The following is a 56,517-nucleotide window of genomic DNA, read 5'->3' as shown; positions in this document are numbered from 1 at the left end:
GATCATTGATGACCGTGCCTGCGGCATTCGCCGTGATGGCCCCTTGGGCGCTCGCCGTCGCGTTCGTGAAGTTGACGTCGCCGGCCGTGGCCGTGAGCGACAGATCGCCGTTCGCGGCCGTCGTGCTGTCAGTGAGGTTTACGCCGGAGCCTTTCGCGCTCACGTTGCCGCCCGCAACGTTCTTGCCGGTCGCATTGAGCTGGCCCGTCGTCGCGAGTTGCAGGTCGCCGGTTTGCGTCACGGAACCGTCGCTGTTCACGCCTGCGCCGAGCAACCCGGTCGAATTCAGCGAGCCCGCGGTCACGCCGACGTGATGTTGCGCAGCCAGCGTACCGGTATTGACGACGTCCGCACCGGTATTCACCGACACCGACTGCTGGCCGTAGGTGGTGCCGCTGTTCTCGACTCCGCCTGCAGCAGAAATGGCGGCGTTCCCGGTCGACGAAACCTTGCCCGACTGAATCAGCCGCCCGTCGGTAGTCAACGTCAGCCCCATCGCGTCCGCCGCGATCGTCCCGGCGTTTCGGACTCCGACGCCGCCCTCGGTGCCGACCAACAGGATGCGATTGCTGTACATGCCGCCCAATTGCGCAACGTCGATCGCAACCGCAGGCGCCGCACCATCGCCCTGAATGCGGGTCGCCTCGAGGGTGTCGTGATTGACCCGATTCGCACCGGCGATCACGTTCAGGTTCGTCGCATAGATGGCGGCGTTCGCCTGTACGGCTCTGGAAATGAGGTCGACCTGATCCACGTTGGTGGCATTCAGGCCCGCGCCCTGTACCGCGATGAGGCCGCGCGTCACACTGAAACCCGCCAGTGATCCGTCCGGATTCAGGTTCGGCGTGCCGGTGGTCAGGATTGCACGCGAGGTATTGATGAAGCCGCCACCATCCACGACCAGTCCCGACGGATTGGAAATGATCATCTCCGCACGCTGGCCGGCGATCTCGACGAAACCCCTCAGTTGCGACGGGTTCGGGCTGTTGACCTGGTTGATGATGATCCTGGCCGAACCGTTCGGGCCGAGATTCGGGTTGCCGTTGATGTACCCGGCCTGCTGCGTATTCGTCAGCGTAGGCGAGTTGTTGACGATCACGCCGGGTTTGGGCACATCGAACTGCGAATAGGTATTCAACGACACGCCCGCACCGGACGGCTTCGTGATGTTGACCTGTTGGAGACCGTTTTGCGTCTGGATGACCGACGGCGCGTTCGCGCCCACGCCCACGACCTGCGCATTTGCCCACATCGGCGTGATCCCGGCCGCGACCAGCACCGCGAATGCGGTATGGCGCAAGGCAAAGCTCGCCGACGCGCTCGCCGTGCGATCGCCAACGGCGCGCGACGCTTCACCCTTGGTGACTTTCCCCGTCGCGTGAGCCGTTTCCTCGACTGCAACGAGCATACCCCGCACGCGGCTGAATACCAGACGATATTGGTTCTTGTTCATGGATACGGCAAACGCTTCTAGACGTGGAGCAAATCGATCGGGAAGCCCCCACGAGTACAGAGACGCTCTCCGATTTCGAAAGCAACGCTGTCTAAGTTTGTCTGCACGTCGCAACGTGTGATCGCGATCGAATGGCGGCCCTTCACGCCGAAATCTATCGAAAGGTGCGCATTCACAGTGTCAGAGATTGCAAGTCACCGACTAATAAATTGCACGCCGCCGCGCGCGTGATCGTCGACAGCGTGGAAGATGGCGTGCGGGACGCACCATATCGACCGCCTTCCGCTCGAAACGCGGATGCGGAATTGACATTCCGAAATATTTTTATAATCGACCAGCGATTGATATAAATCCGTATCGAGTGGCCGGCACTCACCACTGACTCAATCTGAATCGTCACCCGATCCGACTCAACGGAATATTTTCAATGGTCGCTCACTCGTACAACGTTACTCGCGAGTAGTCGCGTGACCATTGAATCGCCACCATCTCAAAATAAGCCAATTGACATTTAAAACAACTAGCAAGTCCGATCGCGAATTGCGATGGCCGCTTCAGCTTGCTCTACGACTCGCGTCTCCAATTCGCAACAGCGCATCGATATGAAGAAACCAGGCACTGCATGGTGATCGCGTGTCGAATTGGGACGCGTGGCTGATATGCGTGTGCGCGCGGGCAAAGGATTTCCGGTTTCCCGGCTGAAGGTATACGGTGTCGAGGCATCGCCAGCCGCTGAACGCGACGCGCTCGCGGCCATCGAGCGGCGGCGCAAGCAGCGCGACAAGGTCGGCACCCGGACAGTTGCTTACGGTCGGACGTCGCTGCGTTGAAGCGGATGCGAGCCGCCCCGCGCAACATCGTTGGGAAGCGCACCGCATCCCGGCACGCTTGGAGTGCGCGATGACGCAGGCCGCGCTGTTTTCTCCCGAGCGGTCGAACGTCGGCCAGCAGCCGGAGGCCCGAGGTTCGCCGCATGTCAGACACGAACTCGCGGGCAACGGCAGGACGTCTCACCGATGAAACGTCCGGTGCGCGCCGCGCGCGATCGCGTGCTTCGACCGACGCCCGTATCGAGCACCCCACGCAACCGCTCCCGTCGCGCACACCCCCGCCCGGCGCACCTCCCGCGCACACGCCTCGACACCACCGCGTCCGCGCCCGAAAATGCGACTGGCGTCACCATGGCGTTACGTTACATCGGTGAAGCATTTCATCGGTCCGGACGAGTTTTCCGTGCCGCACGCCACCATACACGACCGTCCACCGCACGCCGCGACATCCCGTGCGAGCCAGTCCGGACGCGCCACAGCAGCCATCGCGGCGCGCCGCGCGCGACCGGCCGGGCAAGTGGATCGCGTTGCTGGTACGGAACCTGCATTCGTTGCAGCAACAGCCGCGCCGCCGAGCGGCGCATATACGAACCCGGTTCAGGCCAAGCCCGAACGATCCACGCCAGTTGCGAGGCACTTCATGGATACGCTGCCCAACTCGTCCGATACGTCGTTCCAGATCTTTCTCGCGAAGCTGCTCGAACAGCCGCAGCCTGAATGGACCGAAAAGCAGCAGATGGAACTCGAGATGGCCCGCTCGCTGTCGACCGAGATGGTGCGCTACGCCGAGGACATGCGCGGCCGCGCCGACCTCGCGCGCTGCCTCGTGCTGCTGCGCTACGCGAAAGTCCTCGACTTCATGCTGACGTCGCTCGCCGCGCACCGCGACATTCACCCGCAAACGCTGCGCACGCTGTTCCGCCTCGCCAACCTCAAAGTCGACGATGCGTATCCGGTGTGAGCGGTGTGAGCGCACCCGAGCGACGCACCGTCGGCGCCATTAGTGCGCCGCCCGCCATCCCCTTCCGGTAACGCCGCGCTCAACATCGCGCGGCGATCTGCTACACCGCCAGCGGCTGCACCACCCGCGCGGCCCGCGACCATCGTCGCCAGCGGCCCATTCCACACCCGATCCGGCGCCGCCACCGGTGCGCCAGCGCGCGTGAACGCATCGCATACAGCCGCGCAGATTTGCTTACGTCGCAGGTAATCGACGCGCGTCGCGCGCGTGCCGATCATGGCGTCATCGATCAACGCATCGCATCGACGCCAAGGAGCCCGACATGACCGCCTACGCCATCGCCCACCTGCACGACGTTCAAATCTGCGACGACATCGTCGAATACCTCGAACGCATCGACGGCACGCTTGCGCCGTTCGACGGCCACTTCGCGATCCATGGCGCACGGCCCGACGTGCGCGAAGGCGAGTGGCACGGCGATCTGATCGCGATCGCGTTTCCCGATCTCGCCGCCGCGCGCGCGTGGTACGACTCCGACGCTTACCGGCAGATCCAGCCGCTGCGCACGCGGCACGCGAGCGGCCCGCTGATCCTGATCGACGGCGTGGATGCGTCGCACAAGGCGACGGACATCCTGCGCGGAACCCGCCGCCGCCGCGGCGTCTAGTTCGCGCCGCGCTCCAGCGGCTCGCCGACGACGAAGCCGCCGCCCTGGTAACGCTGCGCCGGATCGTCGTATTCGGCGCTCGGCGCGGTCACCGGAAACAGCCCGGCGAACTGCGCGGAGCTGTCCTGCGGACGGAACCCGAGGAAGCCGGCCTTCGTGTTGTCCCACCACTTCACCGGGTTGTCCGACACGCCGTACACGATCGCATGCCCGACGCGGTTCGTCAGCAGCGCGCATCGCACCAGCTCGATGAAGTCGCGATAGCTGAGGAAGGTCACCAGCATGCGCGGGTTCTTCGGAACCTCGAACGACGAGCCGATCCGCAGGCACACGGTCTCGATCCCGAAGCGGTCGAAGTAGTACCGCGACAGCGCTTCGCCGAAGCACTTCGTCACGCCATAGAGGCTGTCCGGACGCAGCGGCGCGTCGACGTCGAGCACTTCCGTGACCGGATGAAAACCGATCGCATGGTTCGAGCTCGCGAACACGACGCGCTTCACGCCGTGCTTGCGCGCGGCTTCGTACAGGTTGTACGTGCCGGTGATGTTCGCATCGACGAGATCGTCGAACGGCGCATCGACCGAAATTCCGCCGAGGTGGACGATCGCGTCGACGCCGTCGACGAGGTCCATCACCGCCGGCCGATCGGACAGGTCGACGACCCGGGTTTCCTCGTGCTGCGCCGCGTCGCCGAGCGCGGCGACGTCGCTCACGCGCACGATGTCGGCCCAGTTCGCGAGCGCGCCGCGCAGCTGGCGACCGAGATTGCCGGCCGCGCCGGTCAGCAGCAGGCGCGCAAACGGCTTGCGGGCGCCGGTGGAAGTGGCGTTCATCGAGTCTCCTTGGATCTGTGCTGAAGGTATGCGGATGCGCCCGACCTCCAATCGCTTGCAACGATTTGGCCGGAAAACGTTTTCCAACTATACGCGGCGGCGAAGGCGAACGTCAACGGTCGGCCACCCTCTCGGCCATCCGCACTTTCCCGATGTCGGCCGATGGCCGGCCGCCTCGGTTTTCTGCCACAATCGCGGACAACGGAACGTAAACGTTACCCTTGCGATGAAAAAAGTTTCCCCGACGATCCGCGACGTGGCGGCCCAGGCCGGCGTGTCGGTTGCGACGGTCTCCAAGTTCGTGAACGGCACGCAGCGCTTCTCACCGACGGTCGAAGCGCGGCTCAAGGAGGCGATCGAGCGCCTCGGCTATCGTTCGAATCCGCTCGCGCGCTCGATGATCACCGGGCGCACACGCACGATCGGCCTCGTGATCCTCGACATCAGCAACCCGTATTTCACGAGCGTCGTCAAAGGCGCGAACCGCGTCGCGCTCCAGCACGACTACACGCTGCTGCTCGTCGATACCGAAGAAAGCCAGGCGCGCGAACGCTCGCTGGTCGAGGCGCTCGCGCAGCGCGTGGACGGCTTGATCGTCAGCACGCGGATGCCCGACGACGAAGCGGGCTGGATGCTCGATCTGCACAAGCCGCTCGTACTGCTGCGACGCAGCCCCGGCCTGCCGATCCCGAGCGTCGGCATCGACAACCGGCTCGCCACCTACATGCTCGCGCGCCATCTGCTCAACCTGGGCCACACGCGCATCGCGTATCTCGGCTTCGGCACCGCGCGCGTGAACGACGAACGGATCCAGGGCGCGCGCGACTGTCTCGCGGAAGCGGGACTCACGCTCGACGTGCACGACGCGCATGCGCCCACCGCCGAAGCCGGCGAGCGCGCCTGCTCGCGCGTGATGCTCGGGCCGCAGCGCCCGCAGGCGGTGATCTGCTACAACGACCTGATCGCGCTCGGCTTCATAAAGGAGGCCGCGTCGCTCGGTTTCCGGTTGCCGCAGGACGTTTCCGTCGCCGGCATCGACAATGTGCCGTACGGTCAATACGCAGCGCCCGCGCTGACCACCATCGACATCCAGAGCGAAAACATGGGCGAGCTCGCGATGCAGAAGCTGATCGACGCGCTCGCCGGACGCACCGACGCGAGCTATTCGACGTTCGAGCCGCGGTTGATCATGCGGGCATCGACGGCGGCGGTGGGGTGAGTGGCGGGCGGGGTGGGCGGTGGTTGCGGTAGCCTGCGGTTGCAGTTGCTGTCGTAGTCGACATCGCAGTCGCAATCGCAGTCGCAGCCGCCATCCCAAACTCAACCGCCGCAGCCCCGCATCGCTTCGCATGCGCCCCGCCCACCCCAAACGAAAACGCGCCGCGTCCAGCGCGGCGCGTTCGCGTGTCGCGGCGCTTACGCGCCGAGTCGGGCCGGCTTCATCTTCGGCGTGAGCGCGTGCATGATCGCGAGCGCGAGCAGGTACGCCAGCGCGCCGATCGCGAACAGCACCCAGTAGTGGCCCGTGCGCTGCAGCACCTGCCCGATCACTTCCGAGAACAGCACGCCGCCGATCGAACCGGCCATCCCGCCGATGCCCACCACCGACGCGACCGCGCGGCGCGGAAACAGATCGGATGCCGTCGTGAACAGGTTCGCCGACCAGCCCTGGTGCGCGGCCGCGGCGAGCCCGACGATCGTCACCGCGATCCACAGGCTCTGCACCTGCGACACGAACGCGATCGGCAGCACGCAGCACGCGCAGACGAGCATCGCCGTCTTGCGCGCGCCGTTCACGCTCCAGCCCGCGCGCAGCAGCGCCGACGACAGCCAGCCGCCGCCCACGCTACCCACCGTGGTCAGCGCATAGATGCACACGAGCGGCAGGCCGATGTGCTGCATGTCCATCCCGCGCGACTCGTTGAGCCACTTCGGCAGCCAGAACAGATAGAACCACCACACCGGGTCGGTCAGGAACTTGCCGATCAGGAATGCCCAGGTTTCGCGCTTGCGGATCAGCTCGCCCCAGCGCGGCGCGCCGGCATCCGCGTTGGCCGCGTCGAGCGCTTCCGCTTCGTCGCGCGGCTCGTCGTATTCGGCGGCGAGCGCGCGCGTGTCGGCCGTGCGGTACAGCACCAGCCACACCGCGAGCCACACGATGCCGATCGCGCCGATGATCACGAATGCCGCGCGCCATCCGTAGGCCAGCGCGATCGCCGGGATGATCGCCGGCGCGAACACCGCGCCGATGTTCGCGCCCGAGTTGAAGATGCCGGTCGCGAGCGCGCGTTCGCGGCGCGGAAACCATTCGGCCGTCGTCTTGATCGCGGCCGGGAAGTTGCCGCCCTCGCCGATCCCCAGCAACGCGCGCACCGCGGCGAAGCCCATCACGGAGCCGACCGCCGCATGCAGCATCGCCGCAATGCTCCACATCAGCATCGCGGCCGCGTACGAGATGCGCGTGCCGAGCCAGTCGACGATGCGCCCGAAGCCCAGCAGGCCGATCGCATAGAACGCGGTGAACGCCATCACGATGCGGCCGTACTGCACCTGGGTCCAGCCGATGTCGTGCTGCAGCATCGGCGCGAGCAGGCCGAGGATCTGCCGGTCCATGTAGTTGATGACCGTCGCGAAGAACAGCAGCGCACAGACGGTCCAGCGGTAGCGGCTGGCGACGGCGCGCACCGCGCCGACAACGGCAGATTGCATGAGTGTCTCCGATGCGCGGCCGCGCCCGTCGCGCCGACTGTCGATACGTAGTCCGTAACCGGCGACGGGCGCCGCGGCGAACCGCAACTGCGCAGGCATCGCGCAGCCGCTATTTCACCGATGGGTGGAAAACGTTTTTCCAAGCATAGGCCGCCGGTCGGGGCGATGTCAGTCCGGGATTTCGATGAGTCATCTCAAATTCGATCGCTCAAAAAGAGATGACCGTTTCGCAAAGTGCACATCAATCGTTTTCCGCGATGCGTGTGCGGTGAAACGGGGTCGTGACGGAGCCCGTGCGCGCGGATGCGCAAGTCAGCGTTCGGCCGGAAACTGCGCTGCGGATCGTTTAAAGTCATCGGATGTATGCCGATCCCGCTCCGCTGTCTGCTACGACACGATGCCTTCGCGCAATCGCTGCCTCAACGGCGGGTTCGGATGTGCGTATCGTCGCCCTAGGTGGAGCGCCGCATGGCCCGCTGCGTAAACGCGCCGAATGCGTTCGCTGCCGGCGCCGCGGCGCGCAATAGCGTGCATATGCCGCGCTACGCGAGCCAACGCCCTCAAGGAGAAACTTCGCGATGACTCCCGCGCTTCTGATCCCGAGCCCGCTCGGCGACATCGCCGTCCGTATCGAGCATGATGCGCTGACCGGCCTGTTCTTCGTCGGCCAGAAATACTATCCGTCGCTCGCGATCGCCGCGGATGAGCACGCGCACGTCGCCGCTTCATCGCTCGCGCGGCACATCGCCGACGAGGTCACCGAATATTTCGGCGGCACGCGCCACACCTTCTCCGTACCGATTCAGCTGAACGGCACCGCGTTCCAGCGTGGCGTCTGGCAGCAACTGCTCGCGATCCCGTTCGGCGAACTCGTGTCGTACGGCGACGTCACCGAGCGCCTGGGGTTGCCGATGAGTGCGGCGCGCGCCGTCGGCGGCGCGATCGGCCGCAATCCGGTCGCGATCATGGTGCCGTGCCATCGCGTGATCGGCGCGTCCGGCAGCCTCACCGGCTATGCAGGCGGGATCGAACGCAAGCGCGCGTTGTTGTCGCTCGAAGGCGCGCGCTTCGTGCGCGGTGACCGACACGCGGCGCAGCAGGCGTTCGCGTTCTGAAGGCGTCGGATCGCGTGCGACGCGCCGCCGTGGGTCAATCGTCGCGACGCTTGCGCATTGCGTGCGCGACGCGCGCGTTCGCGTCGAATTTCGCGCGATGCGTCGAGAAGAACGTCCGCACGTTGCGCACGTTCGATGCGCCGGTGAAGAGGCGCCGCGCGAACGCGTCGTATTCGGCGACGTCGGCCAGATCGGCCACCACGATGAAATCCGGCCCCGGCGACACGCGGTAGCACTGCGTGACCGACGGCTCCGCGCACACGTAGGCCTCGAATGCGTCGTAGTCTTCGGCCGTCTGCCGGTCGAGGCTGATCTCGATCAGCGCGGTGACGGCCGTGCCGATCGCGACCGGATCGAACACCGCGATCTGCCGGCGGATCACGCCGGCCTCCGTCAGCCGCCGCACACGGCGCATGCAGGTCGGCGGCGACGACAGCGCGCGCTCGGCCAGTTGCAGGTTCGACACCGACGCGTCGTCCTGCAGGATCGCGAGAATGCGCAGGTCGAGATCGTCGAGCGTGATGCCGGCCATCGGCAGCTCCTTGCGAGATGGATGTGGAATTTAATTTCATCATCCTACCGCATTGCCGCATCGTTTCAGGATTACGCCAATTTTGAAATTTAATTCCATTTTGCTGCCTCTACTATCGCGGTCACGGACTCAGACAACGTATTCAGGGAGCGCGATATGTGTGGAATTGTCGGGGCGGTGGCTCAGCGGGACATCGTGCCCAATCTCGTCGACGGGCTGAAGCGGCTCGAATACCGCGGCTACGATTCGTGCGGGGTCGTCGTCTATCGCGACCGTGCGCTCGCCCGCGCGCGTAGCGTCGATCGCGTCGCGAACCTGCAGCGCGAGATCGCGGCGCAGGGGCTGTCGGGCTACACCGGCATCGCGCACACGCGCTGGGCCACGCACGGCGCGCCCGTCACGCTCAACGCGCATCCGCATTTTTCGCCGCGCGACGACAACGCGCGCATCGCGCTGTCGCACAACGGGATCATCGAGAACTGCGATCAATTGCGTGCGGAGCTGCAGGCGCACGGCTACGTGTTTGCCAGCCAGACGGATAGCGAGGCGATCGCGCATCTGATCGATCATCTGTACGACGGCGACTTGTTCGACGCGGTGCGCGGCGCCGTCGCGCGCTTGCGCGGCAGCTACGCGATCGCGGTGATGTGCCGCGACGAGCCGCATCGCATCGTCGGTGCGCGCGACGGGATGCCGCTCGTCGTGGGCGTCGGCGACGGCGAGAACTTTCTCGCGTCGGATGCGATCGCGCTGTCGGGCGTGACCGACCGCATCGCGTACCTCGAGAACGGCGACGTCGCGGACATTCAACTGCATCGCTACTGGATCGTCGATGCGGCCGGCCAGCGTGTCGAGCGCGCGGTACAGCGGGTCGCCGCGCACAGCGGCGCGGCCGATCTCGGCGCGTACCGCTACTACATGCAGAAAGAGATCTTCGAGCAGCCGCAGGCGGTGGCCGATACGCTGCTCGATGTCGCGTCGATCATGCCGGAGCTGTTCGGCGATGGCGCGTGGCGCGTGTTCAACGACGTCGACTCGGTGTTGCTGCTCGCGTGTGGCGGCAGCTATCACGCGGCGCTGACGGCGAAGTACTGGATCGAGAGCATCGCGAAGCTGCCGACGAACGTCGAGATCGCCAGCGAGTTCCGCTATCGCGACGGCGTGGCGAACCCGCGCACGCTGGTCGTCGCGGTGTCGCAGAGCGGCGAGACGGCCGACGTGCTCGGCGCCGTGCAGGTCGCGAAGCAGCGCGGGATGATGCATACGCTGGCGATCTGCAACGTCGCGTCGAGCGCGCTGATGCGCGAGTGTGCGCTGCAGTTCGTCACGCGCGCGGGGATCGAGATTGGCGTCGCGTCGACGAAGGCGTTCACGACGCAGCTCGTCGCGTTGTTCCTGCTGACGCTGTCGCTCGCGCAGGTTCGCGGCCGGCTGAGCGACGACGACGAGAAGGCGCATCTGCGCGCGCTGCGGCATCTGCCCGATGCGATGGCGAAAGTGCTCGCGCTGGAGCCGCAGATCATGGGCTGGTCGGAGCTGCTCGCGCGACGCGACAACATGCTGTTCCTCGGCCGCGGGATGCATTACCCGATCGCATTGGAAGGCGCACTGAAGATGAAGGAGATTTCGTATATCCATGCCGAGGCGTATCCGGCGGGCGAACTGAAGCATGGGCCGCTGGCGCTGGTCAGCAACGAGATGCCGGTGATCGCGGTCGCGCCGAACGACATGCTGTTGGAGAAGCTCAAGTCGAACATGCACGAGGTGAGCGCGCGCAACGGCAGGCTGTTCGTGTTCGCGGACGTGGATTGCGGGTTGACGTCGGGCGAAGGGATCGACGTGATTCGGCTCAACGAGTACTACGGGCCGCTTTCGCCGATCCTGCATACCGTGCCGATGCAGCTGCTGGCTTATCACGCGGCGCTGGCGCGGGGGACGGATATTGATAAGCCGAGGAATCTGGCGAAGTCGGTGACGGTGGAGTGAGGTTGGGGGCGGGGTTTGGGCGGTCACAATCGGTGAACGTGCGCTCCCGTGTCGCGTTCCTCCTGCCTGTCGCGGCGGACATCCATCCGAAGTCGACACGCAAGGCCGGGCTGCCCCCCCATTGACGCAAATCAAGCCCGTCATACGCGAGCCGCTTAGCATCGTTTCAGCAGACACAACCGGCCGTAAGGGGGCAGGACATGCAACGCTTTTCGACTTTTCGTGCCGCGTGTCTTGCGGTGTTGATGACGGCCTGCATCGTGATGCTGTCCGGATGCGGCTACAACGCCATACAGGCCCAAGACGAGCAGGTGAAGGCCAACTGGTCCGAAGTGCTCAATCAGTACCAGCGACGTGCCGATCTGGTGCCGAATCTCGTGAACACCGTGAAGGGATATGCGAACCAGGAAAAAGACGTTCTAACGCGGGTGACCGAAGCCAGGGCGCAAGTGGGCGCCATGCGCGCCACGCCGGAACTGCTGGCGGACCCCGCCGCGTTCGCAAAGTTCGAGGCGGCCCAGGGACAACTGACGTCGTCTCTTTCCCGGCTGCTCGTGGTTTCCGAAAACTACCCGCAGCTGAAGTCCGACGCGAATTTTCGTGACCTCCAGGCCCAGCTCGAGGGTACCGAAAACAGAATCGCCGTAGCCCGGAACCGCTACATCCGCTCGGTTCAGGACTACAACATCACGGTTCGCTCGTTCCCGAACAATCTGACCGCGATGGCGTTCGGCTACAAGGAAAAGCCGAACTTTGCCGTCACGAACGAAGCGGAAATCGCCAAGCCGCCGCGGGTGGACTTTGGTGCCGCGCCGGGGCCGGCGAGCGGAGCCGCAAATTGAAGATGGTTCGCGCGGCGCTGGTCGCCTTGGCCGTGCTGTTTTGGTGGAGCAACGCCGTCGGTCAGACGGCGCAGCCTGTACCGGCGCTCTCCGCGCGCGTGACCGACGCGACGGGCACGCTGTCCGATGAACAGCGCAGCACGCTGGAGCAATCGCTGAAGGATTACGAAGCACGCAAGGGAAGCCAGATTGCGGTGCTCATCGTACCGACGACGCAACCCGAGACCATCGAGCAGTACTCGATCCGCGTCGTCGAACAATGGAAGCTCGGGCGGACGCGCGTGGACGACGGCGTTCTGCTCATCATCGCCAAAAACGACCGGACGCTGCGTATCGAAGTCGGCTATGGCCTGGAGGGTGTGCTCACGGACGCCACGAGCAACCGCATCATCGAGGACATCATCGTCCCACGATTCCGGCAGGGCGATTTCTACGGCGGCGTATCGGCCGGCGTGGACGGCATCATGCGCGTGGTGGATGGGGAACCACTTCCGGCTCCCCGCCAATCTCCGGGGCCAGGCGCCGGCAGTCTATTGCCGGTGTTGTTCGTGCTGACGATTGTGGCGGGCGGTGTGCTGAGAACCCTCTTCGGCAGACTGGCCGGAGCCGTCATCACCGGAGGCGCAGTTGGATTCGTCGCGTGGCTATTGTCGGGCGCGGTTCTCGTCGCCATCGTCGCCGGCGCCATTTCCCTTGTATTCACGTTGATTGGCGCCGGGATGGGGATGCGCGTCGGCGGCCCCTACATCGGCGGACATTCAGGGGGGCAAGGTTCTGGAAGAGACATCTTTCGCGGCGGCGGCGGTGGCTTTGGCGGCGGTGGCGCGTCGGGGAGATGGTAATCATGGATTTCCGACGCGTTATCCGGCACCTGCTCATGACGAAATGGCGGGTCAACGCCGCCTTCCCGAAACCGACGCTGGCGAAGATCGAGGCAGCGGTAAAGGCGAGCCACGTCGCGCACGCGGGGCAGCTGCGCTTCGCGGTAGAGGGTGCATTGCATAGCGCCGCGTTGCTTCGAGGACAGACCGCGCGCGAGCGCGCGATTGACGTGTTCTCGGAGCTTCGGGTCTGGGACACCGAGCACAACAACGGCGTGCTCATCTACTTGCTGCTGGCCGACCGGGACGTCGAGATTGTCGCGGACCGAGGCATCCATTCGCGCGTCACAAGTGAAGAATGGGAAGTGGTCTGCCGCACCATGGAAACCGCATTCAAGGCTGGCAGCTTCGAGTCTGGCTCGATACACGGGATTGAGCTCGTCACCGAACTGCTCAAGAAACATTACCCGTCTCGCCGTCCTCCTCAGGACGAGTTATCCAGTAAGCCCGTCGTGATGTGACCTGCCGCCAATTCGATAACGCGGCGCGACCTGTGACCGGCTAAGGAAGCGCATGCCGCTCCCGCCGGCGACGACATGTCGGTTCGCGGATGCCGCTACGCGTCGTCACGATGACGACATCGCAACGCGCGTCACGTCATGCTAGACTTTTGCCCCATGTCGTACTGGCGCAAACTCTTCCTCGTTCTGTTCCTCGCACTGAGCCTTCCGGTTCAGTCGTTCGCTGCGATTGCAATGCAGTGCGCGGCGGCACATGCGGACGAAGACGTCGAGTTCGCCACTGGCGCCGGGCAACCGCTTGCCGAGCAGCACCATGAAGCGGCCGACGTACACGCGGCAGCTGACCACGGCACGCACCAGCACAGTCTGGCAGATACCCACCACGCGCACTCGTGCTCGACCTGCGTGTCGTGTTGCGTCGGCGCTGGATTGCCAACCGCGCCGTCGGTCGCGCGGTCGTTCGATTCCGCACTCACCGCTGTCTTCCCTTCCTCTTCTACCGCAGCCGCGTCATTTCTGACCGCTGGCATCGAGCGGCCTCCCCGAATCCTTCTCGTCTGAGCTTCGCGTCGCAGCGTGTGTGCTGCGGCGTTCATCTCGCTTTGGCGGCGCGTTCCGGCCGCCCGGCTGACATTCGACGAGAAAAACCATGCGAATCCTATCTGCAGCGCTGGTCGGCGCGGCGGCAGCATTGCCGACGCTCGTCCTCGCTACGACGTCCGTTCCCGACCCGTCAGACGCGGCAGCGTCGGTCCCGGCCGTTGCCGCCCCGTCCGCATTTGACGATTACCAGCCGTACAGAGACGGTGAGGCGCCCACCTGGCAACAGGTAAATCGGGCCGTCACGCCGGCACGCCCCAGCTCGAAGCGCGAGGCAACCTCCAGCAGCCCCTCGAACACGAGTCATCACTCGACACACGAGAGGGACGGCCAATGATCGAGCGACGCATTTCCATTCGGTTGATTGCCGGTGCCGTCGCGCTGGTCGTGCTCGCCGGCTGTACGACGTTTTCCAGGGATGGCGGTTTCAATACCGTCTCGACCACCGCATCGGAGCGGCTCGGGAAAGAGGCGCTGTTCGTCCGTACCGAGCAGGACCGTGACGCGGTCGCGCAACGCACGCGCGAACTGCTCGGAAAACCGCTGGCCATGGATGACGCCGTCCAGGTCGCCTTGCTCAATAACGCGGGACTGCAGGCGTCCTACGCCGAGTTGGGAATCTCGGAAGCGGACCTTGTCCAGGCCGGTCGCCTCCCCAATCCGGGCTTCAGTTTCAGCCGCACGCACTGGAGCGACAACTTCGGCATCACGCGCACGTTTTCCGCGAACGTGCTGGCCATCCTGACGCTGCCGCTGGCCACGCGCATCGAAAGCCGCCGCTTCGAGCAGACCAAACTCGAGACGGCCGATGCGATGCTCAAAGTGGCCGCTGACGCCCGCCGCGCATACGTGAGCGCCGTGGCAGCGGAGCAGTCCGCGAAGTATGCGGAACAGGTCAAGGACTCCGCCAGTGCCGGAGCAGAACTGGCGCACCGGATGCAGCAGGCCGGCAACGCCAGCCGGCTCGACTACGCGCGCGAGCAGGCGTTTTACGCCGACGCGGCGACTCAGGTTGCGAAGGCGCGGCAACAGGCCTTTGCAGCGCGAGAAAAGCTGACTCGCGTGATGGGCGTTTGGGGCGCGGCGACGCAATACAGCTTGCCGGAGCGGCTGCCGGACTTGCCCAAGGAGCGGCCGGAACTGAAGGACCTCGAGGTCTTCGCGATGCAGAACCGGCTCGACATCCAGGCCGCCAGGTTGCGCACGCAAGGTGTCGCGACGTCCCTCGGCCTGAGCAAGGCGACGCGTTTCGTCAATGCGCTGGAGGTCGGTTACCTCAACAACTTCGAGACGGACAAAGGGCACGAGCGCGGCTACGAAATCAGCGTCGAGATTCCGATTTTCGACTGGGGCAGTGCCAAGGTTGCGCGGGCGGAAGCGCTGTACATGCAATCGGCGAGCAAGCTGGCACAGACGGCCGTCGACGCACGCTCCGAGGTCCGCGAATCGTACGTCGCCTACGTAACGAACTACGACATCGCCAGGCATTACCGCGACGAGGTGGTGCCGCTGCGCAAGACCATCTCCGACGAGATGCTGCTGCGCTACAACGGCATGCTCGCCAGCGCGTTCGACCTGCTTGCCGATTCGCGAGAACAGGTCAATGCGGTCAATGGCTATATCGACGCGCTGAAGGACTACTGGCTCGCGGAGACCGACCTGCAACTTGCACTGGGTGGACGCCTCCCTCCGCCCGACCGTCCAGTAGACGCTTTTGCCCGTTCAACCCAGCAATCAGCGACGGCCGCAGCCACGCTCGCGGCGCCGCACACGCAGTCCGAAGGTAATTGAGATGGTGTCACGACGAACATTCCTGAGCGGCTCGGGTGCCGCATTGCTGGGTGCCGCGATGGTCAGCAAGGCTGGCGCGGCGTCGCTGCCCGAAGCGCCGACGATGGCGCATCCCGCAACGCAGCCGCCGCTTCAGCCGCCCAACGGGCGGCCCTACACGCCAGTGACGACGCTGAACGGCTGGTCATTGCCGTGGCGCATGAAAAACGGCTGGAAAGAATTCCACCTCACTGCGGAGCCGGTCGTTCGCGAAATGGCGCCCGGCATGAAGGCCAATCTCTGGGGCTACAACGGCCAGTCGCCCGGCCCGACGATCGAGGCGGTCGAGGGCGACAAGGTGCGCATCTTCGTGACCAACAAGCTGCCGGAGCACACCACGGTCCACTGGCACGGGATGCTGCTGCCCTGCGGAATGGACGGCGTCGGAGGGCTCACGCAGCCTCAGATTCCGCCCGGCAAGACCTATGTGTACGAATTCCAGCTCGAGCGGCACGGCACGTTCATGTACCACCCGCATGCCGACGAGATGGTGCAGATGGCGATGGGGATGATGGGCACGTTCATCGTGCATCCGAAGGACCGGGCGGTGATGCCGGTGGACCGCGACTTCGTGTTCCTGATGTCCGCATATGACATCGACCCCGGCAGCTACACGCCGCGCGTCAACACGATGACCGAATTCAACATGTGGACGTGGAATTCGCGCGTATTCCCGGGGATCGACTCGCTGCCGGTGCGCGCGGGCGATCGCGTCCGCATCCGGTTCGGCAATCTGACGATGACGAATCACCCGATTCACCTGCATGGCTACAGCTTCGAAGTCGTCGGCACCGATGGGGGATGGATACCGCCGTCGGCGCGCTGGCCTGAAGTGACGGCCGACGTCGCCGTGGGACAGATGCGCGCCATCGAATTCACGGCAAACCGGCCGGGCGACTGGGCGTTCCATTGCCACAAGTCGCACCACACGATGAATGCGATGGGACACCAGGTACCCAATCTCATCGGCGTTCCGCAGAAAGACCTTGCAAAGCGCATCAACAAGCTGGTGCCGGATTACATGGCGATGGGAAGCACGGGCGGTGCGATGGGCGCAATGGAGATGCCGCTGCCCGACAACACGCTGCCGATGATGACCGGCACCGGACCGTTCGGCCCGCTGGAAATGGGCGGCATGTTCACGGTCGTCAAAGTGCGACAGGGCCTCGGCCGAAACGACTACCGCGACCCGGGCTGGTTCAAGCACCCGAAGGGAACCGTGGCCTACGAATACACCGGCGAGTTGCCGGACAGCTGAACAACACAACAAGGCCGGGCATGACCCAGCCGTCGATTTCCTCACCTCAACTCTGGAGAACACACGATGAAAACTGCATTCGTTTCGATTGCGATGGGCTGTGCGCTGACCTTCGCTGCTGCAACGTACGCGGCCAGCGACATGGGCAACATGAGCATGGGCAGTGGAACCATGCAATCCGCCGACATGAAGGACAGCATGTCGCACGGCGAAATCAGGAAGGTCGACCTGGCCGCCGGCAAGCTCACCATCAAGCACGGTCCGCTCGAGAACCTCGGCATGGAAGCGATGACGATGGTCTTCAAGGTCAAGGACCCGGCCATGCTGTCTCAAGTGAAGGTCGGCGACAAGATCGACTTCGTCGCCGAAGAAGTGAATGGCGCACTGACCGTGGTGAAGCTGCAGAAGCAATAAGGACATCCAGCGGGGCGCCTGTATCGCGCCCCGCCCTCACCATTCGAGACGAGCAACAACATGAAAACTCTCACATTCAGGCAGTTTGCCGGCCTTGCTGCGGCTGGCGCTATCGCAGTCGTGCCTGTCGCAGCATTGGCGCACGGAAAGCTGGAAAGTGCCGTTCCGGCGTCGGGCGCTGTCGTCGACGCCGCACCGGAAGCGTTGCGGCTTACTTTCAACGAGGACCTGGAGCCGACCTTCAGCACGATAAAGGTCACTGACGCGAGCGGCACCTCCATCGGAAAGGAAAGAGCGAAGGTCGATGCTGCCAATCCACGCGTCATGACCGTTGCCGTGCCGAAGCTCGCGTCGGGTGTCTACGCCGTGCAATGGGCGGTGATGACCTCCGACTCGCACAGGACCAAGGGCACATACGCGTTCAAGGTGAAGTGATGAACGACGGGTTCCTCGGCATCCTGCGGCTGGTATCGGTGGCCATCCAGAACGTCGGCTTCGCCGTCATCGTCGGCGCCCTGCTCAGCAGCCAATGGCTTGCGCGCGGTGAGTCGACCTGGCAACAGCGCGTCGGCCGGCGTCTGGTCGTCACGCTTCGAGCGGCGTCCATCGTCTCGCTGCTGGCAAGCGCGCTGTCGTTCTGGGCGCATTGCGCGCTGATGAGCGAGTCGTCGTTAGTCGAGGCGGGCCCGGCCGTGTGGTCGATGCTTGCGGCAACCGGGTTCGGACATGCATGGCTGGTTGGCGCGTTTTTCACGCTTTGCATAGCCGTACTGGCATTCCTGCGGTCGGGAAACGAAACCCGCTTGCCGTTCGCCATATGGGGTGCGTTAGCGGGCGTCGCGCTGGCGCGCAGTAACGCCGGACATCCCGTCGACGCAGGGCTGTTCAGTCTGCCCGTATGGGTGGACTGGCTGCATCTGCTTGCCATCAGCGCGTGGGTCGGACTGGTGCTGGTTACGACTTACGTGGTTATGCCGCGCCTGCTCGATGCCCCGGGAAACGAACGGCAGACCAGCGCATCGTTCGTGCAGTCGCTCTCCGACGCATCGACTTACGCGCTGATCGTCCTGTTCAGCACTGGCGCCTACAACGGCTGGCGAGGCGTCAACGTTCCCGCCAATCTGTTGCACTCGATTTACGGGCAAGTTCTCATGCTCAAGCTGGCGCTCGTACTGCTTGGCGCCGCACTCGGCGGACACAATCGCTTCTTCGAGATGCCCACGCTTCTGTCGACATTGAAAAAGCCGTCGGAAGCGATTCCTGGGAGGCCGCTCCGTCGATTCCGCAGGGTGCTCCATGTGGAATCTCTCGTACTGGTCGGCGTGCTGATGGTAGCGGCCGTGCTTGGTTCGAGCCCGTTGCCAGGAACGACTTGAACGACACCGCATCATCGTCCGTTCACGCCGATGGTTCGCCCGTGTAGATACGTCGTGCTCGAGTGACGACCTTGACCGCCGGAAATCCGTTTCTCTATCTGGTCAGGTTCCTTGACCTTCCCATAGTGGGAAGGTCAAGAATGTGCATCATTGGGGCTCGAAATGGGCCACCAAAGGAGGCGATCATGAATATCGGTGAGGTGGCGAAGTCTTCCGGCGTTTCAGCCAAGATGATTCGTCACTATGAAGAGGCCGGGCTCATCCGGCCCGCGACGAGAACGGCATCGAACTATCGGGTCTACACGGCCAAGGATGTCGAGGTCCTCCGCTTCGTGCGACGGGCGCGACATCTCGGCTTCTCGACTACGCAGATTTCGGCGTTGCTGGCGCTCTGGGAAGACCGCGAACGTCCCAGCAGCGAGGTCAAGCAGCTCGTGACGCAGCACATCGACGACCTGAACGAGCGTATCCGAGAACTCGTCGAAATGCGCGACACACTCCAGTATCTGGCCCAGCACTGCAAGGGCGACTCGCGCCCGGATTGCCCGATATTGGCGGAGTTGGCCAGGCAAACGCATTGCGACTGACTCAGGACAGAGGCCGGGCCTCGCACCCGGGTTCGAATAACACCGAATCAGTGCCGATAGCGAAGGAGCGTCAAGATGAACAGTCAACGTGAAGACGATGGGGCACCTCAGCAGCCGGTTTCAGCGCACTCGTCAGACGGACATCATGCCCATGGCACGCGTGGGCACCAGCATGCCGTCGAACACGAAGATGACGCGCATGCGCATCTCCACGGGGGAGACCGCGACCACGGTGGTACGGGGGCGCAACTCCACGACCCCGTATGCGGGATGCCGGTCAGGCAGACATCACGCTTTCGCAGTGAATACGACGGGAAGCCATACTTCTTTTGCAGCGAGGCCTGCCTGACGAAATTCCAAGCGGCTCCGTCGAAATACGTCGCGCCATCGAGTGCTGCGGCATCGCCTGCTATGCCGGAGGGCACCATCTACACGTGCCCGATGCATCCGGAAGTCCGTCAGGACCATCCGGGGCAGTGCCCGAAGTGCGGCATGACGCTCGAGCCAATCCTGCCGAATCTGGACGAAGGTGAAAATCCCGAACTGGTCGATTTCCGGCATCGATTCTGGTGGACGCTGCCACTGACGGCCATCGTTTTCATGCTGGCGATGTTCGGCCACCAGGTCGAACTGATGCCGTCGTCGACCGAGAACTGGGTCGAATTCGTTCTTTCCTCGCCAGTCGTCCTGTGGGCCGGCTTCCCGTTTTTTGTTCGGTGTGTGCGTTCGTTCATCAATCGGAGCCCGAACATGTGGACGCTTATCGGGCTCGGGACTGGAGCCGCTTACGTGTACAGCGTCATTGCGACGGTCCTTCCCGACCTGTTTCCAGCGACGTACAGCGCGCACGGCCGTGTCAGTGTGTATTTCGAAGCCGCTGCGGTGATCATCTCTCTGACGCTTCTGGGGCAATTGCTGGAGCTGAAAGCGCGTTCGCAGACGTCTGCAGCCATCAAGGCGCTGCTGGGCCTCGCCCCGAAGACGGCTCGCCGCATCAATCCGGATGGCGCCGAAGAAGACATCCCGCTGGGCCACGTGCAGGTGGGCGATCTGCTCCGTGTTCGCCCCGGCGAGAAAGTCCCCGTGGATGGCGTCGTAACCGACGGCACGAGCTCGTTGGACGAGTCGATGATTACCGGCGAGCCCATTCCCGTCACGAAGCGCGTCGGAGACCACGTCATTGGTGCAACGATGAATGCGGCCGGCAGTCTGGTCATCCGGTCGGAGAAGGTCGGCTCCCAGACGGTGTTGTCGCAAATCGTGCAGATGGTCGCGCAGGCGCAGCGTTCGCGCGCGCCCATGCAGCGAATGGCGGACAAGGTTGCAGGCGTGTTCGTCATCGGCGTCGTGAGCGCCGCCGTTTTGACGTTCTTCGTGTGGGGCCTCGTCGGACCCGAGCCCAGCTGGGTATTCGGCCTCATCAATGCGGTCGCGGTGCTCATCATTGCGTGCCCTTGCGCGCTCGGACTTGCAACGCCGATGTCCATCATGGTCGCAAGCGGCAAGGGGGCATCGAGCGGGGTGCTCTTCCGCGACGCGGCCGCCATCGAGAACCTGCGCCAGGTCGACGTTCTCATCGTGGACAAGACGGGAACTCTGACCGAGGGCCGTCCCGCGTTCGAGCGCGCCGCAGCGGCAAATGGATTCACCGACGAGGAGGTGCTGCGGCTGGCCGCCAGTCTGGACCAGGGAAGCGAGCATCCGCTGGCTGCCGCCATCGTGAAAGCTGCACGCGAGCAAGGTCTTGCGCTGGACCGGGCGGAGGCCTTCGAATCTGCGACAGGCATCGGTGTGCGCGGGCTGGTTGCGGGGCGGCGACTGGCGCTCGGCAATACCGCGTTGATGCAGGCCGGCCAGGTGTCCGTCGAGCCGCTGGCGCAGGAAGCAGACCGTATGCGCGCACAAGGCGCCAGCGTCATGTACTTGTCGGTCGATGGGCGCCTGGCCGGACTGTTGGCGGTCGCCGATCCAATCAAGACAACCACACCGGAAGCGCTCGCGACATTGAGGGAAAATCGCATCCGCGTCGTGATGGCGACAGGCGATGGCGTGGTGACGGCCAGGGCTGTTGCTGAAAAACTCGGTGTCGATGAGTTTCATGGTGAGGTCAAGCCGGCCGACAAACTCGAACTGGTGACGAGGCTTCAACGTGCCGGACATGTTGTGGCAATGGCCGGAGACGGCATCAACGATGCACCGGCGCTCGCGAAGGCGGATGTCGGCGTGGCCATGGGAACCGGCACCGATGTCGCCATGAGCAGTGCGCAAGTCACGCTCGTCAAGGGAGACTTGCGTGGTATCGCGCGCGCTAGGGAACTGTCCGAGGCAACCGTCCGGAACATGAAGCAGAACCTCGGCTTCGCATTTGTCTACAACGCACTCGGCGTCCCGCTGGCAGCAGGCGCGCTGTATCCATTCACCGGCTTGCTGCTCTCGCCGATGATTGCAGCGCTGGCGATGAGCCTGAGTTCGGCATCCGTTATTTCAAACGCGCTACGGTTGCGCAATGCGAAGATTTAGTGTGCTCACGCGTTCGCCGGGATTGTGAAGCGTGTCAACCGTGACCGGAGCCGAATTCACCCGTTCTTGGCACCCGGAATCGATAGCACGTCTACTCGCGGCAAGTGGCGCGCTGCACCTTGCGCGCTCAAATCTTCAACGTCGTCGACAGGTATTTGAACACCGTCGAAACGCGCCGCAGATGCCGCGACTCCCGGTGAGTCAGCACCCATAGCTCGGTCTGGCAGTCGTGCAGGACATCGGTCAATTGCACGAGGTCGGAGCGGCCGCGGGTCAGGAACGTCGGCAGGATGCCGACGCCCATGCCGAGGGCGACCAACTCCATCACGGTCAGGATGCTGTTGACCTTGTAGTGCGGCACCACTTTCCTGAAATGACGCTTGCGCCAGATGACCGACGGATGGCCCGGCAGCGCGTCGTCCGGCGCGATCCAGCGTACCTTGCCCGCCGTGACGTCGTCATAACTGCGCGCGGCCTCGTAGTGCTTCGACGCAAAAAGCGCTACGTCAATGGGACCGACATGCTTGCCGACGAGATATTCCGGTGGCTCCTTCGTCGCACGCACGGCGATATCGGCATCGCGGCGCCCGAGGTCGGCGATCTCGTTGCCCGTGTGCAATTCGTACGCAAGCCGCGGATGTATGGCCTCCAACTGCTTCAGTGCCGGCCCGACCAACCCGTGCAGGATCGTGTCGGTGGTCGTGATGCGCACCGTGCCGCCCACCTGCTCGGGCGCTTGTTGGGCGATCGAGCGGGCCGATTCGACCTGCACTTCCACTTGCTCGGCGTGTTCCGCGAGCGCCAGCCCGATTTCCTTCGCGCGATAGCCGGAACGGGTCCGTTCGAACAACTGCTGCTGCAGGCCGCGCTCGATTCGCCGCAGATTGCGAAACACCGTCGATGCATCCACTTGCAGTCGCTCGCCCGCCTGAACGAGCGTGCCCGTGCGGAAAAGCGCCAGGATCGTTTCGAGATCTGCCGCGCTGAGCTTGTATGGCATCCAGTTGTCTCCCGTGCATTGCATTTTTGCATTCACTCTTTGTAATTATGCTTATTATTCAAGCATATCCGCAATGCTAAATTCGGTCCCGCTTTGCCAACTCTCGCAATGGGTACCGATATGAATCAATCGATTTCAACAAATGCCAATGCCGCCGCCTATGGCGCGTTGCTGCTCCGAGTGGCATTGGGCGTCATGTGGATCGCCCATTCACTGCTGAAATTGCTGGTCTTTACCCTGCCGGGCACCGCGCAGTATTTCCAGAGCGTCGGCTACCCCGGCTTCCTGGCCTATCCGGTCTTCACTGCCGAGTTCGCCGGCGGGATCGCGCTCGTGCTGGGCGTCTATGCGCGCCAGGTTGCATTGCTGCTGGTGCCGATCATGGTGGGCGCGACGCGTGTGCATTTGTCCAATGGCTGGGTGCATACGAGCCAGGGCGGCGGCTGGGAATACCCGGTGTTCCTCATCGTCGCGTCCGTCGCGCTGTGGCTGCTCGGCGATGGCGCGCTCGCGGTACGCCGCAGCGAGCGCTTCGCGCTTGGCGCGGCCTGGCGGAGCGAGGCATCGACATGAGCACGCTCCAATACCACCTCGTCAGCCACGTGCTTTGCCCGTACGTCCAGCGCGCCGTCATCGTGCTGACCGAAAAGGGTGTGCCGTTCGAACGCACGGATGTCGACCTGAGCAACAAGCCAGACTGGTTTCTCAGGATTTCTCCGCTCGGCAAGACGCCGGTGCTGGTCGTCGATGGCGCGCCCATCTTCGAATCGGCGGTGATCTGCGACTATCTCGACGAGACGCTCGCGCCGCCGCTGCATCCCGATGCGCCGCTCGAGCGGGCGCGGCACCGTGCCTGGGTCGAGTTCGCATCGGCACTGCTCAGCGCCATAGCGGGCTTCTACACGGCTCCGGACGAAGCGACGCTCGCCGGGAAAACCCGCGACATCCGCGCGCGATTCCAGCAGCTCGAAGACACGCTCGGCGCTGGCCCGTATTTCAGCGGCACGCATTTCAGCATCGTGGACGCGGCATTCGGGCCGGTGTTCCGCTACTTCGACGTGTTCGAACAGATCGACGACTTCGGGTTCTTCGCGGCCCTGCCCAAGGTCACCGCCTGGCGGCAACGGCTTGCCGAACGGCCGTCCGTGCGTGCAGCGGTCCTGGCTGATTATCCGCAACTGCTGATGGGATTCCTGCTCAAGCGCGGCTCGATGCTGTCGACGCGTATCCGCGAGCACGTGCTGCGCGTTCAGGATTGAATTGAGATCAGTTATATGTGCGCCGGCGAGGAACTGAAGCCGGCACAAGAATGTGCAGCCGTAACTTGAAAGACATCTGTTTATCGTCGCCAGCCGGCTGCTGAACGTTCTTGCGTCCGGTCACGGGTACGTGCACGACAGCAGGCGCGATGGTTTTACTTCTGCGCGATCGCTTGGCACGAAATCGTGAGATCGCGCGTGCACGGTTGCACCGCACGTTGCTTCGTTACCCGACGCCGGAAGTGAAAACCAACGTCGCGGCTGGAAATCACGGACGAAATGGAGCGCCAGGACACCAACCCTGCGTTCAGTGCTGCAAGCACATTGCGTTCACGTCACTCGCGTCGAACTTTCGAAAGCTGGTGCAAGACCAGGGGCGCTGACGAAAGGACAACGCATTCGCCGTGTGCAGGAATCTCACGCGAGCTTCCAAGCCTCCCAGCCTGGCCAGCCACAACCCATCTCCTCCCGCAAACGGGCCGGTCCCACGACGCCCTTACCCCCATTTAAAACCGTTCGGTTTAAAATCCCCGCATATCCACCTCGAGAGAGATGACCACCCCATGGGCAGACCGAAAAAATTCAGCCGCGAAGGCGTGTTGGAAAAGGCGCTCCCGGTCTTCTGGAAATACGGCTTCGCCGGCACATCGCTTCAGCAGCTGGAACAGGCGACCGGCGTCAACAAGTCCGGGCTCTATTCCGAGTTCGAGGACAAGGAAGACCTGTTTCTGCACAGCCTGCTCTATTACTACGAGCATCGTGGCGCGCTGCGGATCCTTACCGCAGAACCGAAGGGCTACGCCAACATCGAGCGCTTTCTGCGCCTCGGCGACCCGCAAGACAACGGCTGCGTCGGCTGTTTCTCGGTCAATTCGATCCGCGAATTCCCGTCGCTGTCCGAGCGCGTGCGCGACGTACTCGCCGCGTACCACCACCGGTTGACGCCGCAGATCATCGAAAACATCGACGCCGAGCCTCACACACTCCCCGCCGCAACCATCGCCACGATCGTCTCGGTGTTCTTCGCCGGCTATTGCATCGAACGCAATCTGCCCGAGCTGGCGGAAAGCGACGCCGTCGGCGCGTTCATGCAGGCGCTCCGCCTCCTCTGAGGTGCCGCGACGCGCGCAGCACGGACCGATAGCCCGCCCTTTCTGAACCGATTGGTTTTTTTAATTTGCCCGCCGCCCGTCGCTTACCCATACTGAACTGGTCAGTTCAATAAGCATCGATCCAAGCGGAGAGCAGCCATGGCCCTGAAGATCCACCCCATCAATTTCGGCAACATGTCCGGCGGCGTGTCGTTCCGGGACTCCGGTTCACCGGCCACGCGCCGTGTGCCCGTGCTTCTGACCCACGGTCGCACGCACCGTTGACCGGCTGCCCCGCGCATCCATCCAGTTTCCCGGCCCGCATGCTCCCAGGCCACCGGCCTTGAAAAGGACCCACACATGACTACGCCCCTCCCCGCGCGCACGGCACGCGCGCTTCGCATCCTCAGCCTCGCATACTTCGTCCAGGCGACCGGTGCGCTCTCCGTCGTCGGCAGCCTCGATTCGATCTCGCGTCAGTGGGGGCTCGCGGATTCGCAAAGCGTCTACCTCGTCACCGTGTTCGGCGTCACCTTCGCGTTCGCCGCGCCGCTGCTGCAGGTCGGCTTCGGCCATCTGCCGCGTCGTCGCCAGGTGCTGCTCGGCCTGACGCTGTTCAGTGCGGCGGCGCTGCTGCTCGCGGCCGCGCCGAATTACCCGGTGCTGCTGCTGTCGCGCGTGCTGATGGGCCTCGGTGCAGGCTTCATCGGCCCCGTGCTCGGCGCATTGGGCTCGAGCCTCGTCGAACGCGAACAACAGGGCAGCGCGATCGCCGTCGTGCTGCTCGGCCTGAGCGTCGCCGGCCTGGTGGGCATGCCGCTGTCCGCATGGATCGCGCACGCATGGGGCGCTCGCGTGCTCTTTCTCCTCATCGGACTCGCCGGCGCAGTAACCGCCGCGCTGATCCTCCGCCTGATCCCGGACACGAGCCAGGGCGAGAACATCGATTTCGCGACGGTTTCGGCGCTCCTGACGCGCACCGATACGCTCAGCGCGTTCCTCGTCGTCTTCTTCATCGCGGCCGGCGTCTACTCGACCTACGCCTTCATCGCGCCCATCATTCGCGACGCGTTCCATGCAGGCGCCAATACGGTATCGACCGCGCTCGTCGTATTGGGCGCCGCGGGCATCGCCGGCAACCTGTTCGTGACGCGCGCCGCGCGTCGCTATAGCGCCGAAGCGATGCTGTTCGCCGGCCTCGCATTGCTCGCGCTCGACCTCGTGTTTCTCCGCTTCACGCCGCCGAGCCTGCGCCTGCTGTTCGTCGCGCTGGTCGTGTGGGCGTTCGCAACCGACCTGCTGTGGCCGTCGCAGCAGCGCCGCATCGTCGAACTCGTGCCGCAATGGCGCGGCATCGCACTGGCCTTGACGGCATCCTTCGTGTTTTGCGGAATCGGCGTCGGCTCCGCCGTTGCGGGCTGGGTCTATCCCGCGTTCGGCCTGACAGGCTCGATCGGCAGTTCGCTCGCGTTCCTCGCGCTGGCGACCGGCAGCCTGCTCGTGTCGCGCGCGTCGGTCAATGCGAAGCGCAGCGCCGACGTGTCGCCCGCGCCCCCATCGCTTCAATCATGAAGAAGCCGTCGAAGCCACGCAGACCTCCGCGTCGCGTGGCGCGCCGCGACGATGCGTGCAGGCATCGCGGCCGTCGCTGGCCCGGTTCATCGCACAGCCGGGCCAGCGTTTCGCAGCGGTCGGCAACTGCTTTTTCCTTCCATTGCAGAAACTCTTACTCGCCATCTGCGGCTACTCGACCGCCGGGCGACCGACGACAATCCGGATGACCGTTGCGACCGCGTAAGCGCGTTCGCTTCTTCCTCTCGAGGCATGGCGATCATGTTGAATGCGTTGTCGACCCTTCTCGTCGGCGAGCTGCTCCTGCCGGGCCTCCTGATCTGGAAAGGCGGACCATCGCCGGAGTTCGAAGGATTCGAGCAAAAGCCTGCTGTCGTGGCTCGCCATGTTGTTCGTGCCCGCGGCTACCGGGCGATGACGGCTTTCGATCAGTTGGCGACCGACTGGCTCATGCAGCGGCTCAGCAACGCTCGCGACAAAACGGAATCCAGACATGACCTCTGACCTCGCGCCCGCATAGGCGGTGTTGCAGCAGCAACCTCTCTAGGGGCTGCTCGCGACATTGATCGCATATCTGCTCAGGCTGTCCGTGAATCAGGCGCGCGCCGCGGTCCCGCTTCCATCGCCACAATGAATAACGGCGGCCGGAAATCCGGCCGCCGTCCGTTTCAGAACCGATCTCGACGAGCTCAAATCAGCTTCTCGAGCAACACGACTTGGAGCGTCGCCTTACCGTCGAGCGCACGCGCCAGCGTCTGGAATGCCGGCGCTTCGCCATGCACGTGCAGCGCATGCTCGTCCCGCCAACGCTCGATCATCGTGAAGCGATGAGACGCGTCGCGGTGTCGATGCAGCTCGTACTGCTCGCACCCATCTTCGTTTCGAACGGCCGGTACTGCCGCCAACAGCGCATCTTCCACCGCCGCGACGTGTCGCGGATCTGCGGTAATCGTGGCAACCACATACTGCTTCGACATCGATGGCCTCCATTCGCCACTGGATCGTTTCGTGCAAATCGAGCCGGATACGCACGCGCTCAATCGACCGCCGGAAAATCCAGCGTCGTGTCGTTCACACGGTTCACCAGATTCGTGAACGTGATCGATGTGACGACCAGGATCGTCTCGATCACCTGGCGCTCCGTGAACCCTGCTTCCAGCACTGCGTCGAGCACGGCAGCGGGCACCGTATCGCGGCTCGTCACGATCGAGCGCACGAACGCGAGCAACGCATCGCGGCGCGCATCGCCGGTCGCGTGGCCGGCGCGGATCTGCTTCATCGCGTCCGGCGCGAGGCCGGCCATCTTGCCGATCATCGTATGGGCGGCCAGGCAGTAATCGCAGCCGGACAGCGCGCTGACTGCGAGGCGCACCGCCTCGACATCGGCCTGCTCCAGCGAACTTGCGGCGATCGCGGCGTCGACGTTCAGCATCGCCGCGAGACCGGCCGGACTGTGCGTGCCGATGGTCGCATAGGCGTTCGGGACCTTGCCGATCGCGGCCTTGATCTGGTTGAACACGACTGCGGTTTCGCCGGTTGCTTCCGACGGCTTCAAGGTGGTCAAGCGGGTCATATATATCTCTCACTAGGCTGGATAATCGGGAGCCGCCCGATGAAGGTCGGCGCAATAGCGCGGAGCGCGGGCCAATGCCCGCATTCCGAGCCTTTACTGCGGATCAAGCGTGACAAGGATCGAATACGCGCCATCGCGCAATACCGATTTTTCCTTGCACTCTTGTCGTCGAAGCTGATATCGACTTCGTCGTCACGTGCGCATGGCAGACATCGCTTTGAATCGATCTCGCACACCAACATGTGAATCGACACCGACGTGTGCGAGCGAAATCACCGGCCCGGTTCGCCCGGCACCAGGTTGTTGACCACGGACGTCACGCCCGCGACGCGCGACGCGCTGTCGCCGGCGAGCTGCACCTGTTCGCTGTCGGGCACGTATCCGGTCAGCGTCACGACGCCATGGCGGACCAGCACCCGCGCATTCACCGCGTTCAGCCCTTTCGTTTTCGACAACGCCCAAACGATTTTCCGCGACAGCGCCCGATCGGCAGCGCGTTCGGTCTTTCGTTCGGCCTTCTTCACTTCTTTCTGACTGACGACCGCATCAGAAGACGGAGCGGCATCCTGTTCCGCTGCATGGGCGGACACGCCGAAAGCCAAATACGTTACGTACAGTACCGACGCGACAATCTTCTTCATCACAGGCTCCTCAAAAGACGTTGGTGGAAATTCGACAAGGGCTGAAACCCGAACGAATGGTAGACAAGCGCCTACCCGCGCTCAATGGTGTATGTCCGAAAACAGCATTCACGCATCGATGATGGTCTGCCGCGCCCGCCCAAACGGCCGCTCTATACCTGCGTATAGGTGCGTTGAATGGTTGGAGCCGGTGCGAATACACCATGACGACGCCACGCGGCTCATCGGAAAGGCGTCGCTACACGCGATTGCGCCCGCCGAGCTGGCCGAACTGCGTGCGCCGATCCAGTATTCATGCTGGATGAATTGAGTTTATGGGCGGGGCTCGTTGATCGACCCGCCATACGACTCATACACTGCATCGCACTACCTCGACACGAACGAGGAAGCGCATGCAGCACCGAGCCACCGGCATCACGCAAGCGGCTCATGCGCTTCCCCGGCCCGTGTCGAGCACTTCGACACCCTCACCGGAGCAACAGCATGACGCAAGCACATCAAGGCACCGCACTCATCACCGGCGCATCGTCGGGCATCGGCGCGATCTATGCGCAACGGCTCGCACGCCGCGGCTTCGATCTCGTCCTCGTCGCCCGCAATCGCGACCGGCTCAACGACTTCGCCAAGCGCATCACCGACGACACGCAGCGCAACGTCGAAGTGATCGCCGCCGACCTCGGCGATCCTCGCGCGCTCGCCGAGATCGAAGCGAAGCTGCGCACCGACGCGAGCATCACGATGCTGGTGAACAACGCCGGTGTCGGCACGCACAAGCCGCTGCTCGAAAGCGACGTCGACGCCATGACGCGCATGATCGACCTCAACGTCACCGCGCTGACGCGTCTGACCTATGCCGCCGCACCGGGCTTCGTCGCGCGCGGTCACGGCGCGATCATCAACATCTCGTCGATCGTCGCGATCGGCCCCGAGCTGCTGAACGGCGTGTACGGCGGCAGCAAGGCGTTCACGCTCGCCTTCACGCAGTCGCTGCATCACGAGCTCGCCGACAAAGGCGTGCAGGTGCAGGCCGTTCTGCCCGGCGCGACGGCCACCGAGTTCTGGGACAACGGCGGCCTGCCGCTCGACAACCTGCCGAAGGAGATCGTGATGTCGGCGTCCGACCTCGTCGACGCCGCGCTGACCGGCTTCGACCGTCACGAGCTGGTCACGATTCCGTCGCTGCACGCAGCGGAAGAATGGGATGCCTACGACGCCGCCCGTCGCGTCATGACGCCCCATCTGTCGAACAGCACCGTCGCCGCACGTTACGCCGTCACGCACTGACCTCGGTCATCCAACTTCGCAACCGCTCAAGTCAATCATTCAAAGGAACCACGATCATGAAACTCACCGGTAACACCATCTTCATCACCGGCGGTACCTCGGGCATCGGCCGCGCACTCGCTGAAAACCTTCATCGGCGCGGCAACAAGGTGATCGTCGCCGGGCGTCGCCGCGCCCTGCTCGACGAGATCGCCGCCGCGAATCCGGGCATCGACACGGTGGAGCTGGACGTCGGCGACGCGCAGCAGATCGAGCGCGTCGCACGCCAGCTGATCGCCGACTATCCGACCTTGAACGTCCTCGTCAACAACGCGGGCATCATGCCGTTCGACGATGCCGCCGGTGCGCTCGACGATGCCCAGGCCGTGCGCCTCGTGAACACCAACCTGCTCGGCCCGGTGCGCCTGAGCGCCGCGCTCGTCGAGCATCTGAAGGCGCAACCGGAGTCGTACATCATCAACAACAGCTCCGTTCTCGCCTACGTGCCGCTTGCGTCCACCGCGCTCTACTCGGCCACCAAGGCGGCGATTCACTCGTACACGCTGTCGCAGCGCTTCGCATTGCGCGACACGAGCGTGCGGGTGCTCGAAATCGCGCCGCCGTGGGTCGATACGGACCTCGTCCACAAGAGCGGCGATCCGCGCGCGATGCCGCTCGACGCGTTCATCGCGGAGACGATCCAGCGTCTCGAAACCGCGACGACGGAAGTCGTGGTCGAGATCGCACAGCCGCTGCGCAACAACGTCGGCCCGAACGAGCATGCATTCGTCGAGCAGTTCAATCAGGCGCTCGCGGAAAACCCCATTCCGGTCGCGTGAGTCCTCGCGGATTCGATCTTTTGGACAACCTGAGGAGTCGCGTCATGGAAAGCCCCAAACAATACGAGTATCTGTTCCTCGGCGGCGGCAAGGGCGGCAAGTCGCTGGCGATGGATCTCGCGCGTAGCGGCAAGCGCGTGGCCATCATCGAGCGCGGGATGATCGGCGGTTCGTGCATCAACGTCGCCTGCATTCCGAGCAAGACGCTGATCCAGAATGCCCGCAACATGCATGCGTGGCGCTCGGCCGACGCGACGGCGCATCCGGTGGCCGACATGGCGCGGGTCCACGCGAACGTCCGCGCCGTGGTCGACGGGATGGTCGACGTCAACCGCCGCGCGTTCGAGCAGTCCGGCCTCGATCTGGTGATCGGCTCCGGCCGCTTCGTCGCGCCGCGGCGCATCGCCGTGCGCGCCGCCGACGGCAGCGAGCAGCTGTTCGAAGGCGAGAACGTCTACATCAACACCGGCACCGTGGCGACGATCCCCGACGTGCCGGGGCTGCGCGACGCCGCTCCGCTGACCCACGTCGAGGCGCTCGGCCTCGACGTGCTGCCGGCACGACTGATCGTCATCGGCGGCGGCTACATCGGCCTCGAGATGGCGCAGGCGTTCCGGCGTCTCGGCAGCGAAGTCGTCGTGATTCACGACGCGCCGCGCGTCGCGGTTCGCGAGGACGAGGACGTCAGCATCGAGATCCAGAACGCGTTCGAAGCCGACGGGATCGCGTTGCGGCTGTCTGCACGCATTGCCAGCGTGGAGGGCCGATCGGGCACCGGTGTCACGGTCGCGCTCGCCGACGGCACGACCGTCGAAGGCAGCCATCTGCTGGTGGCGACGGGCCGGCGCCCGGTCACCGACGACCTCGGCCTCGATCTGGCCGGCGTCGAGCGCGACGCGCGCAGCTTCATCGAGGTCGACGACACGCTGGCGACCACCGCGCAACGCACCTGGGCGATCGGCGAAGTGGCCGGCACGCCGATGTTCACGCATGCGTCGTTCGACGACTACCGCGTGCTGAAAGCCGGCATCGACGGACGCGGCGGCAGCACGGCGTCGCGGGTGATTCCGTACGCGTTGTTCACCGATCCGGAGCTGGCGCGCATCGGTCTGAACGAAACGGACGCCAAAGCGCGCAACACGCCGGTCATCGTCGCGAAACTGCCGATGGCAGCCGTGCCGCGCGCGCGCACCAACGGCACCACGCGCGGCTTCATGAAGGCGCTCGTCGCACCCGACAGCGGCCAGATCCTCGGCTTCACGATGGTCGGCTCGGGCGCGGGCGAAGTGATGTCGGCCGTGCAGATGGCGATGATCGGCAAGCTGCCTTATACGTCCGTGCGCGACGCGATCCTCGCTCACCCGCTTCTCGCCGAAGGGCTGAACCTGCTGTTCGCGACGATCAAGTAAGCCGACGGCCGGGTTTTCCCGGCTGATCGTGCCGGCCACGCCGGCCGCCGATGCCGTCGCGACGCGTCCTGCGTCGCGACGGCATCGGCGCGTCCGCGCGCCTTCCACGGCCCGGATCGAAGCAACTGCACTTAGCGCGCTCGCGCCGATACGATCCGGTAGAATCCGCGGGCGAGTTCGAATGGCGCGCCGGCGTTCCCATCGATTGGGACGTCGGCGCGTGCGCCATTTCGAACTCCGAGAAAAACATGCCTTCGCCGACACCGATGCTCCGCTGCGGGCGCGTTGCCGGATCGCGGGCGAGGTCGCCGTTCTTCCACTCGCATCCAGTGCCCGGCTGTGCTTCGTTGCCCACGCGAACGACGCGCACGCGCGGCTGTGCGTCGTGGCGCGGACACCTGAATTGCTGTTGGCATTCGACATCGACGACCGGAGGCATTGCCATGGACAGATTGACGCAGCCGTTCTCGCCGAGCAACGGAGGAACCTCTTGGATCTGAACGCGACGCGCTCGTCCGATCATCCGGTCGACGGCGGCGACTCGAACGACGCGGCGCGGGAAACGCGCATTTCGCGGCATCTTGCGCTGCGCATCCTGCCGATCTTCATGTTCGCGTACGTGGCCGCCTACGTCGACCGCATCAACGTCAGCTTCGCGAAACTGCAGATGGTGGTCGATCTGGGTTTCAGCGACGCGGTGTTCGGCTTCGGCGCAGGTACGTTCGCGCTGGGCTACGTCGTGTTCGAGGTGCCGAGCAACATGATCCTGCAGCGGGTCGGCGCGAAGCGCTGGCTCACGCGCATCATCCTGTCGTGGGCGATCGTTTCGGCGTTGACCACGTTCATCGCGACGCCCAAGCAGTTCTACGTGATGCGCTATCTGCTCGGCGTCGCGGAGGCCGGGCTCGTACCGGGCATCGTCTACTACATCTCGCAGTCGTTCCCGCGATACCACCGTGCGCGGGTGCTGTCGACCTTCTACGCGGCGCTTCCGCTGTCCGGGCTGATCGGCTCGCCGTTGAGCGGCTTCATCATGGAATACTTCGACGGCATCGCCGGGCTGTCCGGATGGAAATGGATGCTGGTCGTCGAGGCGCTGCCGGCGTTCGTCGCGGCGCTGCTCTGCTGGAAGTATCTCGAGGACGACGTCACCCAGAGCCGCCACGAGAGCGAGGCCGACCGCGCGTACCTCAGCCGCACGCTCGCCCAGGATCGGGCGCTGGCCGCATCGGCGTCCAACGACCAGATGTTCGGCAGCTGGATTTTCTGGACCTTCGGCGTGATCTACTTCCTCGACGTGTTCGGCATTTACGGCTACACGCTATGGGCGCCGACGATGATCAAGTCGCTCGGCGTCGGAAGGGATTTCGTCATCGGGCTGATCGCAGCGCTGCCGAATGCGGTCGCGATGATCGTGATGATCACGGTCGGACAAAGCGCGGATCGTCACCGCGAACGGCGCCTGCATACGGCCGCGCTGTTCCTGCTCGCCGCGGCGGGGCTCATGCTCGCGCTGGTCTGGCACGGCAACCTGTGGCTGACCGTGCTCGCGCTGTGCATCGCCAACGCCGGGTTGCTGTCCGTGCCGCCGGTGTTCTGGGGAATGCCGACGGCGGTGCTCGGCCCCAGCAATGCGGCCAGCGGCATCGCGTGGATCAGCGCGATCGGCAACATCGGCGGCTTTTTCGGTCCGTACGTGGTCGGCGTGCTGAAGCAGTCGTCGGGCAGCTTCGCGCTGCCCGTGTCGTGCATGATCGTGTGCCTGCTGGCCGGCCTGGGTCTCACGCTGGTGCTGCCCAAACATATCGTGAACCGATAAGCCGCAGCGCTCACGCCGCCGCAGCGCCTCGTGCAGGCGCGGCGGCCGGCAGCGTTACTCCGCCGCGGGATCGAGCCCCAGCGCTTGCGCGCCGAGCACGAATTCGGGCAGCGTTCGCGCGCCCATCTTGCGCATCGCGTGGCCGCGATGGATCTTCACGGTGATTTCGCTGAGCCCCATCTCCGCGGCGATCTGCTTGTTGAGCAGGCCGCTCACCACGTACTTCATCACCTCGCGCTCACGCGGCGTCAACGTGCCGTAGCGGCGGCGAACGTCGGCGAGGCGACCGTCCGACTTGCGGCGCTTCTCGTCCTTCAGCAACGCATTCTGGACGACGTCCAGCATGTCCTGATCGCGGAACGGCTTCGACATGAAGTCCAATGCGCCGTTCTTCATCGCCTTCACCGACATGGCGACGTCGCCGTGCGCCGTGATGAAGATGATCGGCAACTGAAGATCGCCGGCGACGATCTGCTCCTGCAACGCGAGGCCGCTTTGGCCTTTGAGCCGGACGTCGAGAATCAGGCAGCTCGGCACATCGCGCTTGTCGAAATCGAGAAACTCCTGGGCCGACCCGAACAGCTCCACGCCGAGGCCGACGGAGCGAAACAGCCGGCCAAGCGCGTTGCGCATCGAGTCGTCGTCGTCGACGACATACACGACGGAGTTCGTTGCGATGAGATCGGGACCGTTGCTCATGGCTGCGTGATTCCTTCGACTGGTAGAACGAACTGCATCGATGTCCCCTCGTTTTCTTGTGATTCGGCCCAGATGCGGCCACCATGCCCTTCGACGATCGAACGGCAGATCGACAGGCCCATTCCCATGCCTTCCTTCTTGGTCGTGAAGAACGGCGTAAACAGCGAATCGGCGTCCTGCGTCTTGATCCCGTGGCCGGAGTCTTCCACCGTGATCTGCGCGTTCGCGCCGTCGACGAGCCGCGTCGACACGGCCAGCGTGCGCCTGCGGCCGGCGACGCCGCTCATCGCCTGCACGGCGTTCATCAGCAGATTGATGATCACCTGCTGCAACTGCACGCGATCGCCGCGCACCCACAGCGACGGCTGGCAGCTCTGCGCGACTTCGACGCCGTGGCTCTGCAGCTCGCGGCGCATCAGATCCATCGATTGCTCGACGAGCGACGTCACGTCGACGAGCGTATCGTCGCGGTCGTTGCGCTTCGCCATCGCGCGGATCTGACGAATGATATCGGTAGCGCGCCGCGCGTCGTCGGTCATTTGTTCGATCGAGTCGCGCACTTCGTCGAGATCCGGCACGTCGTGATTCAGCCAGCGAAGCCCGGCCTCGCCCGACGTCACGATCGCGGCCAACGGCTGCGTGACCTCGTGCGCGATCGACGCCGCGAGTTCGCCGAGCATCGTGACGCGCGTGACATGGGCCAGTTCCGCGCGCGAGCGCTCGAGCGCCTGCTCGGCCTGCCGGCGCGCCTCGATGTCGGTATTGACGCCGTACCAGCGGCGAATCCGGCCGTCCGCGTCGCGCAACGGCGCCGCGCCGATGATCATGCAGCGATACTCGCCGCTGCCGAGCTGGACGCGCGCCGTCACCTCGAACGGGCTGCCGGACGAAATCGCATCGTGCCAGGCCGCCTCGAGCGTCGCGATGTCGTCGGGATGGACGATGTCGCGCCACACGTCCGCGCCGTCGCCGGTTCTGACGTCGTAATCGGTCCAGCGGCGATTGAGGTACAGCAGGCGGCCGTCTTCCGCCGTGCTCCACACCATCGCGGGGATCGCATCGATCGTGGCCACCAGATCTTCCTTCTGGCGGCGCAGCTCGGCTTCCAGCGACTTCGCCTGCGTGATGTCGCTGTCGGTCGACAGAATCGCGACGGGCTGGCCCGACTTGTCGCGCGACACGATCCAGCGGCTGGAGATCAGCACCGTCTCGCCGTTCTTGCGCGTGCGCGTCAGCTCCCCTTGCCAGCAACCTTCGCGGATCGTCGTGTCGATCAGCTCGGCGATCGGCGCGGCGGCGGCCGTCTGCGTCAGCTCGTGGAACGCCGCGCCGAACGCTTCCGGCGCGCGCCATCCGTACAGACGCTCCGCGCCCTTGCTCCAGAAGCGGACGCGCCCGTCGAGGCCGTACACGACGATCGCGTCGTGCGTGAGGTTGAGCAGATCGACCTGGTTCTGCAGCATGGCCCGGCTGCTCTGATTGCGCAACGCGAGCGCCGACACCGTCACGATCGCTATGACGCTGACGATGCAACGCGCGAGCGAACTGACCGCGATCTGATCGCTTTGCGCGAGCAGGAAGCCGAGCACGGTCAGCGACACGCAGGCCCACGCCGTGCCGACGGTGACCGTCGTGGACGCCACCGACGCAACCAGCAGCACCACCACGACGTACAGCACGGCGACCGCGACGTCGACCGGCGCGAACGCGTCGACGAGGAACACCGCGAGACCCAGCGCGATCGCGACCGCGTACACCGCGCGCGGGCTGGTGCGCAGCTGCGCGTCGACATTGGGGCCGAGCGCGGACGCAGGCACCGCCGCAAGCTCGGGCGGCGCAATGATGTGGTCCACACGTACGCCGCGACCCTCGCTCATCTGGCGATTGCTATCCATATCTCGTGACTCGGTAAAAACGGATTTCGGATTACTGGGGGCCGCTGTTCGCGCCGACGTCCTCGAGGCGCTCCTGGATCTGCGCCGGGTCGACCGGTTTGCTGAACACGCAGATCGCGCCGAGCTTCATCGCCTGCTCGCGCGTTGCGTCGGATGGGAAAGCCGTGATGAAGATCACGGGAGGCGCCGGTCCGCGCTCGAGAAGGGCCGCATACATCTCCAAGCCGGTGATGCCCTTCATATGCACGTCGGAGATGATACACGCGACGTCGCCGATCGGATCGGCGTCGAGGAACGCCTCGGCGGACTCGTAGACGCGCACGTCCCAGCCCAGCGAGCGGACGAGACTGCGCGTCGCCCGACGGATGGACCGGTCATCATCGACGATGGAAACAATACCTCGGTTCGGCATACCAGCGGTCCTTGACCTTCAATTCAGAAAAATGGCGAGATCGCGCATTCGAGGTCCGCGGGCTCGACCGCATCCTATGCCGCCGGCATCGGCTCGAAAACTATACTTCGGTATAACGCCGCGCCCGAACCGCATGCCGTCGCCTCGTCAGCGCGGCTCACGCCGTGGCCGACAGCGGCTGGAAGCCCGCTGTAATGAACGGCCGCTCGCTGTTGTTGCGCTCGCTGTTCGGCGTCCAGTACGGCGCCGCGTCGCGCCCGCCGTTCGGCGCCGACGTGTGGTCGAAGCTGGCGATTTCCAGATCGCGAAGCTGCGTCTGCATCCAGTCGATGAACGCGCGGATCGACATCGGCACCTGGCGTCGATCCGGATACAGCACCGAAATCGGCAGCGGCGCCGGGCCGTACTCGCCGAGAATGCTGACGAGCGTGCCCCTCGCCAACTCCTCCGCGACCATCCGTTCGCTCACCTGCGCGATGCCGACGCCTTCGACCGCGTATCGAACGGCCGAACGCACGTCATTGACGGAAATGCGCTCCGCCAGCTTGAGCCGCGTCTCGGCGCCGTCCACCGTGTAACGGAACTCGCGGACCGGACCGAAGCGCCGCGGCGTGTAATGGATCACGTCGTGGCAATGTAGGCTGTCGGGGTCGACGGGCGTGCCGCGCGCCTTCAGATAGTCGGGGCTCGCCACCGTCACCGCATGGAAGTGCCCGACGCGCCGGCTGCGCAGCGACGAGTCGGCCAGCTGGCCGACCACGACCGCGCAGTCGACGCCGTTCGCGATCAGGCCGTCCGCGTCGCCGCCGACGTCGACCCGCAAGCCCACTTCCGGATGGTTCGCGCGGAACACCGGCAGGAACGGCAACACCGAATGCGCGACTTCCTGATCGAGATCCACCGCCAGCCGGCCGCGCGCGATCTTCCCGGCGCCGCTCAGTTGCTGCTGCATCAGCTCGATCTCGCCGAGAATGCGCTGGCAGTGCTCCTGATACTGCTCGCCCTCCGTGGTGAGCCGGACACAACGCGTGGAGCGCTGCAGCAGCGTTGCGCCGAGATGCTCCTCGAGCCGGCGCACCAGCGTGCTGGCCGATGCCGCGCTGATGCCGAGCATCTCGGCCGCCGCGGTGAAGCTGCCCAGGCGCGCGACCTGGCTGAACACTGACATCGCATGCAGGGTACGGTCCATGCTGTTCTCCGGAATTCGTTGCGGTAGAAGGATTGATGTGAAGTCTAGAGAACAGTCGGGCCGCGCAATATCACCAGATGGGAGTTCGCGCCTTATACGATGGTGTTAGGGCGCGCACCGCGGATGGCGTGCGGCGGGGGTTCGGGGGCGTGGCCAGAGGGTGGCGGGATGGGTCGGGCGGGACGCGCCGGGCGTGCTGCGGCGCGCTAGAGAACATCGGCACGCGCGGCCAGCCGGCCGCGCACGAAAGACCACTACTTCGACAAACTCAGATTCTTCGACAGCACCGCGCCGCTTGCGGGGTTCACCAGCGAAATCGTGTCGATATCCAGGTACAGCCGCGACGTGTGGGTCGTGATGTCGGTCGGCTCGTCGTCGGTCGGCTCCGCGTGCTCGACGTGTTCGGTCAGATACGGTTGCACCAGCCGCCCCGACAGCGCGATCGCGAATTCGCCGTGCGTTTGCGCGTACGCGGCGGACGAAAGCCGCACGCGCCCGCGCACGGTGGTCTTCCCGCCTTTGCCGGGATCGAGCTCGATGATGTCGATCCGCTGGATATAGCCTTTCGCTTTAGCCTCGGCGGCGATCACCAGCCCGCGCCCGCGCGGCCCCGTGATGGCCTTCCTGAGCAGGATGCCGGTGCGGCCTTCGCCATCGGCGTTGACCATGTCGACGTCCACCGTCAGCAGACGCTGCTGCGTCTGATACCGCAGCCCATACGTGGCCGGCACGAGGAACGTCACCTTGCGATCCAGGCCGATCGCGGCCAGCTCGGGGTTCGCGCGATGCTTGTCGCCGCCCGGGATCAGGCGGCGGACGCGATCGCCCAGCGACGCCGGCGTGCTCGCGAGATGCCGCTGCGCGAGCGCGTCGCGGATCGCAACGGGATCGTCGCCGACGACACGCGCCGGGGCCGACGGCTCGCGCGCGCCGGCCGGCGAGGCGTGTGCCGCGTGTGCCGCGTGTGGCGGGCGCGCCGGCTCAACGACGCGCTCGGCCGCCGCATATGTCGCGGTCGGGGCCAGCATCAGCGCCGCCATCGGCACGCACAGCACCCGCAGCAGATCCAGACGACCCAACATGGAATTCCGGTGAAACACGACAAGCTCCCGATTTTGTGGCGAAACGCCCGGCCGGGCGGCAGTGGCCGACCGGCAACGCGACCGTAGCGCGCAGACTACGCGAATCGACGACGCGCGAACAGCGCCCCGACGTGCATGATGCAACGGCTTCCCGTTGCGCGTCGCGAAGCCGCCGCTGCCCCGTCACGCATGCCCGTCGTCGCGCCGATATTCGGCCGGCGCCTTGCCGACCAGCTTGCGAAAATCGCGCGTGAAATGCGCCTGGTCGAAATACCCGAGCGAATGGGCGAGTTCCGCGAGATCGACCGGCTCGCCGCCCGCGAGCCGGTCGGCGGCCTCGTGCAGACGATAACGACAAATCACCCATTTCGGCGTCACGCCCACGTAGCTGGAAAAGAGCTGCTGCAGCGTGCGCTCGCTCAACCCCGCACGCTCGGCGAGATCGCGCACCTGCGTGAGCGCCGCGTCCTGCTGCAGCAACCGCAGAATCGCATCGATGCGCTCGACCTGCGGATCGGCCGGCGGTAGCACGCGCAACAGCAGCGCCTCCGCGGCGGCAACCATCGCCGCATCGTCGCCGGCGCCGAGCACGGCGTTCTCGGCGTCGGCCTCGTCGAGCCCGAGCGTCGACACCGGCAACACCTTGTCCGTCATCAGGTGCACCGGCTTGCCGAAGAACGCGCGGAACGCGCCCGGCCGGAACCGCAGCCCGAGCACGCGTCCCGCGCCGGCGAGCGTCGTCTCGAACGCGCCGGACACCACGCCGAAGATGCCCGTGCGCCGGCGATCGAACACGAGGTTCACGCACGGATACGGCAGCGTGCGCTGCACGTGCGGCGGCTGATCGCGCAAGTCCCACTCGACGATCCAGTGGTGGTCCAGCACGCCGGCGAGTTCGGCGCGCGGATAGTAGCGATTCAGGCGGAAACGCTGATTGAGGGCTTTCGGGCCGACGACGCCTTTCGGTGTGTCGGTCACGTGACGCAGGGCGGTCATGGCGACGAACCGTTGGGGTGACCGCGCGATGATGCACCGCCACGGCGGGTTTTTCCAATACGGCGCCGCGCGATCGGCCTACATTGAGCGCTTGTCCCATCCCCCACCGGAGCCCGCGATGCCGCACGACCGCCACCTGACCCTCTATCACTCGCCGCGCAGCCGGTCGGCCGGCGCACGCATGCTGCTCGAAGAGCTCGGCGCCGACTATGAGATCCACGCGTTCGACCTGTCCGCCGGCAAGCAGCACGAACCCGAGTTCCTTCGCCTCAACCCGCTGGGCAAGGTGCCCACGCTGTGCCACGGCGACGTGATCGTCACCGAGCAGACGGCCGTCTATCTGTACGCGGCCGAGCTGTATCCGGAAGCCGGCCTGTCGCCGGCGCCCGGCGACGCGCTGCGCGGCCCGTATCTGCGCTGGATGGCGTTCTACGGTTCGTGCTTCGAGCCGGCCATCGTCGACCGCTCGATGAACCGCGCGCCGGCCGCGTATTCGACCTCGCCATACGGCGACTTCGACACCGTCGTCGGCGCGGTCGGCGCGCAACTGGCCGGCGGCCCGTATCTGCTCGGCGAGCGGTTTACCGCAGCCGACGTGCTGTGGGGCTCGGCGCTGAGCTGGACCACGATGTTCAAGCTGATGCCGGAAACGCCGCCCGTGCGCGCGTATATCGACCGCGTGCTGGCCCGCCCGGCGATCCAGCGCGCGCAGGCCGCAGATGCGGCGCTCGCGGCCGAACAGGATCGGGCGAAGGCGGCAGCCGCGGACGGCCGGTAGCGCGGCGGCGGGCGCGATCGTCGCGGGATGCGCCGCATGCGACGGTCCGTCCGCCGAACCCGCAAGAAAATAAATTCGCCATATTCGATAACGATAAAACGTTATTCCACATCGTTCTGAATCCACGGCTGAATTTGGATCCTTTTTCCCCGCTCACCCTCGTATCATTTCCTCCGTCACGAAAAGAACGAGCCGATCAGCACATGAGCGATACCACCCCGCTGCACTACCTCGACTACGCCGCCACCACGCCCGCCGATCCGCGCGTGATCGAAGCGATGATGGCCTGCCTCGGCGCCGACGGCATCTTCGGCAACCCGGCGTCGAGCTCGCACGCCGCCGGCCGGCTGGCGAAGCAGAAGGTCGAGCACGCACGCGCCCAGGTCGCGGCGCTGATCGGCGCGGACGCCGACGAGATCGTCTGGACCTCGGGCGCGACCGAATCGAACAACCTCGCGCTGAAGGGCTACGCGGAAACCGCGACCGGCAAGCGCCACCTGATCACGAGCCGCCTCGAACACAAGGCGATCCTCGACACGACGGCGAACCTGTCGAAGCACGGAATGACGGTCACCTATCTGTCGCCGAACGCCGACGGCGAAATCACCGCCGACGCCGTAGCCGCGGCACTCAGCGCCGATACGGGGCTCGTGTCGCTGATGCTCGTCAACAACGAGCTGGGCACGCTGACCGACATCGGCGCGATCTCGCGCATCGTCCACGCGGCCGGCGCGCTGTTGCACGTCGACGCCGCGCAGGCGCTCGGCAAGACGCCGATCGACGTGCGCGCGCTCGGCATCGACCTGCTGTCGATGTCCGCGCACAAGGTATATGGCCCGAAAGGGATCGGCGCGCTGTTCGTCCGCCGCGACATCGCGGATCGCATCGCGCCGCAGATCCACGGCGGCGGACACGAGCGCGGCCTGCGTTCGGGCACGCTCGCGACGCATCAGATCGTCGGGATGGGCGTCGCGTGTGAATTGGCCGCCGACAAGCTCGAGCGCGAAGCCGCACGGATCGCGGCGCTCAGCGCACGCGTGAAGGACGCGCTGCTCGCGCTCGGCGACATCACACACAACGCGGCAGCGGCGCGCCGCATTCCGCACACGATGAGCTTCACCGTCGACGTGCCGGGCTTCTTCCCGTTCATGCTCGGCGATGCGCTCGCGGTGTCGTCGACGTCCGCGTGCAACTCGACGAGCGGTGCGCCGTCGCACGTGCTGACCGCGATCGGCCTCGATGCCGCCGCCGCGAGCCGCACGGTGCGCATCAGCTTCGGCCGCTTCACGACGGAACAGGACGCCGAGTTCGCGATCGCGTGTTTCGCTCGCGCGCTCGAACAATGCCGGGCCGCGGCCGCGACCGGCTTCACCGCGTCGCGGCAGATCACGCCGGCCGAGCTGACGGCGATTCGTCATGCGGGCTTCCGTGCGGTGATCTGCAACCGGCCGGACGGCGAAAGCGCCGACCAGCCGGCATTCGACGAGATCGCCGCCGCGGCGCGTGAACTCGGGCTCGACGCGCGCTATCTGCCGGTCGAGCGCGACGGGATCGACGATGCGCAGGTCGACGCGTTCGGCGCGCTGGTCGATGCGCTGCCGAAGCCGGTGCTCGCGTATTGTCGAAGCGGCAGCCGCTCCGCGCTGCTGTGGAACCGGCTGACCGAGCGCCGCGCGGTCACGGTTTGAACGCGGCCGCGCGGGCCGTGTAATGCGGCCCGCGCATTCGCGCTCGCGGTGTCACCCAGACCGGCGTCACCGACACACCGGAACGCGCATCACCCGTAGACCGGGAAACGCTTGGTCAGCTCGGCCACTTGCGCGCGCACGCGCTCGAGCGTCGCCGCATCTTCCGGGTTCTCCAGCACGTCCGCGATCAGGTTGCCCACCTGCTCCGCTTCCGCCGGACCGAAGCCGCGCGTCGTCATCGCCGGCGAGCCCAGCCGCACGCCGCTCGTCACGAACGGCTTTTCCGGATCGTTCGGAATCGCGTTCTTGTTCACCGTGATGTGCGCCGCACCCAGCGCCGCTTCCGCCGCCTTGCCCGTGATGTGCTTCGCTCGCAGGTCCACCAGCATCACGTGGCTTTCCGTGCGGCCCGACACGATCCGCAGCCCGCGCTTCACCAGCGTCTCGGCCAGCACCCGCGCGTTCTCCACCACCTTTTGCTGATACGCCTTGAACTCCGGCGACAGCGCTTCCTTGAACGCCACCGCCTTCGCCGCGATCACGTGCATCAGCGGGCCGCCCTGGATGCCCGGGAAGATCGCCGAATTGATCTGCTTCTCGTACTCCGCCTTCATCAGGATCACGCCGCCGCGCGGGCCGCGCAGGCTCTTGTGCGTGGTCGTCGTCACGAAGTCAGCGTGCGGCACCGGGTTCGGATACACGCCCGCCGCGATCAGCCCAGCGTAGTGCGCCATGTCCACCATCAGGTACGCGCCGACCGACTTCGCGATCTGCGCCATACGCGCGAAGTCGATCTTCAGCGCGAACGCCGAGGCGCCCGCGACGATCAGCTTCGGCTTGTGCTCCTGCGCGAGCTTTTCCGCCGCGTCGTAATCGATGTCTTCGTTTTCGTTCAGCCCGTAGCTCACCACGTTGAACCACTTGCCCGACATGTTCACCGGCGAGCCGTGCGTCAGGTGCCCGCCGTGCGCGAGGCTCATCCCCATGATCGTGTCGCCCGGCTTGAGCATCGCGAAGAACACGCCCTGGTTCGCCTGCGAGCCCGAGTTCGGCTGCACGTTCGCCGCTTCCGCGCCGAACAGCTGCTTCACGCGATCGATCGCCAGCTGCTCGACCACGTCGACGTACTCGCAGCCGCCGTAGTAGCGCTTGCCCGGATAACCTTCCGCGTACTTGTTCGTGAGCTGCGAGCCCTGTGCGGCCATCACGGCCGGGCTCGTGTAGTTTTCCGACGCGATCAACTCGATGTGGTCTTCCTGGCGGCGGTTCTCGTTCTGGATGGCGGCCCACAGTTCCGGATCGACGTTCGCGACGGTGCTGGTAGTGCGATTGAACATGATGATGGATCGAAAGAGAGTGATGGATGAACCGCGCAGGCGGCCGTGCCGAGGCGTTCGACGACGTCGACGGCCATGCCGCCGCGCGATGTCGGCTCGGCGGTCATGCGGCATCGCCATTCCAGCAGACGCCGATCGGTTCAGATAGAAGGATTGCGACAATCCGCTAGGACGCCTCGCGCGGCGCGCGGGCCTTTCGCGGAACGAATCATCGCCGGCGACGCGACGTGCAGCGCTCGCGTGGCGGAAACATCAGACATGAACTGCGGCCGGCGGCCGGCGTCGCCGACACGTGCAGGAGTGCAGCACGATGTCGGGCGAGCGGCAGCGGGCGCCCGCGCGCGACGCGAGACACGACCGGACGCGCGCCTCGGGCCGCCGACGTGCGCGACGGCGCGTCGATGAGGAAAGCCGCGGCCGAAGCTGCGCCGCGGCATGCCGGCGGCCGATCGTCGCGGTCGTCGCGCTCGCCACGGCCGGCCGATGCCGTCCCGGCACCGACCGTCGCGCTGCGCCCGCGCAAGACCGCTACGCGGTCACTCGTCGTCCTGCTGCTCCTGCTGCTCCTGCTGCGCCTGCACCTGCCGCTGCTGGATGAACTGCCGCACGTCGCTCATCGTCACGCGGCCGGTATGCTTGGCGTCGATCTCGTCGAAGTGCTTCGCGACGAAGCCGAGCCCGCTGCTCTGCGCCTGCGCCTTCGTCACGGCCGCGCCGTTGCTCAACACCGTGTTGCCGCCGAGCCGCGCGTCGACGCGCTGCTGTGCCTGTTGCTGCAGCGTCGCGCCGGTCGAAGGCAACACCGGCGCCGCGCGCGTCGACGGAAAGAACGGGCCGTCGACGCCGTGCGCGCCGGGCGGCAGCTTCACCGGCGCGACCGCCTGCGGCGGCAGCGCATACGCACCGCTCGTCACGGCGCCGACGACGATCACCGCAGCCATACGTCGCATCAAATTGATTGGAGACATGATCACTCGCATTCGATGGATGAATAGAAGGTTCCTCGTTCGCAACGGGTCCGGCGCTTACGGCGCCGCGGCAACCGTGGTCGCGGCGCTCGCGCCCGGCGCGCTGCCGGTCGGCGTGCCGGCCGGGTTCTCGTCCGGCCACGGCGGCGGCAGCGTATGCAGCGTCAGTGCGGTCGGAATCCGCCGGCCCTGATAGAAGATCCTCAGATCGCGCTTCATCTGCGGGCGCGCGACGTCGTCGAGATACGTCATGTGGCCGCCCTGGAAGAAATTCACCTGCAGCTTCGGATTCAAACCCTTCACCGTCTGCAGACGAGCGAGCTGCTTCTCGGTGTTGAAGAACGGCGTCGCCAGATCGTGCAGGCCGTTCTCCGCGAGCACCTGCAGCTTCGGGTTGAGCTGCAGCGCGCCGAGCAGATCGGGGATCGTGTCGGGCATCGGCTGGCCGTCGTGCGAGAAGTCCCACACCTGGATGATGTTGTCGTTCAGCGGCAGGTAGGTCGCGTTCGGCGCGGTATAGCCGAGGTAATCGGGCATCTGCGTCGCGAGCGCGTTCGTGAACGACTGCGAGATCAGGATGTCCGACGGATCGCCGTCGGTCTGCAAGCGCGGATCGGAATTCGGCAACGACACGCGTCCGTCGTAGCGGCCGATCGTCGTGCCGGGCAGCAGGCTCGTGCCGAACGGATTCGCGTTGAAGTAGCCGCGCAGCGCCTGCATCGTGAGGCTCGACGGGATCGACCACAGCTTGAGCGTCGCATCGCTCGGGAACACCGGTGTGCCGAGCGCATCCGGAATGCCGAGCTGGCTGAGCACCCACGACTGCGAATACCGCTGCAGCTGGTTGTAGATCAGCGTGGTGAACAGCTCCGTCTGCAACGCATACAGATACGGATTCACCGGCGTCGGCGACACCTGGTTGAAGTATTCGGCGACGGCCGCGTAGCCGGGCAGGTAACCGGCCACGGTATCGGTGTCGAGCAGCAGCCCGTCGGTCGACTGCGTGATCGCGACCGCTTCCACCGCATCGGCGAAGTAGTTGAGGATCGCCGACTGCAGCACGATGCCCGTCAGGTGCACGCCGGCCGATTCGAGCGCGAGCGCCAGCATGTCGGTGCGCGGCGTGCCGTACGACTCGCCGTACAGGTAGAGCGGCGACGCGCTGCGGCCGTTCACGTTCAGGTAGCGCTGGATGAAGTCGCGCATGATGTTGACGTCCGCGTCCGAGCTCCAGTATTTCTGGTTCGTGTTCGGCAACACGGCTTCGGACAGCCCGGTTCCGGGCGGATCGATGAACACGAGGTCGGTCGTGTCGATCAGGCTCTCCGCGTTGTCGACGAGCGGATAGTTCGGCCAGTTGCTGCCGAACAGCGGGTCGGGCGTCGCGACGCGCGTGGGCGCGAACGAGCCGAGCCGCAGCCAGATCGACGACGAGCCGGGCCCGCCGTTATAGACGAACGTGACCGGCCGCGGCTTGCCGTTCGCGCTCGGCGCCGTGTACGCGACGTACGACATCGACGCTTCCGCATTGCCGTTCGCGTCCTGCGCGGTCAGGTGGCCGGTGGTCGTCGTGTAGTCGATCGTGGTGCCGCCGGACTTCCACTGGTAGTGCATCACGGCCGCCTTCTCCGCGACTTGCGCGGGCGCGAGGCCGTCGGTCGCGTTCATCGAATAGGCGACCGGGTCGACGTACGGCTGGTTCGCCGCCGGCGTCGCATCGCCGCTCGCCTGCTGCGCGGCGGCCTGCCGGCTCGCGGCCGCCTGCGCGAGGCTCGATGCGCCGACCGACGACGAATCGTCGCCGCCGCAGCCCGCCAGCACGAGCGTCGCGACGGTCAATGCGCCTAGCGCGGCCAGCCGGGCGCGGCGTATGGCGCGACTGCGGGTACTGCTGCTGTCTGGTTTCATCTCTGTCCTTTGTGTCGGGTTGGATACCGCTTCACACAGGCCGTCGTCGCCGGCAACGAACGCACAGGCGCACCCGCCACTCGCGTTGCACGGTCGGCAGACGGCGGTTGGGGATTGGACTTCTTCGAGAGACCGAATTCGCTACGGACACAGCACACTGCTGGCGGAGAATGATGCCGAGACGCCGCCCCCTTGCAGTTTTGAATACTTTTTTATTACGCGGTTTTACGACACCACAAAAATAGGCGGTGCTGCGCCGCGTTGTCAAAGATCATTCGGATATTAAAAAATCGCCGATGATGCAAACGGCCGTCAGTGTCTGGGATTTGAAAGACCGCGGCGCAGGCCCGCGTGGGCAGCGGCAGGAGAGCCGTTTCGTATTCGACGCGAGCGCCGTCACCCTTGTCGCACGGCGTTCTACGAAACGGCGCATCGCGCGGCGAATGCTTTCAGATCGGTGAATCGTCTCTTTCGTTTTTATTATTTAAAACCGATTCGAATGGCGCGCTGATTTGAATCCGCGACCGCCCATAAAATACCGATTCAAATCGGTTTCAGGTTGGCGAGTGGAATTATTTACACGATGACGGAATCGCATCGCAAGCGACGCGGCATCGGCGACGCGGCTGAATGAACCGATATTCTCGTGAACCGTGGCGCATCGTATTGCGGGTCGCCCGCGAATGACGCGGGCGACCCGTGAAGCGGAGAACATGACGGCGACGTGCGGCGTCACCGCCGCCCACGCTCAGCGCGCGCGGCCCGGCAGCGCGATGTCGATCAGCACCGGATCGTGATCCGACGACCGATATGCATCGGGCGCGTAGTAGGTCTTCTGCTGGTCGGCCGACTTGTAGGCGAGCGTGTACTGCAGCGCGAGCGGCTCGTCCGCGTTGATGTGCCACTCGTGCACGGCCTTCACGTGCGCGGCGAGCGGCAGCGACGCGAGCGCGTGATCGAGATAACCGGCCTCGCCGTTGTACACGTAGCTGTACGCGTTCGCGCCGATCCAGCGCGACACGAGGTTGCGGTAGCCGCGCGATTCGAGCGTGCGGATCGGGTCTTCATGCGTGTAGCTGTTGAAATCGCCGATCAGCAGCGTGCCTTGCCCGGCGACGCCGGTTGGCGTGCCGGCCAGCCAGTCGGCGAGTTTCGCGGCCGCACGCGCGCGCGTCGCGTTCCAGCAGCCCTGGCCGTCGCCCTGGTCGAGGTCGTCGTTCGCCGCATCGGGGCAGTTCTTCGACTTCAGATGATTGACGGCGATCGTCAGCGCGTGCCTGCCGCCGATGCGGCGGAACGATTGCGCGAGCGGCTGGCGGTTCCGCTCGTCGATCGCCAGCGTCGCCGCGCGGCCGACCGGTTCGACCGTGCGGCTGTCGTAGATCATCGCGACCGCGATCGCGTCGCCGCCCAGGCGCGACGCGCCCGGATCGACCACGCGCCAGCGGCTGCCGAGCTTTGCCGCGAGCTGGCGCACCGCGCCCAGTTCGCCGTAGCCGTTGTTCTGGATCTCCATCAGGCCGATCACGTCGGCATCGAGCGCCTGCAGCGCGCTGACGATCTTCGCCTCCTGACGCTGGAATTCCTCGTAAGTCTTCGCGCCGCGGTTGTTCGGATCGTCGAAGCCGCCGCCCAGCCCGTTGCCGTTGAAGTAATTGAGCACGTTGAACGACGCGACGCGCAGATTCGAGTTCGGATCGCGCGCGGGCGCGCGGGTGCGCGGGTTCGCACGCGCGTCGAACGCCGGCGCGGCCGCGCCGGGCAGCGGCTGCACGCGCCACGCGCCGTAACGCACCTCGAGCACGCCGTCGACGCCGCGCACCGTGTAGCCCGAGCGCAGCGTGTTCGCCGCCGACAGCGCGGGCGCCGGATACGGGACGCTCGCCGGGTTCTGCCGGTTCGAGCCGTCGTCGAGAATCAGCCGGTTGCGCGCGTTCGCGTCCATCAGCGTGCGCGCCTGCGCCGGCGGCACCACGCTCGTCGGCGTGCGCAGGCGGCCGTTGCTCAGCAGCACGCTGCCGTAGCGGCCCAGCTCGTAGTTGTCGGTGACGGTCAGCGTCTGCGGCAGGCGCACGCGCATCCCTTCATACGCGGCGAACGCGGCCGGGGCGCCGACCGGCAGCGTCAGCGTCGCCGGCGTGACCGTCTGGCCGTTCGCGCACACCGCGATCGCGCCGGCCAGCGTGAGCTGCGTCTGCCCGTATTTCTCTTCGACCTTGCCGGTCACGTGAACGAGATCGCCGGCCGTCGCGCGCGTCTTCGGCGCATAGACGAACAGCCCTTCGGACACGCCCGGCTGATTGCGCCGCTGCGCGTCGGCCTGCTGGACGAAGAAGCCGCCGAAGCCGTCCGCGCCGCCGAAGTCGGCGGTGACGACCGCTTCGATCGACACGTTCTGGCCGGCGAGCGGCGACGGCGCGCCGGGCCCCTGGATGTCGGCGATCGGCGTCGTGCTGCCGCCGCAGTTCGCGCTGACGGGCGCGGCGGTGGCGGCAACGACGGGCGCGGCGAGCGCGGGCAGCAGCAGGAGCGGCGCAAACAGGCGAAGTGTCGAGCGCATGACGGGAAACCCGGTTGTGAGTGTGCCGAAAGCTTAGCCGCGGTCGATGACAGTTGTTAGTAACCAAACGACAGATGGATGTAATGTGCGGCACGGCGCTTGCTCCGCGATACGGTACGCACGTTCGTCGGCAGCCGGCCCGCCGTGCAGGCCCGAATGCAGCCCCGAGCGCATGCCCGCACCAGCTTGCCGAAAGCATCGGGCTCGGCTAGACTGCCGTTCGTCTTTGGGGAGTAGCCTGCTTTCCGCTCTGGAAAGCGAACGCGTCAACATACTCGGCTTGCGGCCGTGGCGCGTTCGGCCGAATCGGCTTGGCGAGACCATCGACGCATCGCGCCGTTCCGGGTCGGACGTCGGCAGATGCGTCATGGTTCGTCAACGTCCGACCACGGAGCCCCCATGTCCTTCGTCCCTTTCCCGTCGCGCTTCGTCCGCTTCCGCCATCCCGCCAACGCCAACCCGCGCGCGTGCGGAGGTGCCGCATGACGTTGATGCTCGTCGAACTGGCGTTCATGCTGATCGTCATCCTGATCGCCGCCGAACTCTTCACCAATGCGCTCGAACATCTCGGCGAACGCCTGAAGATCTCCGAAGGCGTGACGGGTTCGCTGTTCGCGGCCGTCGGCACCGCGCTGCCCGAGACGACGGTGCCGGTGCTCGCGCTGATCGGCGGCACGTCGAACGCCGCGGTGAACGAGGAAATCGGCGTCGGCGCGATTCTCGGCGCGCCGCTGATGCTCGCGACGCTCACCACCTTCCTGATGACGCTCGCCGTGATCCGCTCGCGCGGCGTGACCGGCACCATCGCACCCGAGCGCAGCGGCTTCGTGCGCGACCTGAACTACTTCATCGCCGCGTTCACGCTCGCGACGGTCGCGATGTTCGTCCCGCATCACGTCTGGGCGGTGCGCGCGATGCTCGGCGCGATGCTGGTCGGCATCTACGTGATGTACGTGGTGATGACGCTGCGCGCGTCGACGCAGCTCGTCGACGCCGGGCACGGCACCGAGGCGCCGCACACGATGTTCCTGTCGCGCACCGGGCTGCCGACCAATCTGGCGACCATCGCGCTGCAGCTCGCCGTCGGCGTCGCGCTGCTGGTCGGCGGCGCGAAGGGCTTCATTCACGGCGTCGACGGCGTGTCGCAACTGCTCGGCATCTCGCCGCTGCTGCTGTCGCTGATCATCGTGCCGATCGCGACCGAGCTGCCGGAGAAGGTCAACAGCGTGCTGTGGATTCGCCGCTCGAAGGACACGCTCGCGTTCGGCAACATCACCGGCGCGATGGTGTTCCAGGGCACGCTGCTGCCGGCGATCGGCATCATGCTGACGCCGTGGGAGCCGCGCGCCGAAGTGCTGACCGGCGTGGTCATCACGCTCGCGGCGGCAGTGTGGCTGCGCGTCAATGCGCGGGCGCGCGGGCTCGCGATCTGGGCGCTGCTCGCGAACGGCGCCGGCTATGCCGGCTATCTGTACGTGACGCTCACGCGTTGAATGCGCGCGGGCCTCGCCATTCGCGCCGAGGCCCGCGTGCGCCGGTCAGGCGGCGTTCGCCAGCCCGTCGGCCTGCAGCACCTGCTGTACGGCCGCCCGCGCCCGCACACGCTCGTACCAGCTGCGCAGGTTCGCATGGCGGCTCAGGTCGATGTCCGCGTCGTACACCGAGCGCAGCCAGCCGGCCTTGCCCCAGCCGGTCAGCGCGAACAGATACGCATCGGCGATCGTGAAGGTGTCGCCCGTCAGATACGTGTGGCCGTCGAGCTGCCGGTCGATCCATGCAAAGCGGCTGTCGAGCTTCCGGCGCACCGGATCGACGTATTTGCCCGCCTGTACCGCGTACAGCAACGGAATGAACCCCTTGTGGATCTCCGTGCCGAGGAAGTTCAGCCATTCCATCAGCCGGTAGCGCGTGAGCGTTCCGTATGCCGGCGCGAGTCCGGCTTCGGGGCGCCGGTCGGCCAGATACTGCGCGATCACGGGGCCTTCGCGCAGCGTGGTGCCGTCGTCGAGCACGAGCAGCGGCACGTAGCCGAGTTCGTTCACGGCACGATAGTCGCGGCCATCGTCGAACCGATGCCGGCGCGCGTCCACCGTGACGATCTGCGCGTCGAATTGCGCTTCGCGCAGCACGATGCAGATCGCCTGCGAGCAGCTGCCGGGAGCGTGATAGAGCTTCATGCGTTTCCTTGTGTGAATGTTTCGTATCTCTCTCGATTCGCCGCGACGCGGGCGCTAATATCTCGCATCGGCGCGGCGCTGAGAAGAAGGCAGTCGTTTGTGCCGTAGTCACAAAAAAGTTACCGACGCAGAGTCATCAGCATGAAAACGAGTGCGACAGGATGTTCCGTGGAAGAATCGATGCGGCTGCTCGGCGGCCGCTGGCGGCTGCTGCTCGTGTCGTATCTGCTCGATGGGCCGAAGCGCTTCAGCGATCTGCGTCGCGACATGCCGGGCATCTCGCAGCGGATGCTGACGCTCGACCTGCGTGCGCTCGAAGACGCCGGCCTCGTGCGACGCACCGTGTATCCCGAAGTGCCGGTGCGGGTCGAGTACGATCTGAGCGCGGACGGCGACCGGCTGCGCCCCGTCGTCGAAACGATGCGCGAATTCGGGCTGTGGCTGAAGGCGCGACACGTGACGGCGGATTGACGCGCATGCGCCGCTGCAGCGGCTTCCCTACCTCGAGAGAAACATCATGGAACTACACGCCACGCTCGGCGCCGCGACGGCCGACGTCGACGACGACGAGAGCTTCGCGAACCTCTACTGCTTCGACGCGGAGCAGGACTACTGCTTCTCGCTGCTGCGATTCCCGGACGACACGACGATCGAGGTGATGGTGCGCGACCAGCTCACCGCGCGCGTGGACGATCTGTCCGTCCGCCTGACGGAACGCACGCTCGAAGTCGAGCTCGACGAACGCACCGCCGCGCGACTCGACGGCAATACGCATTACGTGATTCATCTGGCGCCCGGCGGACATGATCGCGCGGTGCTGCGCGCCGCGCTGGCGGAAATCTTCGACGGCAAGCGCGGATATCGCGACGACACCGCGAGCGCGTGACGCGCCGACATCGGCGCGGGATCGCCGAGATATGACGCGCGGCGCGTATGACGAACCGCGCGCGCAGGCATCTCCACATATTGCGCGCGCAACGTCCCATTAATGGGGATGACTGTCCAGATGTTGACGCGCGCGGTACGCGGGCCATAACGTTGTTCCGATGCCATTGAATACGGCCGTCCCGTCACGCGGGCACGCGCCGCACAAGCACAGGAGACGACCCGTGGCCCATTCCGCGTCACGCACCCATGCCGCGCCGTCGGAGCAAGCGCGCACGGGCGCCGATTCCGCAGCGCCCGACGCTCGCGCGTCCGCTGCATTTACCGCATCCACCGCATCCACCGCGCCGGCCAGCCGCAAGCGCATGGTCATCCTCGCGCTGCTGTTCGTCACGGTGGTGATCAACTACCTCGACCGCAGCAACCTGTCGATCGCCGCGCCCGCGCTGTTCAAGGAGCTGAACATCGACCCCGTGCGCGCGGGCCTGGTGTTTTCCGCATTCGGGTGGACCTACGCGCTGATGCAGATACCGGGCGGCTGGCTCGTCGACAAGGTGTCGCCGCGCGTGCTGTATGCGCTCGCGCTCGCCCTGTGGTCGGCCGCCACGCTGCTGCTCGGCTTCGCCGGCTCGTTCGTCGGGCTGATCGTGCTGCGGCTCGCCGTCGGCGCGCTGGAAGCGCCGGCCTATCCGATCAACAACCGCGTGGTCACGACGTGGTTCCCCACCCGCGAACGCGCGGGCGCGATCGGCGGCTACACGTCCGGGCAGTTCGTCGGCCTCGCGTTCCTCACGCCGGTGCTCGCGTGGTTGCAGCAGCACCTCGGCTGGCACATGGTATTCGTCGCGACCGGGCTCGCCGGCATCGCGTGGGCCGCGATCTGGTACGCGCGGTATCGCGAGCCGCGCGCGTTTCGCGGCATCAACGCGGCGGAACTCGCGCTGATCCGCGACGGCGGCGGCCTCGTCGATCTCGAAGACCGCATCGCCGCGCGCCCCGAACGCGTGCCGTCGACGTGGCGCGACCTCGGCGTCGTGCTCGGGCGGCGCAAGCTGTGGGGCATCTATCTCGGCCAGTTCGCGCTGAACTCGACGCTGTGGTTCTTCCTCACGTGGTTCCCGACCTATCTCGTCAAATATCGCGGCATGGACTTCATCAAGTCCGGCTTTCTCGCGTCGCTGCCGTTTCTCGCCGCGTTCGTCGGCGTGCTGTGCTCGGGCGTGCTGTCGGACTGGCTGATGCGGCGCGGCGCGTCGCAAGGCTTCGCGCGCAAGCTGCCGATCATCTCGGGGCTGCTGATCTCCACCTGCATCATCGGCGCGAACTACGTCACGTCGACCGGCTGGGTGATCGCGTTCATGACCATCGCGTTCTTCGGCAACGGCTTCGCGTCGATCACGTGGTCGCTCGTGTCGGGCCTCGCGCCCGCGCGGCTGCTCGGGCTCACCGGCGGCGTGTTCAACCTGATCGGCAATCTGTCCGCGATCGCGACGCCGATCGTGATCGGCCTGCTCGTCGACGGCGCGGACTTCTCGCGCGCGATCACCTACATCGCCGCGATGGCGCTTGCCGGCAGCCTGTCGTACGGGTTGCTGGTCGGCAAGGTCGAGCGGATCGAGGCGTAAGGAGCGGCCCCGAACCGGTCATGTGGTCGCGCCGACGATCGGGCTGGGCGCGGCACGCCGAGCGAAGCGGTAGCTGCCGGCCTTGCGTTCGGATGCGTGCCGGCCACACGCACGGCCGCTGTGGCGCATTCCTCCGACGCAAGGCTGTGCGAACGCGCGGATGCGTCGGTCATCGGTCGGTACGGCAGCACGTCGTCATCGAGTAACTGGATCGACTAAGGCACGCCGAGCGAAGCGGTAGCTGCTGGCCTTGCATTCGGCCGCGTGCCGGCCACACGCACGGCCGCGGTGGCGCATTCCTCCGACGCAAGGCTGGGCGAACGCGCGGATGCGTCGGTTATCGGCCGGTACGGCAGCACGTCGTCATCGACTAACTGGATCGACTAAAGCCCACGCGCCGCGCTCGACAACGCGCGGACGCCGCCGCTCCTTTACACTGCCCGTTACGCCGGCCTTCACGGCCGCCGGAACGCGTCGTCCGACGCGCGGAGCCATCGCCCGCCGCCCCGTGGTTCCCCGTGATGACGCCCGACGCCGCAACCGCTACAATCGCGCCCGCTTCCTACCGAGAGACCCGCATGCCGCTCGACATGAACGCCTGCCACCGCGACGACGACCGCTTCGACGTGTCGTTCAAGGCGCTGGGCGAGCTGATCGAGACGGTCGGCACGCCGCATTTCGTGCCGCGCCTCACGCGGCTGCTGAACGACGTCGTGCCGCTCGACGTCGCGCACGTCGAACGCTCGCGCGTCGACGGCGCGATGCCGACCGGTTACCGCTGCGAATGGATCGGCAGCAGCGGCATCGGCACCGCGACCGCAGAAATCTCCGACGTGATGACGCTCTACTACGAGCGCTTTCTCGACAGCGACCCGCTGTTCGCCGGGCTGCGCGGCAAGACCGGCACGATGCTGGTCGTGCGCGACATCGCGGCGATCCCGCCCGGCGAATTCCGTCAGCGGCTGTTCGACGACGTGCGTATCGGCCACGAATGCGTGCTCGCGCGCGGCACGCGCTACGCGCAGCATTCGATCGCGCTCGAACGCGGTCGCGACCGCCCGCCGTTCACGCTCGCCGAGATGAACCGCTTTCGCAGCATCAGCGACGTGCTGTTTCCGCTGCTCGAACTGCATGCGTCGACCACCGCCGCGCGCCGTATCGCGCATCCGGCCGCCGACCTGCATCCGCTCGCGCAGTTCGACGCGCGGCTCGCCGCCGACGGCGTGAAGCTGTCGAAGCGCGAATACGAAACCTGCAAGCATCTGCTCTCGGGCAAGACCGTGCCGGAGACGGCCGACATCCTCGGCGTGCGTGTGGCGACGGCCGAGTCGTACGTGAAGCGCGCGTTCGCGAAGCTGAGCGTGCGAACCAAGCGCGAGCTCGCCGCATGGGGAGCCGCCGCGCCGGCGTCCCGCCGCGCCGCGCGAGAGGCGGACGACGTACCGCCCGCGCGGGGCGAATGATCGGTGCGAGCGACGCGCGCGCCCTATCGCCGAAGCCGCTTCAGTTGTAGCCGAGAATCGCGACCGCCGCGACCTCCGGCCGATCGACCGTGCCGCCGACGAGCGACGTCATCGGCTCCTGCAGCACCGCATGGTACGAGGTCGCGCGTACCTCTTGCGATGCGTCGGCGTCGTACTGCGGCGGCGCGTCGAATGCGTGACGACCTGCGACGTTGCCGGTTTGCGATTGCGTAAAAGTCATCTCCACTCCTTTTGATATGTCGTTGGTGTTCTAGCTCGCCCGTTTCAACACCGGCGCATGCGCGGCTACGCCGTCATGCGCGGTTTCGGCGCGCGCGAGCTGGGCGCGCGTGCGTCGCGTGACGTGAATCACCGCGAACACGACCGGTGCGATCAGCAGACCTTCCGCCAGCTCGGGATCGACCGGCAGGTTCATCACGTGCAACGCCTTGAACGCCGCGGTGGCGAGCGACAGCACGTAATACGAGATCGCGGCCACCGACAGCCCTTCGACCGCGTGCTGCAGATGAAGCT

Annotated in this window: 55 protein-coding genes and 1 riboswitch (2 of these 56 running past the window's edge); of the genes, 33 read left to right on the top strand and 22 right to left on the bottom strand. The window is 65.6% G+C overall.

Annotated features, from left to right (window positions below; translation table 11 throughout):
• Window positions 1-1,453, bottom strand: partial view of a hemagglutinin repeat-containing protein gene (locus tag MBR110_RS24365; RefSeq protein ID WP_258569983.1) — the 5' portion only. The gene continues 9,041 nt to the left of window position 1, outside the view; the window shows 1,453 of its 10,494 coding nt (coding positions 1-1,453); the start codon lies at window positions 1,451-1,453; its stop codon lies off the left edge, out of view.
• A 1,470-nt stretch (window positions 1,454-2,923) separates the two neighbouring features.
• Here MBR110_RS24365 and MBR110_RS24360 point away from each other — a divergent pair.
• A complete protein-coding gene (locus MBR110_RS24360; protein WP_011881331.1) occupies window positions 2,924-3,244 on the top strand; it encodes a DNA-binding protein in 321 nt (106 codons plus the stop codon).
• A gap of 322 nt (window positions 3,245-3,566) precedes the next feature.
• On the top strand, window positions 3,567-3,911 hold the full coding sequence (locus tag MBR110_RS24355) for a DUF1330 domain-containing protein (RefSeq protein ID WP_181709385.1): 345 nt from the start codon (window positions 3,567-3,569) through the stop codon (window positions 3,909-3,911).
• Here MBR110_RS24355 and MBR110_RS24350 read toward each other — a convergent pair.
• The gene (locus tag MBR110_RS24350) at window positions 3,908-4,744 is read right to left on the bottom strand and encodes an NAD-dependent epimerase/dehydratase family protein (protein WP_011881329.1); all 837 of its coding nucleotides are present in this window, start codon (window positions 4,742-4,744) and stop codon (window positions 3,908-3,910) included. The two genes, MBR110_RS24355 and MBR110_RS24350, sit on opposite strands and share 4 nt — an antisense overlap.
• 226 nt (window positions 4,745-4,970) lie before the next feature.
• Between MBR110_RS24350 and MBR110_RS24345 the strand changes: the two genes are divergently transcribed.
• Entirely contained in the window at window positions 4,971-5,963 is a 993-nt protein-coding gene (locus MBR110_RS24345; RefSeq protein WP_014724413.1) for a LacI family DNA-binding transcriptional regulator, read from the top strand.
• A gap of 197 nt (window positions 5,964-6,160) precedes the next feature.
• Here MBR110_RS24345 and MBR110_RS24340 read toward each other — a convergent pair whose 3' ends face one another.
• Window positions 6,161-7,453, bottom strand: a complete 1,293-nt coding sequence (locus MBR110_RS24340; protein WP_045578282.1) for an MFS transporter — start codon at window positions 7,451-7,453, stop codon at window positions 6,161-6,163.
• A 578-nt stretch (window positions 7,454-8,031) separates the two neighbouring features.
• On the opposite strand from MBR110_RS24340, the gene MBR110_RS24335 reads away from it, so the two are divergent.
• Window positions 8,032-8,568, top strand: a complete 537-nt coding sequence (locus MBR110_RS24335) for a methylated-DNA--[protein]-cysteine S-methyltransferase (protein ID WP_059475672.1) — start codon at window positions 8,032-8,034, stop codon at window positions 8,566-8,568.
• A gap of 34 nt (window positions 8,569-8,602) precedes the next feature.
• On the opposite strand, the gene MBR110_RS24330 is transcribed toward MBR110_RS24335, so the two are convergent.
• On the bottom strand, window positions 8,603-9,100 hold the full coding sequence (locus MBR110_RS24330; protein WP_011881324.1) for an Lrp/AsnC family transcriptional regulator: 498 nt from the start codon (window positions 9,098-9,100) through the stop codon (window positions 8,603-8,605).
• A 156-nt stretch (window positions 9,101-9,256) separates the two neighbouring features.
• Between MBR110_RS24330 and glmS the strand changes: the two genes are divergently transcribed.
• The 4 genes from glmS (at window position 9,257) to MBR110_RS24310 (ending at window position 13,270) form a co-directional block, all read left to right on the top strand.
• Complete coding sequence (gene glmS, locus MBR110_RS24325; protein ID WP_011881323.1) at window positions 9,257-11,086, top strand: glutamine--fructose-6-phosphate transaminase (isomerizing); 1,830 nt, start codon at window positions 9,257-9,259, stop codon at window positions 11,084-11,086.
• Window positions 11,087-11,286: 200 nt separating this feature from the next.
• Window positions 11,287-11,928, top strand: a complete 642-nt coding sequence (locus MBR110_RS24320) for a LemA family protein (protein WP_014724408.1) — start codon at window positions 11,287-11,289, stop codon at window positions 11,926-11,928.
• A 2-nt stretch (window positions 11,929-11,930) separates the two neighbouring features.
• Window positions 11,931-12,770, top strand: a complete 840-nt coding sequence (locus MBR110_RS24315) for a TPM domain-containing protein (RefSeq protein ID WP_371464454.1) — start codon at window positions 11,931-11,933, stop codon at window positions 12,768-12,770.
• A gap of 2 nt (window positions 12,771-12,772) precedes the next feature.
• A complete protein-coding gene (locus MBR110_RS24310; protein WP_011881320.1) occupies window positions 12,773-13,270 on the top strand; it encodes a TPM domain-containing protein in 498 nt (165 codons plus the stop codon).
• A gap of 141 nt (window positions 13,271-13,411) precedes the next feature.
• Here the strand turns inward: MBR110_RS24310 and MBR110_RS24305 are convergent, their stop codons facing one another.
• Complete coding sequence (locus MBR110_RS24305; RefSeq protein WP_014724405.1) at window positions 13,412-13,651, bottom strand: hypothetical protein; 240 nt, start codon at window positions 13,649-13,651, stop codon at window positions 13,412-13,414.
• Between the two features lie 268 nt (window positions 13,652-13,919).
• Here MBR110_RS24305 and MBR110_RS32270 point away from each other — a divergent pair, with 268 nt between their 5' ends.
• The 8 genes from MBR110_RS32270 to MBR110_RS24270 all read left to right on the top strand — a co-directional run bounded on the left by MBR110_RS32270 (window position 13,920) and on the right by MBR110_RS24270 (window position 21,855).
• Entirely contained in the window at window positions 13,920-14,207 is a 288-nt protein-coding gene (locus MBR110_RS32270; RefSeq protein ID WP_072465304.1) for a hypothetical protein, read from the top strand.
• Window positions 14,204-15,661 (top strand): TolC family protein, encoded by a 1,458-nt coding sequence (locus MBR110_RS24300; protein WP_059463889.1) that lies wholly within the window; start codon window positions 14,204-14,206, stop codon window positions 15,659-15,661. Before MBR110_RS32270 ends, MBR110_RS24300 begins: the two co-directional genes overlap by 4 nt.
• A gap of 1 nt (window position 15,662) precedes the next feature.
• Window positions 15,663-16,958: a multicopper oxidase family protein gene (locus MBR110_RS24295; protein ID WP_045578286.1), complete on the top strand. Its 1,296-nt coding sequence runs from the start codon at window positions 15,663-15,665 to the stop codon at window positions 16,956-16,958.
• 66 nt (window positions 16,959-17,024) lie between these two features.
• Complete coding sequence (locus MBR110_RS24290) at window positions 17,025-17,372, top strand: copper-binding protein (RefSeq protein WP_011881316.1); 348 nt, start codon at window positions 17,025-17,027, stop codon at window positions 17,370-17,372.
• Window positions 17,373-17,432: 60 nt separating this feature from the next.
• A complete protein-coding gene (gene copC, locus MBR110_RS24285; RefSeq protein ID WP_011881315.1) occupies window positions 17,433-17,807 on the top strand; it encodes a copper homeostasis periplasmic binding protein CopC in 375 nt (124 codons plus the stop codon).
• Complete coding sequence (locus tag MBR110_RS24280) at window positions 17,807-18,748, top strand: copper resistance D family protein (protein ID WP_059735855.1); 942 nt, start codon at window positions 17,807-17,809, stop codon at window positions 18,746-18,748. Before copC ends, MBR110_RS24280 begins: the two co-directional genes overlap by 1 nt.
• Window positions 18,749-18,933: 185 nt before the next feature.
• Window positions 18,934-19,335, top strand: coding sequence for a Cu(I)-responsive transcriptional regulator (cueR, locus tag MBR110_RS24275; RefSeq protein ID WP_034194857.1), 402 nt, complete (start codon window positions 18,934-18,936; stop codon window positions 19,333-19,335).
• A gap of 75 nt (window positions 19,336-19,410) precedes the next feature.
• Complete coding sequence (locus MBR110_RS24270; protein ID WP_081054427.1) at window positions 19,411-21,855, top strand: heavy metal translocating P-type ATPase; 2,445 nt, start codon at window positions 19,411-19,413, stop codon at window positions 21,853-21,855.
• Between the two features lie 127 nt (window positions 21,856-21,982).
• Here the strand turns inward: MBR110_RS24270 and MBR110_RS24265 are convergent, their stop codons facing one another.
• The gene (locus MBR110_RS24265) at window positions 21,983-22,855 is read right to left on the bottom strand and encodes a LysR family transcriptional regulator (RefSeq protein ID WP_011881311.1); all 873 of its coding nucleotides are present in this window, start codon (window positions 22,853-22,855) and stop codon (window positions 21,983-21,985) included.
• Between the two features lie 120 nt (window positions 22,856-22,975).
• Between MBR110_RS24265 and MBR110_RS24260 the strand changes: the two genes are divergently transcribed.
• The 6 genes from MBR110_RS24260 to MBR110_RS24235 all read left to right on the top strand — a co-directional run bounded on the left by MBR110_RS24260 (window position 22,976) and on the right by MBR110_RS24235 (window position 27,281).
• Window positions 22,976-23,428, top strand: coding sequence for a DoxX family protein (locus MBR110_RS24260; RefSeq protein WP_059735881.1), 453 nt, complete (start codon window positions 22,976-22,978; stop codon window positions 23,426-23,428).
• Window positions 23,425-24,114, top strand: a complete 690-nt coding sequence (locus tag MBR110_RS24255; protein ID WP_181709384.1) for a glutathione S-transferase family protein — start codon at window positions 23,425-23,427, stop codon at window positions 24,112-24,114. Before MBR110_RS24260 ends, MBR110_RS24255 begins: the two co-directional genes overlap by 4 nt.
• A 563-nt stretch (window positions 24,115-24,677) precedes the next feature.
• Window positions 24,678-25,226: a TetR/AcrR family transcriptional regulator gene (locus MBR110_RS24250; protein WP_034194853.1), complete on the top strand. Its 549-nt coding sequence runs from the start codon at window positions 24,678-24,680 to the stop codon at window positions 25,224-25,226.
• Between the two features lie 138 nt (window positions 25,227-25,364).
• Entirely contained in the window at window positions 25,365-25,490 is a 126-nt protein-coding gene (locus tag MBR110_RS24245; RefSeq protein ID WP_257785927.1) for a hypothetical protein, read from the top strand.
• A gap of 75 nt (window positions 25,491-25,565) precedes the next feature.
• A complete protein-coding gene (locus tag MBR110_RS24240) occupies window positions 25,566-26,777 on the top strand; it encodes an MFS transporter (protein WP_034194852.1) in 1,212 nt (403 codons plus the stop codon).
• 51 nt (window positions 26,778-26,828) lie between these two features.
• Window positions 26,829-27,281 (top strand): hypothetical protein, encoded by a 453-nt coding sequence (locus tag MBR110_RS24235; protein WP_174479781.1) that lies wholly within the window; start codon window positions 26,829-26,831, stop codon window positions 27,279-27,281.
• A 185-nt stretch (window positions 27,282-27,466) separates the two neighbouring features.
• Here MBR110_RS24235 and MBR110_RS24230 read toward each other — a convergent pair whose 3' ends face one another.
• The 3 genes from MBR110_RS24230 to MBR110_RS24220 form a co-directional block, all read right to left on the bottom strand.
• Entirely contained in the window at window positions 27,467-27,754 is a 288-nt protein-coding gene (locus MBR110_RS24230; protein WP_011881304.1) for a putative quinol monooxygenase, read from the bottom strand.
• A gap of 59 nt (window positions 27,755-27,813) precedes the next feature.
• The gene (locus tag MBR110_RS24225; RefSeq protein ID WP_011881303.1) at window positions 27,814-28,350 is read right to left on the bottom strand and encodes a carboxymuconolactone decarboxylase family protein; all 537 of its coding nucleotides are present in this window, start codon (window positions 28,348-28,350) and stop codon (window positions 27,814-27,816) included.
• Between the two features lie 272 nt (window positions 28,351-28,622).
• Window positions 28,623-28,991: a BON domain-containing protein gene (locus MBR110_RS24220; protein WP_045578290.1), complete on the bottom strand. Its 369-nt coding sequence runs from the start codon at window positions 28,989-28,991 to the stop codon at window positions 28,623-28,625.
• 483 nt (window positions 28,992-29,474) lie between these two features.
• On the opposite strand from MBR110_RS24220, the gene MBR110_RS24215 reads away from it, so the two are divergent.
• The 4 genes from MBR110_RS24215 (at window position 29,475) to MBR110_RS24200 (ending at window position 34,321) form a co-directional block, all read left to right on the top strand.
• Window positions 29,475-30,275 (top strand): SDR family NAD(P)-dependent oxidoreductase, encoded by an 801-nt coding sequence (locus tag MBR110_RS24215; protein WP_011881300.1) that lies wholly within the window; start codon window positions 29,475-29,477, stop codon window positions 30,273-30,275.
• Window positions 30,276-30,331: 56 nt separating this feature from the next.
• The gene (locus MBR110_RS24210) at window positions 30,332-31,093 is read left to right on the top strand and encodes an SDR family oxidoreductase (protein WP_011881299.1); all 762 of its coding nucleotides are present in this window, start codon (window positions 30,332-30,334) and stop codon (window positions 31,091-31,093) included.
• Window positions 31,094-31,137: 44 nt separating this feature from the next.
• Entirely contained in the window at window positions 31,138-32,502 is a 1,365-nt protein-coding gene (locus MBR110_RS24205; RefSeq protein WP_181709383.1) for an FAD-dependent oxidoreductase, read from the top strand.
• Between the two features lie 490 nt (window positions 32,503-32,992).
• Window positions 32,993-34,321: an MFS transporter gene (locus tag MBR110_RS24200; protein ID WP_034194849.1), complete on the top strand. Its 1,329-nt coding sequence runs from the start codon at window positions 32,993-32,995 to the stop codon at window positions 34,319-34,321.
• A 54-nt stretch (window positions 34,322-34,375) separates the two neighbouring features.
• Here the strand turns inward: MBR110_RS24200 and MBR110_RS24195 are convergent, their stop codons facing one another.
• From MBR110_RS24195 to MBR110_RS24170, 6 genes are all read right to left on the bottom strand, one after another.
• Complete coding sequence (locus tag MBR110_RS24195) at window positions 34,376-35,020, bottom strand: response regulator transcription factor (protein ID WP_011881296.1); 645 nt, start codon at window positions 35,018-35,020, stop codon at window positions 34,376-34,378.
• A complete protein-coding gene (locus MBR110_RS24190; protein ID WP_059739748.1) occupies window positions 35,017-36,915 on the bottom strand; it encodes an ATP-binding protein in 1,899 nt (632 codons plus the stop codon). The genes MBR110_RS24195 and MBR110_RS24190 overlap by 4 nt, the downstream gene beginning before the upstream one ends.
• A 31-nt stretch (window positions 36,916-36,946) precedes the next feature.
• Entirely contained in the window at window positions 36,947-37,327 is a 381-nt protein-coding gene (locus tag MBR110_RS24185) for a response regulator transcription factor (protein WP_011881294.1), read from the bottom strand.
• A gap of 157 nt (window positions 37,328-37,484) precedes the next feature.
• Window positions 37,485-38,516, bottom strand: coding sequence for a LysR family transcriptional regulator (locus MBR110_RS24180; protein WP_059463898.1), 1,032 nt, complete (start codon window positions 38,514-38,516; stop codon window positions 37,485-37,487).
• 254 nt (window positions 38,517-38,770) lie between these two features.
• Window positions 38,771-39,598, bottom strand: a complete 828-nt coding sequence (locus MBR110_RS24175; protein WP_014724384.1) for a hypothetical protein — start codon at window positions 39,596-39,598, stop codon at window positions 38,771-38,773.
• A 183-nt stretch (window positions 39,599-39,781) separates the two neighbouring features.
• Window positions 39,782-40,594, bottom strand: a complete 813-nt coding sequence (locus MBR110_RS24170) for an AraC family transcriptional regulator (RefSeq protein ID WP_011881291.1) — start codon at window positions 40,592-40,594, stop codon at window positions 39,782-39,784.
• Window positions 40,595-40,712: 118 nt separating this feature from the next.
• Here MBR110_RS24170 and MBR110_RS24165 point away from each other — a divergent pair, with 118 nt between their 5' ends.
• Window positions 40,713-41,372: a glutathione S-transferase family protein gene (locus tag MBR110_RS24165; RefSeq protein ID WP_181709382.1), complete on the top strand. Its 660-nt coding sequence runs from the start codon at window positions 40,713-40,715 to the stop codon at window positions 41,370-41,372.
• A gap of 203 nt (window positions 41,373-41,575) precedes the next feature.
• The gene (locus tag MBR110_RS24160) at window positions 41,576-43,060 is read left to right on the top strand and encodes an aminotransferase class V-fold PLP-dependent enzyme (RefSeq protein WP_046425826.1); all 1,485 of its coding nucleotides are present in this window, start codon (window positions 41,576-41,578) and stop codon (window positions 43,058-43,060) included.
• Between the two features lie 89 nt (window positions 43,061-43,149).
• On the opposite strand, the gene glyA is transcribed toward MBR110_RS24160, so the two are convergent.
• From glyA to MBR110_RS24140, 4 genes are all read right to left on the bottom strand, one after another.
• Window positions 43,150-44,397, bottom strand: coding sequence for a serine hydroxymethyltransferase (gene glyA / locus MBR110_RS24155; RefSeq protein ID WP_045578297.1), 1,248 nt, complete (start codon window positions 44,395-44,397; stop codon window positions 43,150-43,152).
• A 536-nt stretch (window positions 44,398-44,933) separates the two neighbouring features.
• A complete protein-coding gene (locus MBR110_RS24150; protein ID WP_233623910.1) occupies window positions 44,934-45,365 on the bottom strand; it encodes a 2-oxoglutarate dehydrogenase in 432 nt (143 codons plus the stop codon).
• Between the two features lie 57 nt (window positions 45,366-45,422).
• Window positions 45,423-47,273, bottom strand: coding sequence for a S10 family serine carboxypeptidase-like protein (locus MBR110_RS24145; protein ID WP_181709380.1), 1,851 nt, complete (start codon window positions 47,271-47,273; stop codon window positions 45,423-45,425).
• A gap of 748 nt (window positions 47,274-48,021) precedes the next feature.
• Window positions 48,022-49,833 carry an ExeM/NucH family extracellular endonuclease gene (locus MBR110_RS24140; RefSeq protein WP_014724375.1) on the bottom strand — a complete coding sequence of 604 codons (1,812 nt, stop codon included), beginning with the start codon at window positions 49,831-49,833 and terminating at the stop codon, window positions 48,022-48,024.
• Between the two features lie 216 nt (window positions 49,834-50,049).
• Window positions 50,050-50,185: riboswitch (yybP-ykoY riboswitch) on the top strand.
• A gap of 130 nt (window positions 50,186-50,315) precedes the next feature.
• Between MBR110_RS24140 and MBR110_RS24135 the strand changes: the two genes are divergently transcribed.
• Window positions 50,316-51,326: a sodium:calcium antiporter gene (locus MBR110_RS24135; RefSeq protein WP_014724374.1), complete on the top strand. Its 1,011-nt coding sequence runs from the start codon at window positions 50,316-50,318 to the stop codon at window positions 51,324-51,326.
• A gap of 45 nt (window positions 51,327-51,371) precedes the next feature.
• On the opposite strand, the gene MBR110_RS24130 is transcribed toward MBR110_RS24135, so the two are convergent.
• A complete protein-coding gene (locus MBR110_RS24130; protein WP_181709379.1) occupies window positions 51,372-52,010 on the bottom strand; it encodes a glutathione S-transferase C-terminal domain-containing protein in 639 nt (212 codons plus the stop codon).
• Window positions 52,011-52,151: 141 nt separating this feature from the next.
• Between MBR110_RS24130 and MBR110_RS24125 the strand changes: the two genes are divergently transcribed.
• The 4 genes from MBR110_RS24125 (at window position 52,152) to MBR110_RS24110 (ending at window position 55,983) form a co-directional block, all read left to right on the top strand.
• Window positions 52,152-52,481, top strand: a complete 330-nt coding sequence (locus MBR110_RS24125; RefSeq protein ID WP_041494052.1) for a winged helix-turn-helix transcriptional regulator — start codon at window positions 52,152-52,154, stop codon at window positions 52,479-52,481.
• A 46-nt stretch (window positions 52,482-52,527) separates the two neighbouring features.
• Window positions 52,528-52,896, top strand: a complete 369-nt coding sequence (locus MBR110_RS24120; RefSeq protein ID WP_181709378.1) for a hypothetical protein — start codon at window positions 52,528-52,530, stop codon at window positions 52,894-52,896.
• Between the two features lie 223 nt (window positions 52,897-53,119).
• On the top strand, window positions 53,120-54,520 hold the full coding sequence (locus MBR110_RS24115) for an MFS transporter (RefSeq protein WP_181709377.1): 1,401 nt from the start codon (window positions 53,120-53,122) through the stop codon (window positions 54,518-54,520).
• Window positions 54,521-55,098: 578 nt separating this feature from the next.
• Complete coding sequence (locus MBR110_RS24110) at window positions 55,099-55,983, top strand: helix-turn-helix transcriptional regulator (protein ID WP_060122910.1); 885 nt, start codon at window positions 55,099-55,101, stop codon at window positions 55,981-55,983.
• A gap of 40 nt (window positions 55,984-56,023) precedes the next feature.
• Here MBR110_RS24110 and MBR110_RS24105 read toward each other — a convergent pair whose 3' ends face one another.
• On the bottom strand, window positions 56,024-56,224 hold the full coding sequence (locus tag MBR110_RS24105; protein WP_034193691.1) for a hypothetical protein: 201 nt from the start codon (window positions 56,222-56,224) through the stop codon (window positions 56,024-56,026).
• Between the two features lie 30 nt (window positions 56,225-56,254).
• A protein-coding gene (locus tag MBR110_RS24100; protein WP_041494256.1) for a DUF3422 family protein crosses the window boundary here: on the bottom strand, window positions 56,255-56,517 show its end. Its footprint extends 1,057 nt past the window's final position; 263 of the gene's 1,320 nt are visible here — the last part of the coding sequence; its start codon lies beyond the right edge, outside the window; its stop codon occupies window positions 56,255-56,257.

Origin of the sequence: Burkholderia sp. MBR-1, assembly GCF_013822785.1 — a bacterium.
Lineage (GTDB): Bacteria > Pseudomonadota > Gammaproteobacteria > Burkholderiales > Burkholderiaceae > Burkholderia > Burkholderia vietnamiensis.
The sequence above is the reverse complement of the archived record's forward strand: the minus strand, read 5'-3'. Positions and strand labels throughout refer to the sequence as shown.

Bases quoted from the DNA above. Each gene is read 5' to 3' on its own strand.
- MBR110_RS24170 (WP_011881291.1), bottom strand. From the start codon at position 40,594: ATGACCGCCCTGCGTCACGTGACCGACACACCGAAAGGCGTCGTCGGC.
- MBR110_RS24185 (WP_011881294.1), bottom strand. From the start codon at position 37,327: ATGCCGAACCGAGGTATTGTTTCCATCGTCGATGATGACCGGTCCATC.
- MBR110_RS24270 (WP_081054427.1), top strand. From the start codon at position 19,411: ATGAACAGTCAACGTGAAGACGATGGGGCACCTCAGCAGCCGGTTTCA.
- MBR110_RS24140 (WP_014724375.1), bottom strand. From the start codon at position 49,833: ATGCGCTCGACACTTCGCCTGTTTGCGCCGCTCCTGCTGCTGCCCGCG.
- MBR110_RS24105 (WP_034193691.1), bottom strand. From the start codon at position 56,224: ATGACTTTTACGCAATCGCAAACCGGCAACGTCGCAGGTCGTCACGCA.
- MBR110_RS24260 (WP_059735881.1), top strand. From the start codon at position 22,976: ATGAATCAATCGATTTCAACAAATGCCAATGCCGCCGCCTATGGCGCG.
- MBR110_RS24205 (WP_181709383.1), top strand. From the start codon at position 31,138: ATGGAAAGCCCCAAACAATACGAGTATCTGTTCCTCGGCGGCGGCAAG.
- MBR110_RS24290 (WP_011881316.1), top strand. From the start codon at position 17,025: ATGAAAACTGCATTCGTTTCGATTGCGATGGGCTGTGCGCTGACCTTC.
- MBR110_RS24350 (WP_011881329.1), bottom strand. From the start codon at position 4,744: ATGAACGCCACTTCCACCGGCGCCCGCAAGCCGTTTGCGCGCCTGCTG.
- MBR110_RS24335 (WP_059475672.1), top strand. From the start codon at position 8,032: ATGACTCCCGCGCTTCTGATCCCGAGCCCGCTCGGCGACATCGCCGTC.
- MBR110_RS24175 (WP_014724384.1), bottom strand. From the start codon at position 39,598: ATGTTGGGTCGTCTGGATCTGCTGCGGGTGCTGTGCGTGCCGATGGCG.
- cueR (WP_034194857.1), top strand. From the start codon at position 18,934: ATGAATATCGGTGAGGTGGCGAAGTCTTCCGGCGTTTCAGCCAAGATG.
- MBR110_RS24120 (WP_181709378.1), top strand. From the start codon at position 52,528: ATGGAACTACACGCCACGCTCGGCGCCGCGACGGCCGACGTCGACGAC.
- MBR110_RS32270 (WP_072465304.1), top strand. From the start codon at position 13,920: ATGCGAATCCTATCTGCAGCGCTGGTCGGCGCGGCGGCAGCATTGCCG.
- MBR110_RS24190 (WP_059739748.1), bottom strand. From the start codon at position 36,915: ATGGATAGCAATCGCCAGATGAGCGAGGGTCGCGGCGTACGTGTGGAC.
- MBR110_RS24280 (WP_059735855.1), top strand. From the start codon at position 17,807: ATGAACGACGGGTTCCTCGGCATCCTGCGGCTGGTATCGGTGGCCATC.
- MBR110_RS24180 (WP_059463898.1), bottom strand. From the start codon at position 38,516: ATGGACCGTACCCTGCATGCGATGTCAGTGTTCAGCCAGGTCGCGCGC.
- MBR110_RS24300 (WP_059463889.1), top strand. From the start codon at position 14,204: ATGATCGAGCGACGCATTTCCATTCGGTTGATTGCCGGTGCCGTCGCG.
- MBR110_RS24340 (WP_045578282.1), bottom strand. From the start codon at position 7,453: ATGCAATCTGCCGTTGTCGGCGCGGTGCGCGCCGTCGCCAGCCGCTAC.
- MBR110_RS24160 (WP_046425826.1), top strand. From the start codon at position 41,576: ATGAGCGATACCACCCCGCTGCACTACCTCGACTACGCCGCCACCACG.
- MBR110_RS24135 (WP_014724374.1), top strand. From the start codon at position 50,316: ATGACGTTGATGCTCGTCGAACTGGCGTTCATGCTGATCGTCATCCTG.
- MBR110_RS24125 (WP_041494052.1), top strand. From the start codon at position 52,152: ATGAAAACGAGTGCGACAGGATGTTCCGTGGAAGAATCGATGCGGCTG.
- MBR110_RS24330 (WP_011881324.1), bottom strand. From the start codon at position 9,100: ATGGCCGGCATCACGCTCGACGATCTCGACCTGCGCATTCTCGCGATC.
- MBR110_RS24210 (WP_011881299.1), top strand. From the start codon at position 30,332: ATGAAACTCACCGGTAACACCATCTTCATCACCGGCGGTACCTCGGGC.
- MBR110_RS24145 (WP_181709380.1), bottom strand. From the start codon at position 47,273: ATGAAACCAGACAGCAGCAGTACCCGCAGTCGCGCCATACGCCGCGCC.
- MBR110_RS24195 (WP_011881296.1), bottom strand. From the start codon at position 35,020: ATGAGCAACGGTCCCGATCTCATCGCAACGAACTCCGTCGTGTATGTC.
- MBR110_RS24225 (WP_011881303.1), bottom strand. From the start codon at position 28,350: ATGACCCGCTTGACCACCTTGAAGCCGTCGGAAGCAACCGGCGAAACC.
- MBR110_RS24360 (WP_011881331.1), top strand. From the start codon at position 2,924: ATGGATACGCTGCCCAACTCGTCCGATACGTCGTTCCAGATCTTTCTC.
- MBR110_RS24310 (WP_011881320.1), top strand. From the start codon at position 12,773: ATGGATTTCCGACGCGTTATCCGGCACCTGCTCATGACGAAATGGCGG.
- MBR110_RS24240 (WP_034194852.1), top strand. From the start codon at position 25,566: ATGACTACGCCCCTCCCCGCGCGCACGGCACGCGCGCTTCGCATCCTC.
- glmS (WP_011881323.1), top strand. From the start codon at position 9,257: ATGTGTGGAATTGTCGGGGCGGTGGCTCAGCGGGACATCGTGCCCAAT.
- MBR110_RS24355 (WP_181709385.1), top strand. From the start codon at position 3,567: ATGACCGCCTACGCCATCGCCCACCTGCACGACGTTCAAATCTGCGAC.
- MBR110_RS24245 (WP_257785927.1), top strand. From the start codon at position 25,365: ATGGCCCTGAAGATCCACCCCATCAATTTCGGCAACATGTCCGGCGGC.
- MBR110_RS24345 (WP_014724413.1), top strand. From the start codon at position 4,971: ATGAAAAAAGTTTCCCCGACGATCCGCGACGTGGCGGCCCAGGCCGGC.
- MBR110_RS24230 (WP_011881304.1), bottom strand. From the start codon at position 27,754: ATGTCGAAGCAGTATGTGGTTGCCACGATTACCGCAGATCCGCGACAC.
- MBR110_RS24295 (WP_045578286.1), top strand. From the start codon at position 15,663: ATGGTGTCACGACGAACATTCCTGAGCGGCTCGGGTGCCGCATTGCTG.
- MBR110_RS24265 (WP_011881311.1), bottom strand. From the start codon at position 22,855: ATGCCATACAAGCTCAGCGCGGCAGATCTCGAAACGATCCTGGCGCTT.
- MBR110_RS24320 (WP_014724408.1), top strand. From the start codon at position 11,287: ATGCAACGCTTTTCGACTTTTCGTGCCGCGTGTCTTGCGGTGTTGATG.
- MBR110_RS24235 (WP_174479781.1), top strand. From the start codon at position 26,829: ATGCGTGCAGGCATCGCGGCCGTCGCTGGCCCGGTTCATCGCACAGCC.
- MBR110_RS24255 (WP_181709384.1), top strand. From the start codon at position 23,425: ATGAGCACGCTCCAATACCACCTCGTCAGCCACGTGCTTTGCCCGTAC.
- MBR110_RS24220 (WP_045578290.1), bottom strand. From the start codon at position 28,991: ATGAAGAAGATTGTCGCGTCGGTACTGTACGTAACGTATTTGGCTTTC.
- MBR110_RS24150 (WP_233623910.1), bottom strand. From the start codon at position 45,365: ATGTCTCCAATCAATTTGATGCGACGTATGGCTGCGGTGATCGTCGTC.
- MBR110_RS24110 (WP_060122910.1), top strand. From the start codon at position 55,099: ATGCCGCTCGACATGAACGCCTGCCACCGCGACGACGACCGCTTCGAC.
- MBR110_RS24215 (WP_011881300.1), top strand. From the start codon at position 29,475: ATGACGCAAGCACATCAAGGCACCGCACTCATCACCGGCGCATCGTCG.
- MBR110_RS24315 (WP_371464454.1), top strand. From the start codon at position 11,931: ATGGTTCGCGCGGCGCTGGTCGCCTTGGCCGTGCTGTTTTGGTGGAGC.
- glyA (WP_045578297.1), bottom strand. From the start codon at position 44,397: ATGTTCAATCGCACTACCAGCACCGTCGCGAACGTCGATCCGGAACTG.
- MBR110_RS24165 (WP_181709382.1), top strand. From the start codon at position 40,713: ATGCCGCACGACCGCCACCTGACCCTCTATCACTCGCCGCGCAGCCGG.
- copC (WP_011881315.1), top strand. From the start codon at position 17,433: ATGAAAACTCTCACATTCAGGCAGTTTGCCGGCCTTGCTGCGGCTGGC.
- MBR110_RS24130 (WP_181709379.1), bottom strand. From the start codon at position 52,010: ATGAAGCTCTATCACGCTCCCGGCAGCTGCTCGCAGGCGATCTGCATC.
- MBR110_RS24250 (WP_034194853.1), top strand. From the start codon at position 24,678: ATGGGCAGACCGAAAAAATTCAGCCGCGAAGGCGTGTTGGAAAAGGCG.